Origin of the sequence: Pseudokineococcus lusitanus (assembly GCF_003751265.1) — a bacterium.
Taxonomy (GTDB): domain Bacteria; phylum Actinomycetota; class Actinomycetes; order Actinomycetales; family Quadrisphaeraceae; genus Pseudokineococcus; species Pseudokineococcus lusitanus.
On record NZ_RJKN01000002.1, the window covers coordinates 343,768 to 398,428 of the forward strand.

Annotated in this window: 60 protein-coding genes (2 of these 60 running past the window's edge); 17 read left to right on the forward strand and 43 right to left on the reverse strand. The window is 76.5% G+C overall.

What is annotated here, in order from left to right:
- Positions 1–404, reverse strand: partial view of a flagellar biosynthesis protein FlhA gene (gene flhA / locus EDC03_RS04745; protein WP_199719939.1) — the 5' portion only. It extends 1,675 nt beyond the left edge of the window; the window shows 404 of its 2,079 coding nt (coding positions 1–404); the start codon lies at positions 402–404; its stop codon lies off the left edge, out of view.
- 206 nt (positions 405–610) lie between these two features.
- On the opposite strand from flhA, the gene EDC03_RS04750 reads away from it, so the two are divergent.
- Positions 611–1,441: an oxidoreductase gene (locus EDC03_RS04750; RefSeq protein WP_123379047.1), complete on the forward strand. Its 831-nt coding sequence runs from the start codon at positions 611–613 to the stop codon at positions 1,439–1,441.
- Positions 1,442–1,645: 204 nt separating this feature from the next.
- Positions 1,646–2,341 (forward strand): DUF6518 family protein, encoded by a 696-nt coding sequence (locus tag EDC03_RS04755; protein ID WP_123379048.1) that lies wholly within the window; start codon positions 1,646–1,648, stop codon positions 2,339–2,341.
- Between the two features lie 22 nt (positions 2,342–2,363).
- Here EDC03_RS04755 and EDC03_RS04760 read toward each other — a convergent pair whose 3' ends face one another.
- From EDC03_RS04760 to EDC03_RS04920, 33 genes are all read right to left on the reverse strand, one after another.
- On the reverse strand, positions 2,364–2,606 hold the full coding sequence (locus EDC03_RS04760) for a hypothetical protein (RefSeq protein WP_123379049.1): 243 nt from the start codon (positions 2,604–2,606) through the stop codon (positions 2,364–2,366).
- Positions 2,607–2,608: 2 nt separating this feature from the next.
- The gene (locus EDC03_RS04765; RefSeq protein WP_123379050.1) at positions 2,609–3,700 is read right to left on the reverse strand and encodes an EscU/YscU/HrcU family type III secretion system export apparatus switch protein; all 1,092 of its coding nucleotides are present in this window, start codon (positions 3,698–3,700) and stop codon (positions 2,609–2,611) included.
- Entirely contained in the window at positions 3,700–4,527 is an 828-nt protein-coding gene (locus tag EDC03_RS04770) for a flagellar biosynthetic protein FliR (protein ID WP_199719940.1), read from the reverse strand. The genes EDC03_RS04765 and EDC03_RS04770 overlap by 1 nt, the downstream gene beginning before the upstream one ends.
- 4 nt (positions 4,528–4,531) lie before the next feature.
- The gene (locus EDC03_RS04775; RefSeq protein ID WP_123379051.1) at positions 4,532–4,810 is read right to left on the reverse strand and encodes a flagellar biosynthetic protein FliQ; all 279 of its coding nucleotides are present in this window, start codon (positions 4,808–4,810) and stop codon (positions 4,532–4,534) included.
- On the reverse strand, positions 4,810–5,679 hold the full coding sequence (fliP, locus tag EDC03_RS04780; protein ID WP_123379052.1) for a flagellar type III secretion system pore protein FliP: 870 nt from the start codon (positions 5,677–5,679) through the stop codon (positions 4,810–4,812). Before fliP ends, EDC03_RS04775 begins: the two co-directional genes overlap by 1 nt.
- Positions 5,676–6,209, reverse strand: a complete 534-nt coding sequence (locus tag EDC03_RS04785; RefSeq protein WP_123379053.1) for a FliO/MopB family protein — start codon at positions 6,207–6,209, stop codon at positions 5,676–5,678. Before EDC03_RS04785 ends, fliP begins: the two co-directional genes overlap by 4 nt.
- Before the next feature lie 420 nt (positions 6,210–6,629).
- Positions 6,630–7,379, reverse strand: coding sequence for a flagellar motor switch protein FliN (fliN, locus tag EDC03_RS04790; protein WP_123379054.1), 750 nt, complete (start codon positions 7,377–7,379; stop codon positions 6,630–6,632).
- Positions 7,376–8,323 carry a flagellar motor switch protein FliM gene (locus EDC03_RS04795; protein WP_123379055.1) on the reverse strand — a complete coding sequence of 316 codons (948 nt, stop codon included), beginning with the start codon at positions 8,321–8,323 and terminating at the stop codon, positions 7,376–7,378. The genes fliN and EDC03_RS04795 overlap by 4 nt, the downstream gene beginning before the upstream one ends.
- 124 nt (positions 8,324–8,447) lie before the next feature.
- A complete protein-coding gene (locus tag EDC03_RS04800; protein ID WP_123379056.1) occupies positions 8,448–8,906 on the reverse strand; it encodes a flagellar basal body-associated FliL family protein in 459 nt (152 codons plus the stop codon).
- 68 nt (positions 8,907–8,974) lie between these two features.
- Positions 8,975–9,997: an OmpA/MotB family protein gene (locus EDC03_RS04805; protein WP_123379057.1), complete on the reverse strand. Its 1,023-nt coding sequence runs from the start codon at positions 9,995–9,997 to the stop codon at positions 8,975–8,977.
- Positions 9,994–10,761 carry a motility protein A gene (locus tag EDC03_RS04810; protein ID WP_123379058.1) on the reverse strand — a complete coding sequence of 256 codons (768 nt, stop codon included), beginning with the start codon at positions 10,759–10,761 and terminating at the stop codon, positions 9,994–9,996. The genes EDC03_RS04805 and EDC03_RS04810 overlap by 4 nt, the downstream gene beginning before the upstream one ends.
- A complete protein-coding gene (locus tag EDC03_RS04815; RefSeq protein WP_123379059.1) occupies positions 10,761–11,069 on the reverse strand; it encodes a flagellar FlbD family protein in 309 nt (102 codons plus the stop codon). Before EDC03_RS04815 ends, EDC03_RS04810 begins: the two co-directional genes overlap by 1 nt.
- A 299-nt stretch (positions 11,070–11,368) precedes the next feature.
- Complete coding sequence (locus tag EDC03_RS04820) at positions 11,369–12,238, reverse strand: flagellar hook-basal body complex protein (RefSeq protein ID WP_123379060.1); 870 nt, start codon at positions 12,236–12,238, stop codon at positions 11,369–11,371.
- 56 nt (positions 12,239–12,294) lie between these two features.
- A complete protein-coding gene (locus EDC03_RS04825) occupies positions 12,295–12,741 on the reverse strand; it encodes a flagellar hook assembly protein FlgD (protein ID WP_199719941.1) in 447 nt (148 codons plus the stop codon).
- A 71-nt stretch (positions 12,742–12,812) separates the two neighbouring features.
- Positions 12,813–14,873: a flagellar hook-length control protein FliK gene (locus EDC03_RS04830; protein ID WP_123379061.1), complete on the reverse strand. Its 2,061-nt coding sequence runs from the start codon at positions 14,871–14,873 to the stop codon at positions 12,813–12,815.
- Positions 14,870–15,937, reverse strand: a complete 1,068-nt coding sequence (locus EDC03_RS18380) for a transglycosylase SLT domain-containing protein (protein WP_123379062.1) — start codon at positions 15,935–15,937, stop codon at positions 14,870–14,872. Before EDC03_RS18380 ends, EDC03_RS04830 begins: the two co-directional genes overlap by 4 nt.
- A complete protein-coding gene (locus EDC03_RS04840; protein WP_123379063.1) occupies positions 15,934–16,389 on the reverse strand; it encodes a hypothetical protein in 456 nt (151 codons plus the stop codon). The genes EDC03_RS18380 and EDC03_RS04840 overlap by 4 nt, the downstream gene beginning before the upstream one ends.
- On the reverse strand, positions 16,386–17,759 hold the full coding sequence (locus EDC03_RS04845) for a FliI/YscN family ATPase (RefSeq protein ID WP_123379297.1): 1,374 nt from the start codon (positions 17,757–17,759) through the stop codon (positions 16,386–16,388). The genes EDC03_RS04840 and EDC03_RS04845 overlap by 4 nt, the downstream gene beginning before the upstream one ends.
- A 137-nt stretch (positions 17,760–17,896) precedes the next feature.
- On the reverse strand, positions 17,897–18,523 hold the full coding sequence (locus EDC03_RS04850; RefSeq protein WP_148058009.1) for a FliH/SctL family protein: 627 nt from the start codon (positions 18,521–18,523) through the stop codon (positions 17,897–17,899).
- Positions 18,507–19,541: a flagellar motor switch protein FliG gene (gene fliG, locus EDC03_RS04855; protein ID WP_123379065.1), complete on the reverse strand. Its 1,035-nt coding sequence runs from the start codon at positions 19,539–19,541 to the stop codon at positions 18,507–18,509. The genes EDC03_RS04850 and fliG overlap by 17 nt, the downstream gene beginning before the upstream one ends.
- Positions 19,538–21,175 (reverse strand): flagellar basal-body MS-ring/collar protein FliF, encoded by a 1,638-nt coding sequence (gene fliF, locus EDC03_RS04860; protein ID WP_123379066.1) that lies wholly within the window; start codon positions 21,173–21,175, stop codon positions 19,538–19,540. Before fliF ends, fliG begins: the two co-directional genes overlap by 4 nt.
- Positions 21,175–21,516 (reverse strand): flagellar hook-basal body complex protein FliE, encoded by a 342-nt coding sequence (fliE, locus tag EDC03_RS04865; protein ID WP_123379298.1) that lies wholly within the window; start codon positions 21,514–21,516, stop codon positions 21,175–21,177. Before fliE ends, fliF begins: the two co-directional genes overlap by 1 nt.
- Positions 21,517–21,521: 5 nt before the next feature.
- Complete coding sequence (locus EDC03_RS04870; RefSeq protein ID WP_123379067.1) at positions 21,522–21,932, reverse strand: flagellar basal body rod protein FlgC; 411 nt, start codon at positions 21,930–21,932, stop codon at positions 21,522–21,524.
- Positions 21,929–22,282, reverse strand: a complete 354-nt coding sequence (locus tag EDC03_RS04875) for a flagellar basal body rod protein FlgB (RefSeq protein WP_241967035.1) — start codon at positions 22,280–22,282, stop codon at positions 21,929–21,931. Before EDC03_RS04875 ends, EDC03_RS04870 begins: the two co-directional genes overlap by 4 nt.
- Before the next feature lie 648 nt (positions 22,283–22,930).
- Positions 22,931–23,404, reverse strand: coding sequence for a hypothetical protein (locus EDC03_RS04880; RefSeq protein WP_123379068.1), 474 nt, complete (start codon positions 23,402–23,404; stop codon positions 22,931–22,933).
- Between the two features lie 4 nt (positions 23,405–23,408).
- Entirely contained in the window at positions 23,409–23,936 is a 528-nt protein-coding gene (gene fliS / locus EDC03_RS04885; RefSeq protein WP_123379069.1) for a flagellar export chaperone FliS, read from the reverse strand.
- 112 nt (positions 23,937–24,048) lie between these two features.
- A complete protein-coding gene (gene fliD, locus EDC03_RS04890; protein WP_123379070.1) occupies positions 24,049–25,422 on the reverse strand; it encodes a flagellar filament capping protein FliD in 1,374 nt (457 codons plus the stop codon).
- 254 nt (positions 25,423–25,676) lie between these two features.
- A complete protein-coding gene (locus EDC03_RS04895) occupies positions 25,677–26,534 on the reverse strand; it encodes a flagellin N-terminal helical domain-containing protein (RefSeq protein WP_123379071.1) in 858 nt (285 codons plus the stop codon).
- 208 nt (positions 26,535–26,742) lie between these two features.
- A complete protein-coding gene (locus EDC03_RS04900; RefSeq protein ID WP_123379072.1) occupies positions 26,743–27,585 on the reverse strand; it encodes a flagellin N-terminal helical domain-containing protein in 843 nt (280 codons plus the stop codon).
- Positions 27,586–27,837: 252 nt separating this feature from the next.
- A complete protein-coding gene (locus EDC03_RS04905; RefSeq protein ID WP_123379073.1) occupies positions 27,838–28,716 on the reverse strand; it encodes a flagellin N-terminal helical domain-containing protein in 879 nt (292 codons plus the stop codon).
- A 178-nt stretch (positions 28,717–28,894) separates the two neighbouring features.
- Complete coding sequence (locus EDC03_RS04910; protein WP_123379074.1) at positions 28,895–29,761, reverse strand: flagellin N-terminal helical domain-containing protein; 867 nt, start codon at positions 29,759–29,761, stop codon at positions 28,895–28,897.
- A 145-nt stretch (positions 29,762–29,906) separates the two neighbouring features.
- Positions 29,907–30,905, reverse strand: a complete 999-nt coding sequence (locus EDC03_RS04915) for a sigma-70 family RNA polymerase sigma factor (RefSeq protein WP_241967049.1) — start codon at positions 30,903–30,905, stop codon at positions 29,907–29,909.
- 154 nt (positions 30,906–31,059) lie between these two features.
- Positions 31,060–32,043 (reverse strand): metallophosphoesterase family protein, encoded by a 984-nt coding sequence (locus tag EDC03_RS04920; RefSeq protein WP_241967050.1) that lies wholly within the window; start codon positions 32,041–32,043, stop codon positions 31,060–31,062.
- 221 nt (positions 32,044–32,264) lie between these two features.
- On the opposite strand from EDC03_RS04920, the gene flgN reads away from it, so the two are divergent.
- From flgN to EDC03_RS04975, 11 genes are all read left to right on the forward strand, one after another.
- Positions 32,265–32,789: a flagellar export chaperone FlgN gene (flgN, locus tag EDC03_RS04925; RefSeq protein WP_123379077.1), complete on the forward strand. Its 525-nt coding sequence runs from the start codon at positions 32,265–32,267 to the stop codon at positions 32,787–32,789.
- Between the two features lie 169 nt (positions 32,790–32,958).
- Positions 32,959–34,329 (forward strand): flagellar hook-associated protein FlgK, encoded by a 1,371-nt coding sequence (gene flgK / locus EDC03_RS04930; protein ID WP_123379078.1) that lies wholly within the window; start codon positions 32,959–32,961, stop codon positions 34,327–34,329.
- Positions 34,326–35,264, forward strand: coding sequence for a flagellin N-terminal helical domain-containing protein (locus tag EDC03_RS04935; RefSeq protein WP_123379079.1), 939 nt, complete (start codon positions 34,326–34,328; stop codon positions 35,262–35,264). Before flgK ends, EDC03_RS04935 begins: the two co-directional genes overlap by 4 nt.
- Positions 35,261–35,671, forward strand: a complete 411-nt coding sequence (gene fliW, locus EDC03_RS04940) for a flagellar assembly protein FliW (protein ID WP_123379080.1) — start codon at positions 35,261–35,263, stop codon at positions 35,669–35,671. The genes EDC03_RS04935 and fliW overlap by 4 nt, the downstream gene beginning before the upstream one ends.
- A gap of 92 nt (positions 35,672–35,763) precedes the next feature.
- Positions 35,764–36,399 carry a sugar O-acetyltransferase gene (locus EDC03_RS04945; RefSeq protein WP_277872061.1) on the forward strand — a complete coding sequence of 212 codons (636 nt, stop codon included), beginning with the start codon at positions 35,764–35,766 and terminating at the stop codon, positions 36,397–36,399.
- A complete protein-coding gene (locus EDC03_RS04950; RefSeq protein WP_123379081.1) occupies positions 36,396–36,965 on the forward strand; it encodes a TetR/AcrR family transcriptional regulator in 570 nt (189 codons plus the stop codon). The genes EDC03_RS04945 and EDC03_RS04950 overlap by 4 nt, the downstream gene beginning before the upstream one ends.
- A 31-nt stretch (positions 36,966–36,996) precedes the next feature.
- On the forward strand, positions 36,997–38,223 hold the full coding sequence (locus tag EDC03_RS04955) for an MFS transporter (RefSeq protein WP_123379082.1): 1,227 nt from the start codon (positions 36,997–36,999) through the stop codon (positions 38,221–38,223).
- Positions 38,224–38,368: 145 nt separating this feature from the next.
- Positions 38,369–39,121, forward strand: coding sequence for a hypothetical protein (locus EDC03_RS04960; RefSeq protein WP_123379083.1), 753 nt, complete (start codon positions 38,369–38,371; stop codon positions 39,119–39,121).
- A gap of 137 nt (positions 39,122–39,258) precedes the next feature.
- Entirely contained in the window at positions 39,259–39,810 is a 552-nt protein-coding gene (locus tag EDC03_RS04965) for a hypothetical protein (RefSeq protein ID WP_148058010.1), read from the forward strand.
- Positions 39,811–39,958: 148 nt separating this feature from the next.
- Complete coding sequence (locus EDC03_RS04970) at positions 39,959–41,197, forward strand: MFS transporter (protein WP_123379301.1); 1,239 nt, start codon at positions 39,959–39,961, stop codon at positions 41,195–41,197.
- Positions 41,198–41,239: 42 nt separating this feature from the next.
- Positions 41,240–42,109: a hypothetical protein gene (locus EDC03_RS04975; protein WP_123379085.1), complete on the forward strand. Its 870-nt coding sequence runs from the start codon at positions 41,240–41,242 to the stop codon at positions 42,107–42,109.
- 10 nt (positions 42,110–42,119) lie between these two features.
- Here EDC03_RS04975 and EDC03_RS04980 read toward each other — a convergent pair whose 3' ends face one another.
- The 3 genes from EDC03_RS04980 to EDC03_RS04990 form a co-directional block, all read right to left on the reverse strand.
- Positions 42,120–42,515, reverse strand: coding sequence for a hypothetical protein (locus EDC03_RS04980; protein ID WP_123379086.1), 396 nt, complete (start codon positions 42,513–42,515; stop codon positions 42,120–42,122).
- Between the two features lie 127 nt (positions 42,516–42,642).
- The gene (locus EDC03_RS04985; protein ID WP_123379087.1) at positions 42,643–43,047 is read right to left on the reverse strand and encodes a RidA family protein; all 405 of its coding nucleotides are present in this window, start codon (positions 43,045–43,047) and stop codon (positions 42,643–42,645) included.
- A complete protein-coding gene (locus EDC03_RS04990) occupies positions 43,044–43,727 on the reverse strand; it encodes a class I SAM-dependent methyltransferase (RefSeq protein ID WP_123379088.1) in 684 nt (227 codons plus the stop codon). The genes EDC03_RS04985 and EDC03_RS04990 overlap by 4 nt, the downstream gene beginning before the upstream one ends.
- A 71-nt stretch (positions 43,728–43,798) precedes the next feature.
- Here EDC03_RS04990 and EDC03_RS04995 point away from each other — a divergent pair, with 71 nt between their 5' ends.
- On the forward strand, positions 43,799–44,536 hold the full coding sequence (locus EDC03_RS04995; protein ID WP_148058011.1) for a CPBP family intramembrane glutamic endopeptidase: 738 nt from the start codon (positions 43,799–43,801) through the stop codon (positions 44,534–44,536).
- 8 nt (positions 44,537–44,544) lie between these two features.
- Here the strand turns inward: EDC03_RS04995 and ribD are convergent, their stop codons facing one another.
- The 4 genes from ribD to EDC03_RS05015 form a co-directional block, all read right to left on the reverse strand.
- On the reverse strand, positions 44,545–45,669 hold the full coding sequence (gene ribD, locus EDC03_RS05000; protein WP_123379090.1) for a bifunctional diaminohydroxyphosphoribosylaminopyrimidine deaminase/5-amino-6-(5-phosphoribosylamino)uracil reductase RibD: 1,125 nt from the start codon (positions 45,667–45,669) through the stop codon (positions 44,545–44,547).
- Positions 45,666–47,315 (reverse strand): phosphoglucomutase (alpha-D-glucose-1,6-bisphosphate-dependent), encoded by a 1,650-nt coding sequence (gene pgm, locus EDC03_RS05005; protein ID WP_123379091.1) that lies wholly within the window; start codon positions 47,313–47,315, stop codon positions 45,666–45,668. The genes ribD and pgm overlap by 4 nt, the downstream gene beginning before the upstream one ends.
- 72 nt (positions 47,316–47,387) lie before the next feature.
- Positions 47,388–48,050 carry an endonuclease gene (locus tag EDC03_RS05010; protein ID WP_123379092.1) on the reverse strand — a complete coding sequence of 221 codons (663 nt, stop codon included), beginning with the start codon at positions 48,048–48,050 and terminating at the stop codon, positions 47,388–47,390.
- Positions 48,051–48,387: 337 nt separating this feature from the next.
- Positions 48,388–49,365, reverse strand: coding sequence for a sugar-binding transcriptional regulator (locus tag EDC03_RS05015; protein WP_123379093.1), 978 nt, complete (start codon positions 49,363–49,365; stop codon positions 48,388–48,390).
- A 179-nt stretch (positions 49,366–49,544) separates the two neighbouring features.
- Here EDC03_RS05015 and EDC03_RS05020 point away from each other — a divergent pair, with 179 nt between their 5' ends.
- From EDC03_RS05020 to EDC03_RS05030, 3 genes are all read left to right on the forward strand, one after another.
- On the forward strand, positions 49,545–50,579 hold the full coding sequence (locus EDC03_RS05020; protein WP_123379094.1) for a zinc-dependent alcohol dehydrogenase family protein: 1,035 nt from the start codon (positions 49,545–49,547) through the stop codon (positions 50,577–50,579).
- 261 nt (positions 50,580–50,840) lie between these two features.
- Positions 50,841–52,241 (forward strand): hemolysin family protein, encoded by a 1,401-nt coding sequence (locus EDC03_RS05025; protein WP_123379095.1) that lies wholly within the window; start codon positions 50,841–50,843, stop codon positions 52,239–52,241.
- Positions 52,238–53,359, forward strand: a complete 1,122-nt coding sequence (locus tag EDC03_RS05030) for a CNNM domain-containing protein (protein ID WP_123379096.1) — start codon at positions 52,238–52,240, stop codon at positions 53,357–53,359. Before EDC03_RS05025 ends, EDC03_RS05030 begins: the two co-directional genes overlap by 4 nt.
- 99 nt (positions 53,360–53,458) lie before the next feature.
- Here EDC03_RS05030 and EDC03_RS05035 read toward each other — a convergent pair whose 3' ends face one another.
- Together EDC03_RS05035 and EDC03_RS05040 are read right to left on the reverse strand one after the other, a co-directional pair.
- Positions 53,459–54,151 (reverse strand): hypothetical protein, encoded by a 693-nt coding sequence (locus EDC03_RS05035; RefSeq protein WP_123379097.1) that lies wholly within the window; start codon positions 54,149–54,151, stop codon positions 53,459–53,461.
- A gap of 148 nt (positions 54,152–54,299) precedes the next feature.
- On the reverse strand, positions 54,300–54,661 hold the 3' portion of the coding sequence (locus EDC03_RS05040) for a chemotaxis protein CheX (RefSeq protein WP_123379098.1). 166 nt of this gene lie beyond the right edge of the window; 362 of the gene's 528 nt are visible here — the last part of the coding sequence; the start codon falls outside the window, past its right edge — the gene reads right to left on this strand; it ends in the stop codon at positions 54,300–54,302.

Below are 54,661 nucleotides of genomic sequence, written 5' to 3' on the forward strand. Positions count from 1 at the left end.
AAGCGGGCGCCCACCTCGGCGACGCGGCCGGCGCCGTTGGTGATGACGACGAACTGGATGATCACGAGGATCAGGAAGATCACCAGGCCGATGACGAGCGACCCCGAGATGACGAAGTGGCCGAAGGCCTCGATGACCTTGCCGGCGTGGGCCTCGGCGAGCACGAGCCGGGTGGAGGCCACGTTGAGGCCCAGCCGGAACAGCGTCAGCACGAGGAGCAGCGACGGGAAGATCGCGAAGTCGAGCGGGCGGCGCACGTACATGGCCGTCAGCAGCACGACGAGCGAGGCGGTGATGTTCGACGCGATGAGCAGGTCGATCATCGGTGCGGGCACCGGGACGACGAGCAGCAGGACGATGCCGACGATGCCGACCGGGACGGCCAGACGGGAGATGCGGCCCACGACGTCCTTCCCCCGGGCCGCGCTGCGCCCCGGTGCTGTGGTGTCTCGCGGATCCGTCCGCCCTGCGTGCCGTCCTGGCAGAGGTGGTGTCGGCAGCAGGCGTCGTGACCTTGAGCCGGACGGGTGGCCCGGGCGTGTCGCGGGCCGCAGGCTGTCGGGGCCGCCCGGGCAGCCGCCCGGACGGCGGGACCGGCCTCGGAGGACGCATGACCACCTGGTTCATCACCGGCTGCTCGACCGGGCTCGGCCGCGCGCTGGCCGAGACCGTGCTCGCGGCCGGCCACGACGCCGCCGTCACCGCCCGGGACCCGCGGACGCTCGACGACCTCGTCGCCGCCCACCCCGACCACGCCCTGGCGCTCCCCCTCGACGTCACCGACGCCGCGCAGGTCCGCAGCGCCGTGGACCGCACGCTCGAGCGCTTCGGCGCCGTCGACGTCGCGGTCAACAACGCCGGCTACGGCTACCGGGCCGCGGTCGAGGAGGGCGACCCCGCCGACGTCGCCCGCCTCTTCGCGACCAACGTCACCGGCGCCGTCGACGTCATGAAGGCGGTGCTGCCCGGGATGCGCGCCCGGCGCCGCGGGACGGTCGTCAACATCTCTTCCATCGGGGCGCAGGTCTGCCCGCCGGGGTCCGGGTACTACGCCGCCAGCAAGGCCGCGCTCGAGGCGCTCACGGCGTCCGCCCGCACCGAGCTGGCGCCGCTGGGCATCACCGCGATGTCGGTGGAGCCGGGCGGCTTCCGGACGGACTTCGCCGGCCGGTCGCTGACGCAGTCCCCGTCCGCCATCGAGGACTACGCCGGGACGGCGGGGAAGCGCCGCAAGGAGGTCGACCGGGCCCACGGCACGCAGCCGGGCGACCCGGCGCGGGCCGCCGCGGCGATCATGGCCGCGGTCGCGGCGGGGCGGCCCCCGGCGCTCCTCCTGCTCGGCACCGACGCCCTCGAGGCCGCGGAGGGCGTCCTCGACGCGCGGCGGGCCGAGCTCGAGGCGTGGCGGGAGCTGTCGGCGGGCACGGACCTCGACGGCTGAGGCGCCGCTCCCCCCGCCGCGCGCGGCGGGCCGACCGGCAGCCGGCCCGACGCCGACGGCCGCGGCCCCCCGGGGCTCGTCACCCCGAGGTCGGACGACGTCGGTGGGCCGGGTCAGCCCGCGGGCCGACGCCCCCGAGCCCCGTCGTGCCTACCGTCGGGGGCGGCCGGAGCCGCACCGCGCGGCGGGCCGAGGAGGACGACGATGACCACGCCCGCCCCGCCGCTCACCGCTCTTGCCGCGCCGCGCCGCGGCCGGGGCCCCGACCGACGCCGCGGCGTCCTGCGCGGCGTCCTGGCGCCCGCCCTCCTGGCGGCGGGGGTCGGCACGGCGCTCGGCGTCCTCACCTCCTACGCCCAGGGGTGGCTGCCCGAGCAGGTCGCCCCGTTGGCCAACTCCTCGACGTCGTGGTGCGTCGTCGCCGCCCTCCTCGCCCTCACGGCCCGGTCGGCGCCGGCGGGCGCCCTCGCGGCCACGGCGGCCCTGCTCTCCCTCAACGCCGGCTACGGCCTCGGGTCGGAGCTCCGGGGCTACGTCTACGGCAGCCAGGGGCTGGCGTTCTGGTCGCTCGCGGCCGTCGTCGCCGGGCCGCCGGTCGGGGCGGCGGTGCACTGGGTCCGGCAGCGGCGCCGCCTCCTCGGCCCGCCCGCCGCGGGGGTGCTGGCCGGTGTCGTGGCCGGGGAGGGCGCGTACGGCGTCCTGGTCCTCGCCGACGTCACGCCGTACGGCCCGTACCACGGCGTCCAGCTGGCCCTCGGCGTCGTCGGCCTGGCATGGGCCTGCGTGCGGCTGCGCCGGCCGGCCGGGGTGGCCGTCGCCGTCGCGGTGGCCGTGGCCGTGGCGGTCGCCTTCGTCGTCGTCTACGGCGACCCGCAGCTCTTCTCGCAGGTCGTCGGCTGAGCGGGTCGGGCGCCCCGCCGGGTCAGCCGGCGAGCCGGCGCCACGCGACCACGAGCACGAAGGGCGTGCTGACGGCGAGCACCACCGAGACGGCGAGCGCCACCTGCACGACGCGCGACGTCGGCCGCCCGGCGCGACGCTGCTCACGACGCCACCGCAGCGCCATCCACAGGCCGGCCGGCCAGAAGGACCACACGGCCCCCAGCAGCAGCGCCACCTCGCCGACGTCGTGGGTCGGCCTGCCGCCGCGCGCCTCGTCGACCACCGTCAGGCCATCTGCGGCATCCGGTGCCGCCCGGACGCCATGCCGCGGGTGCGCAGGCGCATGACGAAGGCGAGCACGCGGGCCACGGACGTGTACATGTCCGACGGGACCTCCTGGCCGACCTCGCACGCGGCGTGCAGGGCACGGGCCAGGGGCACGTCCTCGACCATCGGGACCCGGTTCTCGGCGGCGCGCTCGCGGATCTTCGTGGCGATCGTGCCGGCGCCCTTCGCGACGACGCGGGGGGCGCCCTTGCCGGGCTCGTAGCGCAGCGCGACGGCGATGTGCGTCGGGTTGAGGAGGACGACGTCGGCGGTGGCGACGTCGGCCATCATCCGGTTGCGGCTCATGGCCAGCTGCTTGGAGCGGATGGCGCCCTTGAGCTGGGGGTCGCCCTCGGACTGCTTGTGCTCGTCCATGACCTCCTTGCGCGTCATCCGGATCCCCTTCATGGTCCGCTTCCGCACGACCATGTAGTCGGCGAGCGCGAGCACGAGGCCGGCGACGACGGCGCTGCGCAGCAGGGTCGAGGTGCCGCCGCGCACGGCCTCGATGGTCGCGCCCAGCGGCAGCGCGCCCGTCCCGACGAGGACGGGCAGCAGCCCCTTGACGGCCATGTAGAGGACGACGCCGAGCACCGTCGACTTGAGGAGGATCTTCGTGGCCTCCCACAGCGCCTGGACGCCGAAGATCCGCTTGAGGCCCTGCTTGGGGCTCAGCTTGGAGAACTGCGGCTTGAAGTTCTTCGTCGCCGGGTGGAGGCCGCCCTGGGCGGCCGCCGCGGCGATCGCGACGACGACGGTGACGGCGGCCAGCGGCGCGCCGACCACGGCCACGGCCTTCAGACCCTCGGACAGCGCGGCGACGGCCATCTCCGGGTCGGGCTCGCGCGCGATCTCCCGCAGCCGGCCGAGCGACGTCTGCGCCGCCTCCCAGCCGTTGGCGACGGTCATGGGCAGGACGAGCGCGGCGGCGGCCATGCCGAGCCAGGCGCCGACGTCGGGCGAGCGCGCGACCCGCCCCTCCTTGCGCGACTCCTTGAGCCGCTTCTCGGTGGGCTGCTCGGTCTTCTCCCCGCTGTCACCCCCCGACATCAGCCGTCACCGCTCACGCGGGCGGTGCCGACGACGGTCTCGGCCATCTGGTCGGCGAGGCCCGTGACGACGTCGGGCAGCAGCGCCGCGCCGAGTCCCACGAGCACGAGGGTGATGAGGATCTTCAGCGGGAAGCCGAGGGAGAAGGCGTTGAGCTGGGGCGCCACGCGGGTGAGCAGGCCGAGGCCGACGTCGGTGAGGAAGAGCACCGCGATGATCGGGCCGGCCACCTGGAGCGCGGCGAGCAGCAGCCCGCCGACGCCGCGGGTGGCGACCTCGGCGACGGTCGACAGGTCGACCCCCTGCCCCACCGGCAGCACCTCGTAGGTGAGCAGCAGCCCGCGCAGGACGACGAGGTGCGCGCCGCTGGCGAAGAGCAGCGCGAGGGCGGTGAGCTGGTAGATCCGGCCGAGGACCGACGAGCCGCTCTGCATGAGCGGGTCGTAGCCCTGGGCGAGCTGGAACCCGCCGAAGATGTCGAGGAGGTCGCCGGCGCTCTGGACGGCGGCGAAGACGAGCATGCAGAGCCAGCCGAGGGCCGTGCCGACGACGAGCTCCTGCGCCGCGGCGACCGCGAGGGGGCCGAGCTCGAGCCCGCCCTCGACGAGGCCGGAGACGTCGGGCTGGACGACGAGCGCCAGGGCCAGCGCGAGGAGCGCCTTCACCTGCGCCGGGAAGCCCTTGTAGGCGAAGGGCGGGGCCAGCAGGAGCCAGCCGAGGATGCGGAGGCTGGCGAGCGACAGCCCGACGACGGTCTCGACCTGCAGGCTGATCTCCAGGCCGCCGGTGGCGGCCTCCGCCGCCGCTGCGACGACCGGGATGCCCACGCGCTCAGCCCGTCCCGGTGACGAGGCCGGGGATGGAGCCGTAGAGCTCGGTGGTGAAGCTGACGATCTCGATGATCATCCAGCGCCCGCAGACGAGGAGCGCGATGCCGACGGCGATGGCCTTCGGGACGAAGCTCAGCGTCACCTCCTGGATCTGGGTGACGGACTGGAAGAGCGAGATGACGAAGCCCACGCACAGCGAGGTGAGCAGGATCGGCGCGCTGATCTTGGCGGCCACGGTCATCGCCTGGACGACGACCTGGAGCACGGCGACGTCGTCCATCAGCCGGCACCTCCCCCGGAGTAGCTGCCGAGGACGGCGGTGATGACGAGCCCCCAGCCGTCCACGAGGACGAAGAGCAGGAGCTTGAAGGGCAGGGAGACCGTGACCGGCGGCAGCATCATCATGCCCATCGACATCAGCGCCGCGGAGACGACGAGGTCGATGACGAGGAACGGGATGTAGATGACGAACCCGATGATGAACGCCGCCCGCAGCTCGGAGAGCACGAACGCCGGGATGAGCGTCAGCAGCGGGGTGTCGGCCGGCGTCGCCGGGTTGGGGCGGTCGGCGGCCCGGGTCACGAGCGCCAGGTCGTCGGCGCGGACGTGGGCCAGCATGAAGTCCCGCAGCGGGCCGACGCCGACCTGCAGCGCCTGCACCTGGTCCAGCTCGCCGCGGAGGAAGGGCTGCACGCCGATCTCGTTGACCTCCGACAGCACCGGGGCCATGACGAAGAGGCTGAGGAACAGCGCGAGGCCCGCGAGCACCTGGTTCGGCGGGGCGGCGGTGAGCCCCAGCGCGTTCCGGGTGATGGACAGGACGACGAAGATCTTCGTGAAGCTCGTCGTCATGAGCAGCAGGGCCGGCGCGACGGACAGCACCGTGATGCCGAGGAGCACGACGAGCGCGCTGCTGGGCTTGCCGTCCACACCCTCGATGTCCACCGAGACGCCCGGGCCGGTGCCCTCGGTGAGGCCCTCGAGACCCTCCGTCGGGGCGGGCGCCGTGGCGGCCGCGGCGCCGGGCGCCAGCAGCAGGTGGACGGCCAGGAGGCCGAGGAGGACGGCGACGAGGCCGCCGAGGAGCGCGAGGAGCTGACCGCGGCGCGGGGCGGCCGCGCGGCGCAGCGGGGCGACGACGGCGCTCACCGGCGGGTCGTCCGCTCGCGGAGGACGTCGACCGCCTGGGCCCACGTGCCGGGCGAGAGGGCCGAGCCGGCGAGCGGGCCACGCGGCGCGGGCACCGCGGCAAGCGCCTCGGCGACCTCGGCGGGCACCTCCTGCGGCGCGGCCGGGGCGGCCGGCGCCACGGGGGCGGCGTGGCGCGAGGCGGGCGCGGGGACCACGGCGTCGAGGTCGACGGCCGTGCGGCGGGCCGCGGGGGCGGCGGGCGCCTCGGGGCGGGCGAGCATCTGCTCGACCGGCTGCGAGGCGAGGAGCGTGACCTGCTGCTCGGTGACGCCGACGAGCAGCCCGGTCTCCCCGACCTGCACGAGGGCGACGCTGGCGCGCCCCGAGAGTTGCTGGCGGGCCAGCACGGTGATGCTGCCGACAGCGGCGCGCGCACGCCCGCCGCCCTGCTTGAGCATCCCGCGCCGGACCATCCAGACCAGCCCGACGACGGCGGCGAGCGAGCCCGCCACGCGCAGCAGGAGCCCGAGGGCGTCCGGTGTGTCCATGCCTGGTGTGTCGGCACGTCGGGCGCCCGGGTTGAGCCGGTCGGGTGGATCGTCGGCGTGTCGTGCGGGGAGTCCTCAGCCGGCGCGGGGCGGCGTCGAGCGCGCCGACGTCGTCGCCGCCCGACGAGGGGGCAGCCACGCGACCTCGCGCCCACGTACATCCCGGGGGCCCCCCGCTTCCCGACTTCGCTGCCGAAGTCGGCCCTGGACCCGCCCTCGGCACGACTTCGCTGCCGAAGTGGGCCTGAGATGGCCGGTGCCGACGACTTCGGCAGCGAAGTCGGGGAGAGGGGGTCAGTGCCGACGACGTCTTCAGCGAAGTGGGGGTGGCGCCCACCACGACGAGCAGGCGCCTGCTCGTCGCCAGGAGGGCTTCCTGACGACGAGCAGGCGCCTGCTCTCGTGTGGGGTCGGTCCGGGTCAGCCCTGCTCGGCGCCGACGATCTCCGTGACGCGGAGGCCGAAGTCCTCGTCGACGACGACGACCTCGCCGCGGGCGACGAGCCGGCCGTTGACGAGGAGGTCGGCGGGGGCGCCGGCGGCGCGGTCGAGCTCGACGACGGAGCCCGGCGTGAGGGTGAGCAGCTCGCGGACGGTCATGCGGGCGCGGCCGATCTCGACCGACAGCGTCATCTCGACGTCGCGCAGCAGGGCCAGGCCCGCGACGCCGCCGAGCGCACCGCCCGCGGACGGGGACGGCGTCGGCGCGGCGTCGTGGCCGTCGCCGGCGACGAGGGCGACCCAGGCGCGGGCCGTGCCGTCGACGAGGAGGGGGACCACGGGCACCGAGGAGAGGTCGAGGTCACCGACCGCGCCGACCTCGACGGGCCCGAGCACGACGGGACCCGCTGCGCCGGCGGCGGCCTCGAGCGCGGGGCGGACGGCGGCGGCCAGCGCCGCCTCCGGGGCGCCGCCCGGGCCGGCCGGGTCGGACAGGAGCGCGCTCGCCGTCTCGGTGTCGAGGACGAGGACGACGTGGCCGCTGCGGGCGCCGGAGTACGGCGCCGTGACGGCCGGGGCACCGGCGTCGGGGACCGCGGTGGGGCTGCCGTCGGCCGCGGGGTCGACGACGAGCTGTCCCGGCGCGGGGACGAGGCCGGCGGCCGCACGGGCCGCGGCGACGACGTCCTCGAGCGAGGCGACGGCGGGGGCGGTGGTGGGCAGGCTCATCGGGGCAGCTCCTCGGTGGACACGACCAGGCAGGCGAGACGGGTGGACGAGGCCGTGGGGACGGCGCGGGCGAGGACCTGCCCGGCGACGACGACCTCGAGGGGGCGGGACGTGGGGTGGCCGAGCCGCACGACGTCGCCGACGGCGAGCTGCAGGACCCGGTCGGGCGTGGTGGCGGTGGGCGCGAGGCGGAGGCCGACCTCGACGGGGACCTCGGGGACCGCGCCGACGACGGCGGCCTGGGCGCGGGCCTCGGCGGCCAGCTCCTCGGGCGTGCGCGTCGTGGGGGCGGCGGTGGAGCCGAGGCGCGCCTGGATGGGCGCGAGCACGAGCGCGAGGGTGGCCTCGGCCGTCGTCGTGCCGACCGTCACGGCGAGGTGGGCGACGACGACCTGCTCCGACGCCTGCGCCGCCTGCGCGAGCTGCGGGATCTGCTCGGTCCCGGTGCGCTCGGCGCCCAGCGGCGTGATGGTGGCGAAGGCGTAGTCGAGGGCGGCCAGGGCCTTGTCGCCGAGGTCGCGCAGGACGCCGACCTCGAGCTCGGTGAGCTCGCGGGGCTGCTGGACGCCGCCGGGCCCGCCGAGGCCGTGGTCGACGACGGAGAGGACGACCTCCGAGGGCACGTGGAGGAGCCCGGCCGCGCCGATCTGCGTGCCGACGACCACGAGGGGCGCCGGCACGGGCAGGGTCGCGACGTGCTCGTCGTACGTGGCCTGCTCGACGGAGCGCAGCTCGACGGCGACGTCGGTGCGCAGCCGCGTCACCATCTGCGTCGTCCACTGGCGGGCGAGGGTCTCGAAGGCCAGCTCGAGCACGCGGAGGTGCTCGCGGGCCATGCGGCCGGAGGCGCGGAAGTCCCAGGCGACGACGGCGCCCCGGCGGCGCTCTCGGGCGCTGCCGGGGCGGGCGCCGCCGGGGCGCTGCGCTGGTCGGGTGGTGGGCACGACCAGGCATCGGCGGCCGGGGCGCCGGGCTTGAGCCCGGACGGGTGACTCCTGCGACGAGGCGCGCGGGCCGGCGGCGTGGTGCCGCCGGCCCGCGCGCCCGGGGGTCACGCGGAGAGGGTCGTCACTGGGTGACGAACTCCGTGAAGTACACCTTGTAGACCTCCTCGTGGTACGGCGCGGCGATGCTCTCGGTGAGCTGCTTCTTCAGCTCCTCGCGCGTCGCGTTGTCCGCCAGCTCTTCCTTCGAGCGGCCGGAGAACAGCGCGATGGCCTGGTCGAGGGCGATGCTGCCGTCCGCCTCGTGGGCGGCGTCGGCGGTCTGCTGGAGGGCCAGGCCGAGGCGGAGGTAGGCCCCGTCGGCGAGGTTGATGGAGACGGGGTCGAGGGTGACGACCTCGCCGGCCTCCGGCTCCTCGTGCTCGGCCTCGGCCGCGGCGGCCGGGTCCGGCTTGAGCAGGAAGAACCAGGCGCCGGCCGCGACCGCGAGCACGAGCACGACGACGCCGATGAGGAGGGGCAGCTTCTTCTTCTTCGCGGGCGCCTCCCCCTCGGCGGGGGCGGCGGTGGTCTTGGCGGCCATGTCGGGGCTCCTGGTGCTGGTGGGGGTGGCGGTGGTGCGGGCGGGCGGTGGTCCGGACGGCGGCACGGTCAGTGGCCCCCCTCCGCGGCGTGGTCGGCGGCGGCCGCGGCCACGACGGCCTCGGCCGGCGGGGCGGCCGCAGGGGCGGCGTCGACGGGCGCGGGCGCCACGGCGACGGCCGGGGGCGCGGCGCTGGAGTGCAGCTCCTCGGCCGCCTCGGGCAGGAGCGCCTTGACCTCGGCCGGCTGGTCGGAGGCGACGACGAGGTCCACCCGGCGGTTGCCGGACAGCGCCTCGGGCGAGTCGCCCTCGAAGAGCGGCCGCGTCTCGCCGAAGCCCATGGCCGTCATCCGCTCGGGGGCGATGCCGTCGGCCTGGAGGTACCGGACGACGGCGGCCGCGCGGGCCGCGGACAGCTCCCAGTTGCTGGGGTAGAGACCGCCGCGCACCGGCAGCGCGTTCGTGTGGCCCTCGAGCTCGAGCGGGGTGTCGATCCCGCCGAGCACCGGCGCCATGGCGTCCAGCACGTCCTCGCCCGTGGGCTGGAGCGTGGCCGAGCTGGACTCGAAGAAGACGTCGTCGGCGACGATGGCGCCGACGAGGCCGTCCTCGGTGACGCGGAAGCCGACCCGGTCGCCGAGGCCGGCGCCCTGGAGGGCCGCCGAGAGCTGCCGCTGGACCTCCTCGAGCTTCTCGACCTCCGCCTTGGCCGCCTCGAGGGCGGGGCCGCCGCCCTGGGCCGCCGAGGCACCGGACGAGCCGGAGGCCTGCGGCGAGACCGACTCGTCCTGCACCGACGTCTGCGGCTGCGCGGGCGCGGCCACCGAGCCGTTGCTGACGAGCAGGCCGGAGCCGCCGTCGACGGGGATGGTGCTGCTGGCGCCGACGCCGTCGGCGAGGCCCTGGCGGAGCTCGAGGAACTTCTGGGCGTCGACCTGGCTGATGGCGAAGAGGACGATGAAGAGGGCCATCAGCACGGTGATCATGTCGGCGTAGCTGACGAGCCAGCGCTCGTCCGGGCCGTCGTGGCCGCCGTCGTCGTGGCCGCCGCCCCCGCGGCGCGCGCGCCCGTGGGCGCCGGCCGCGCTCATGCCGCCTCGTCCTTGAGCTCGCCGGCGGGCACGAGGCTCGCGAGGCGCTGCTTGACCAGGCGCGGGTTGGAGCCGGCCTGGATGGCGAGGACGCCCTCGACGACGAGGTTCATCTGCGCGGCCTCGACCTCGGCGAGCCGCTTGAGGCGGGTGCCGATCGGCATCCAGAGCACGTTGGCGGAGAGGACGCCCCACAGCGTCGCGACGAAGGCCGCGGCGATCATGTGGCCGAGACCGCCTGGGTCGGAGAGGTTCTCGAGCACGTGGACGAGCGAGATGACCGTGCCGATGATGCCGATGGTCGGCGCGTAGCCGCCCATGTCGGTGAAGAACTTCGCGGAGCGCTTGTCTGAGGCCGCCTTCTGGTCGCTCTTGTCGAGCAGCATCGTCCGGAGGTCCTCGGGGTCCGTGCCGTCGACGGCGGCCTGGAGGCCGTCGCGGAGGAACTCGTCGTCGACCTCCTTGACGGCGTCCTCGAGGGCCAGCAGGCCCTCGCGGCGGGCCCGCTCGGCGAGGGAGACGATCGTCTCGACCGTCTCGTCCATCTTCTTGGGCGGGGTGAGGAAGGCCTTCTTCATCGAGGCGCCGATGGCCTTGGCGTCCTTGAGCAGGCCGCCGGCGATGGCCACGCCGAAGGTGCCGCCGAAGACGAGGATCATCGGGGCGGGCAGGAAGATCGCGAGGGGGTTGCCCCCCTCGAGGATCATCATGGTGAGGATCGAGCCGAGCGCGAAGATGATGCCGGCGAGGGCTGCGGGATCCATCAGGACCTCCTGCGACGGCGCAGCGGCACGGCCGGCGCGAGCTCGGGGGTGACGTCCGCGGGCCAGGGCTCCTGGGCGGCGGGCAGGGCGACGGGGCCGGACTCGCCCTCGGCGAGGCGGCGCGCCGTCGCGATGACGGTGGCGCGGTAGTCGGCGACGCGGCGCACGACCTCGTCCAGCGGCTCGGAGACGACGTACTTCGTGCCGTCGAGCAGCGTGAGCACGGTGTCGGGCGTGGACTCGACGCGCTCGAGCAGGTCGGGGTTGACCGCGAAGCGTGAGCCCGCGAGGCGGGTGAGGATGATCATGGCGTCCGTCCTTGGCGGCGGGAGGAGCGGTGGCCCCGCTCCCGGAGGTGGCCCGTCCGTGGGCCGTCACGTGATTCATCGGCGCCCCGGGGCGCCGGCCTGAGGCCGTGGCCCTCCCCCGTCCGGCGGAGCGCGCCCGTTCACCCGGGTGGGTGAGAGCGGGCGGGGCGGGTTGCGCGGCAACGGGTCCGGGCGCACGACGGCCGCGCGAGCAGGGCTCGCGCGGCCGACGGCGGGGTCCGGCCCCGGCGCCGCACGGGGCGGCGCCGGGCCCGGGAGGGGCAGGTCTGACGGAGGCGTCAGCGCTTGAGGTTGACGAGCTCCTGGAGCAGCTCGTCCGACGTCGTGATGACGCGGGAGTTCGCCTGGAAGCCGCGCTGGCTGATGATGAGGTTGGTGAACTCCTGGGCGAGGTCGACGTTGGACATCTCCAGGGCGCCGGCCGACAGGGTGCCGTTGGCGCCCTGGCCCGGACGCTCGATCGTCACGTCGCCGGAGTTGACGCTCTCGCGGTAGTTGGACGAGCCGGCCTTCTCGAGGCCGCCGTTGTTCGTGAACGTGGCGACCGCGAGCTGGGCGATGGAGCGCTGCTCGACCGTGCCGTCGGTGTTCTTGAAGATGCCGGTGACGACGCCGTCGGAGCCGATGCGGTACGCCGTGAGCGCCTCGTCCGGGCCGGTGGCCGCGCGGAGCGAGATGCCGCCCATCGAGCCCGCCGCACCGGCACCGGTGATGGTGCCGTCGGGGCCGGCCTGCCAGCCCTGGACCGGGTTGCCCTCGGGGGTGACGAGCGTGCCGTCGCGGTCGAAGTTGAAGGACCCGGCGCGGGTGTACATCTGCTCGCCGCCGGCGCGGACGACGAAGAAGCCCTCGCCGTCGATGCGGAGGTCGGTGTCGCGGCCGGTGACCTGGGTCGCGCCCTGGCCGTAGTTCGTGCTCATGCCGGCGACGCGGACGCCGAGGCCGACCTGCGAGGGGTTGGTGCCGCCGACGTTGGCGTCCTGCGGCGCCGCAGCGCCCTCGAGCAGCTGGCTGAAGGTGTCCTGGAACGTCACCTGGGAGCCCTTGAAGCCCGTGGTGTTGACGTTGGCGATGTTGTTGCCGGTGACGTCCATCATCATCTGGTGGGCCCGCAGGCCGCTGATACCGGTGAACAGGGAACGGAGCACGGGGCGCCTCCTCAGGCGGGGTGGTGCAGGGGTGTCGGGACGGGGGCTGGGGCGGGTCAGGCGGTGGTGACGCCGGTGACGTGGCCCATGGCGACGTCGGCCGTGCCGACCCGCAGGACCGGGCCGTCGTCGGTGAAGCGGACGGCGGAGACGACGCCCACGCCGGTGGCCTTCGTGGTGGGGTCGGTCCAGGAGACCTTCTGGCCGACCAGCGCCGAGGACGACAGCTGCTGCTGCGTGGCGAAGGCGGCCTGGCTCGTGCTGACCAGCGCGGTGAGCTGCTCGACGGTCGTGAGCTGCGTCGTCTGGTTCATCATCTGCGTGGTGTCCATGGGCGAGCTCGGGTCCTGGTAGCGCATCTGCGCCACGAGGAGCTTGAGGAAGGCCTCCTTGTCGAGCGTCTTCGACGGCTCGCGGACGGCCGCCGTGCCGGTCGCGGTGCCGACGGCCGGGGCGGCCGCGAAGCCGGCCGGCAGACCGGTGGTGCCGGAGACGGTGGGCACGGGTCCTCCTGCGGTGGTGGGGCGGGTCCGGCGCCGGGTGGCGCCGGGGTCGTGCGGCGGGGCTCGACCGGTCAGACCGTGAGGTCCAGCCGGCCCGGGGCGGTGGCCCCGGTGCGGGCCTCGGTCGTCGCTGCCTGCACCTGAGGCGTCGACCGGTCCGTTGCTCCGGTCCAGCGACGCGCCGACGGATCACCCGTTCGGCCCTGCCCGCCGCCGGGGCCGGCCCAGCCGGCGGACGCACCGGTGCCCCCGGCGTCGCCGCCCGTGCCCCAGCCGCCGACGTCGACGCCCGCACCGCCTGCGGCGGAGGCCATCTCACGACGGAGCTCGGGCAGCGCCTGGCGGAGCGCCTCACGCCCGGCCTCGGTCTGTGCGTGCAGCTGGACATGCAGCGCACCGTTCGTCACCTCGGCGACGACGCGGACGGCGCCGAGCGCCTCGGGCTGCAGGCGGACGACGACGCGGTGGACGCCCTCCCCCAGCTGCCGCAGCGCGGCGGCACGCGGGACGACCTGGCCGGTCAGCGGGGGCGAGCCGGCGGCGCCGGGCGGCGCCACGGCGGCCACCCACGCGGCGGGGCCGGCGGTGGTCGTCGACGCGACGGCGGGGGCGGCGGCCGGTGCCGCGACCGGGGCGGCCGCGGCCGTGGCGACCGGCGCGGCGGTCGTCGCGGGCGCGACCGGCGCGCCGGTCCCGGCGGCGCCCGGCACCGCGGCGAGGGCCGGGTCGCCGGTGGCGACCACCGGCACGGCCGGGGACGCCGCGGAGGACGAGGTGGCGGTCGGGGTGGCGGTCGGGGTGGCGCCCGTGGCCGGCGCCGGGGCGCCGTCGGTGGACGGGGCGCCGTCCGCCGGCGGGGCGCCGTCCGGAGGCGTGACGCCGTCGGTGGTCGGGGTCGCGTCCGTCGGCGGTGCGCCGTCCGGGGGCGGGACGACGGCCGCGCCCGGGGCCTCCGGCGCGGCGGCGGCCGCGGGAGCAGCGCCGGTGGGCGGGGACGAGGTCGTCCCGGTCGCCGGGACGGACGGTGCGCCACCGGCCGCCGTCGGCGGTCCGGCGACGTCGGCAGCCGGGGCGCCCGGGAGCCCGGCGGCCGGGGCCGCCGGCGGCGTGCCCGGGGCGACGGTTCCGGAGGACGGGGACGGCGGCGGGGGCGCCGGCGCACCGGCGGCTCCGGGGACCGTGGCCGTGGTCGGGGCGGTCGCGGTCGGGGCGGTCGCGGTCGGGGCGGTCGCGGTCGGGGCGGTCGCGGTCGGGGCGGTCGCGGTCGGGGCGGTCGCGGTCGGGGCGGGCGGCGCGACGGGGACGGCGCCGAGCTCGCCGGGGACCGGGAGCACCGTCGGCGTGGCCGCGGGACCGGCCCCGGTCGACCCGGCACCGGTCGACCCGGCGTCGGGGGGCGCGGCGTCGGCCCCGGCGGAGACCGACGCGTCGAGGAGGGCGCTCCCGGCGGGCACGTCGCCCGGCTCCGCGGCGCCACGGGCGGCGTCGGGGCCGACGACGGGCAGCGTGCCGGCGACGTCGCGCCGGCCGAGCAGCGAGCGCAGCGCGGCGAGGGCGTCCTGCCGGGACGGCTCGACGTCGCCGGCCGCGGGCGGCGCGGGCGGGGTGCCCGGGGTCGCCGGCGTGCCGCCCGCCGCGCCCTCGCCCGGCGGGTCGGCCGGAAGGACAGGACGGTCGAGCCGGTCCGGGGCGGCCGGGTCCACCGGGACCCCGGGCGACGGGGCGACGGGGGCGGTGGCGGTGGTGTCGACGGGGCGGGGGCCGGACGGCGTCGTCGGCTCGCCCGTGCCTGGCCGGTCGCGGTGGGCGACGCCGCGCGGAGGCGCGTCCGTCGTCGCGCGGTCGTCGGCGGCCGGCCGGTCGGTCGCCGGACGGGCGGGCCGGGCGGCGGGGGCGCCGGTGCTGCGGCCGGGCTCGCCCGAGCTCGGGCGGTCGCGGTGGGCCACGCCCCGGGGGCCGTCCGCACCGGGACGGTCGGCCCGGTCGCGGCGGTCGGCCGCCGGCCCGGGGGGCGTCTGGCGCGCCAGGGCGTCGGCGAAGCCGCCGTCGTCGCCGCGCCCGCGGGGGGCGCGCGGGGCGAGGGGGGCGGCGTCGGCGAGGCCGCGCGCGGCGGCGCCGACGACGGGGCTCACGCGGCGATCCCGAGGGCCGAGGTGATCTTGCGCACGTAGTTCTGCGTCTCCTTGAACGGCGGGACGCCGTCGTACTTGTCGACGTTGCCGGGACCGGCGTTGTAGGCGGCGAGGGCGAGCGGCACGGAGCCGTCGTACTTGTCGAGGTGGCGGGCGAGCAGGCGGGCGGCGCCGTCGACGGCCTGCGCCGGGTCCATCGGGTCGACCCCGAGGTCGCGCGCCGTCCCCGGCATGATCTGCATGAGACCCCTTGCGCCGGCGGGCGAGACGGCGCGGGCGTCGCCGCCGGACTCGGCCTGGGCCACCGCGGCGAGCAGGCCCGCCGGCAGGCCGTGCTCGGCGGTGGCCGCGGCGAAGAGCGGCTCGTAGCGGGCGACGGCCGAGGACACCGAGCTGCGGATGGCGCTGGGGCGCGCGGCGCCGGCGTCGAGGGCCGGCGCGGCGGCCGCGCTCGTGGCGGCGGGCTCGGTGCCGACGACCCGGCGGATGCTCGTCGGGGTCTCCCAGACCTTCGAGATCTTCACGACGTCGCCGCGGTGCGGGGCGTGCAGCATCTTGCCGTCGCCCACGTAGATGCCGATGTGGCTGCCGCCGTCCATGACGACGAGGTCGCCGGGGCGGGCGGAGGCGAGGTCGCGGACGGGCTCGCCGACCTTGCCCTGGTCCCTCGCGACGCGCGGGACGTCGACGCCGATGTCCTTCATGGCGCGCTGCACGAGGCCCGAGCAGTCGAGGCCGCCCGTGGCCGGGTCGGTGCCGCCCCACTTGTAGGGGACGCCGAGGTACTTCCGGGCGGCGGCGACGAGGTCGTCGCCCGTGGGGCCGCCGGCGCGGGCGCCCGTCGTGGACCGCGCCGCCGCGGTCGCGGTGGTGGCGGCGGCCTTCGGGCCCGAGGAGGGCGAGCCGCCCTTCTGCACGAGGTCGTCGAGCAGGGTGGAGAACTGGGCGCCGGACGCCGTCGTCGACGCCGTGGCGGTCGCGGCGGGGGTCACCGCGGCGGTGACCTGCGCCAGGCGGGACTGGATGTCCGAGATCCGCGCCTGGACCGCCGCGATGCCGCTCACCGGTCGTCCGCCTCCTGCTGCCCGCCGAGGGGCTCGTCGTCGTCCCCGGACCGGGGCGCTCTCCTGAGGTCATCGATCCGTCGCTGGTCGACCTTGAGCGCCCGGCGCGCCTCCTCCACGGCGCGGCGCTGCTCGAGCTGCTCGAGGGCGCGCGTGCGCCCGCGGGCGGCGGCCCAGGCGCGCTCCGCGTCCCCCGCGGCGGACGCGGCCAGCTCGGCCTCGCCCTGCGCGGCCACGAGGGCGCCCCGCATCGCCGAGCGGGCGGCCACGGACGCGGCCCAGCCGGCGGCCCCGCCGCCCTCGAGCTGGTGCGCGCCGAGCGTGGCGCGGGCCTCCTCGCGCAGGCGCGCCGCGGAGCGGGCGCCCGCGCCGGCGCGGGCGTGCTCCCCCGCGGCCAGCTTCTCCTGGGTCCGGCGGACGCGCAGGAGCCCGGCGAGCCGGAAGCCGCTCACGCGGCGGCGCTCCCGTCGCCGGCGCCACCGGCGTCGGGGTCGAGCAGCTGCGCGAGGCCGGACAGCGCGGCCCACGAGTGCTCGGGGTCGGCGAGGTCCTCGACGGGCTGGGTGAGGAAGGCCCGCGTCGAGGGAGCGCCGTCCACGGCGGCGTCGACGAGCGGGTCCGCGCCGCGGACGTACGCGCCGACGTCGATGAGGTCCTGCGCGTCGCGGCGCGCCGCGAGCGCGCGCCGGACCGCGGTCGCGTCGGCCCGCTGGGCGGGCGTCGTGACGCGGGAGGCGACGCGCGAGACGGACCCGAGCACGTCGACCGACGGGAAGTGGCCTGCCGTGGCGAGCTTGCGGTCGAGGACGACGTGGCCGTCGAGGATCGAGCGGGCCGCGTCCGCGACGGGCTCGTCGTGGTCGTCGCCGTCCACGAGCACCGTGTAGATGCCCGTGATCGAGCCGACGACGCCGGGCCCGGCGCGCTCGAGGAGCCGCGGGAGCATCGCGAAGACCGACGGCGGGAAGCCGCGGGTGGCGGGCGGCTCGCCGACGGACAGGCCGATCTCGCGCTGGGCCGTGGCCACGCGGGTCAGCGAGTCCATCATGAGGACGACGTCGAGGCCCTGGTCGCGGAAGTGCTCGGCGACGGCGGTGGCCGTCGCGGCGGCGCGCAGCCGGACGAGCGGCGGCTCGTCGCTCGTCGCGACGACGACGACGCTGCGGGCCAGCCCCTCGGGGCCGAGGTCGTCCTCAAGGAACTCGCGCACCTCGCGGCCGCGCTCGCCGACGAGGGCGAGGACGACGACGTCGGCGCGGGCGCCGCGCGCGACCATCGACAGCAGGCTCGACTTGCCGACGCCGGAGCCGGCGAAGAGGCCGAAGCGCTGGCCGCGGCCCGCGGGCACGAGGGTGTCGAGCACGCGGACGCCGAGCGGCAGCGGCTCGCAGACGCGCTGGCGGTCGAGCGCGGGCGGCGGCGGGGCGTCGAGGGGGACGTCGGTCAGCTCGCCGGTGAGCGGGCGGCCGTCGAGGGGGTTCCCGAGGCCGTCGAGGACGCGGCCGAGCAGCCCGTCGCCGACGCGGGCGGTGAGGCGGCGGGCCACCCGGCGGACGGGGTCGCCGGCGGCGAGGCCGTCCGCGGTGCCCAGCGGCATGCAGGCGAGGACGCCGGCGCGGACGCCGACCACCTCGGCGCGGACGCCGGCGACGCCGCGCTCGGGGTCGCCGCCGATCTCGAGCACCTCGCCGACGCCGGCCACGAGGCCCACGACGTCGACGGCCAGTCCGCTCACCGAGCGGACGGAGCCGAGGGCCAGGGGGCCGCCCTCCCGGACCGCGCCGGCGAGCCGGGTGCGGAACGCCTCGAGCCCGGCGGGCAGCGGCGGGACGACGGGCACGGGCGCCGGGGCCCACTCGAGCGGCGGCGTCGGCAGGACGGCCGGCTCGGCGGGGCGGCGCTGGGCGGGCGGGACGAAGGGCACCGTCCGCAGCCCCGCGGCGGGGCCGGCGGGGGCGCTCACGCCGCGCCGCCGAGCAGCGCGGTGCGGGCCCGCTCGAGGGCGGGGGCCAGGCGCGCGTCGACGGAGCCGTCGGCGTGCTCGGCGTACGCGTCGCCGCGGGGCATCCCCGCGTCGGGCACGAGGCGGACGGAGGGCGGGACGTCGGCCGTGCCGGTCAGCTCGGCGACGTCGGCCGGGTGCAGGTGCACCGCGACGGCGCCCGACGGCGGGCACGGGGCCAGCGCCCGCAGCAGCGCCGCGCGGGCGCCCCCGCCGGCGAGGACCTCGGCGCCGAGCACCGCCTCGGCGAGCTCGAGGCCGGTGCGGGCGAGGGCGTCGGTCAGCTCGGCGAGCGCCGGCGCCTCCCGCCGCTCGAGGTCGGCCGCGGCGCGGGCGAGGGCGCCGAGCGCCGCGCTCGCGGCGGCCCGGCGGCCCTCCTCCGCGGCCCGCAGGCGCGTCACCTCGGCCTCGAGCACGGCCCGCGACCGCTCGGCCGCGGCGCTCGCGCCCTGGGCCCAGCCGGCGGCGTACCCGGCCGCGTACCCGGCCGTGCGGCCGGCCTCGGGGGTGACGGGCTCGGTGGCGAGCCACGGCGCGGGACGCGCGCCGGCGGTCGTGACGGCCAGGTCAGCTGACGTACTCATCAGCACCTTCTCGGCGCAGGACGATCTCACCTGAAGCCTCGAGGCCGCGGATGACGGCCACGACCTGGCCCCGGGCCTCCTCGACGTCGGAGAGCCGGACCGCGCCGAGCAGGTCGATCTCCTCGACGAGGTTCTCGCGGGCGCGCTCGGAGACGTTGGACAGGACCTTCTCGCGGGTCGGCTCGGCCGTGCCCTTGAGGGCGAGGGCCAGGACGGCCGTCTCGACCTGGCGGGCCAGGAGCTGGACCGCCTTGTCCTCGAGGCCGGTGATGTCGTCGAAGACGAACATCTTCTGGCGGACGGCCTCGGCGAGCGCGGCGTCGACGACGTCGAGGCCCTCGAGCACGATCTTCTCCGTGGCCGGGTCGGCCCGCGCCAGCAGGTCGACGAGCGGCTGCAGGCCGCCGACGGCGACGCTGGCGGACGACGTCGGGATGATCGTCGAGCTGCGGCGGGTGAGGTCCTCGGCGACGAGCGCGACGAGGTCCGGGTCCGGGCGGTCCATGACGGCGATCCGGTGGGCGACGTCGGTCTGCACCTCGGCCGGCAGGCCGGCGAGGACGACCGAGGCCTGCGCCGGCGCGAGGTGCGCCAGGACGAGGGCCGTCGTCTGCGGGTGCTCCCCCGTGAGGAAGCTGAGGATCTGGCGCGGGTCCATGTCGAGGAGGAACTCGAAGACCTTGCCGGGGGTGGCGATGGCCACGCGCTCGAGGAGGTCGTCGGCGCGGTTCGCGCCCACCGTGGCCTCGAGGAGGCTGCGGGCGACGGCCAGGCCGCCCCGCGTGACGTGGGGGCCGCCCGTGACGGCGAGCTCGCGGAACTCGGCGATGACGCCGTCGGCGGTCTCGGCGTCGAGCGCGCCCAGCTGCGCGATCTCGGTGGCCAGCTCCTCGACCTCGACCGGGCCCATGCGGGACAGGACCTTGGCGGCCTGCTCGCGGCCGAGCTGGACGAGGACGACGGCGGCCTTCTGGCTGCCCGTCAGCGTGGAGGCGTCGCGCACGGCGAGGGCGGTCATCGCTTGTCCGCCGCGAGCCAGCCGCGGAGGAGCTCGGCCACGTCGTCCGGCGAGCGGTCGGCCAGCTCGGCCACCTGCTCTCGGGCCAGCGCCGCGTCGTCCTTGGGCGCCCGCTCGATGGCCGGCGCGCTGCGGGGGGCCGGGATGGCCGCGGCCGTCTCGGCGGCCTGGGCCTGCGCCACGAGGGCCTCCATGGGGCCGAGGTCGAGCGCCTGGGCGGCGCGCCGGTCCCGCTTGCGCCGCTTGAGGCCGGCGAGGACGGCGACCACGAGGAGCAGCAGCACGACGAGGAGGACGGCGCCGGTGGCGATGAGGGTGTTGCGCGCCTCGGCCTCCTCGGCGGCGGCCGCGGCGGCCGCGGCCTCCCCCGCGGCGTCGGCGCCCGAGGTGTCGAAGGGCATCTGCGTGACCGACACGACGTCGCCGCGGGCGGCGTCGATGCCGGCGGCCGCCGTGACCGCGGCCTGGAGCTGCTGCATGTCGACCGCCCGGCTGGCGGCGGTGTCGACGACGACCGAGACGGCCTGGCGCTGCAGGGCGCCGGGGGCGGCGTCGGTGACCGTCGTCGTCTTGTCGACGCCGAAGGTCGAGTCGCCGCTCTTGTTGGTGTAGCCGCCGGTGGCGCCGTCGGCGCCCGCCTGCGTCTGGGCGTTCGGCACCGCGATGTTGTCCGGGCCGAGGATGCCCGTGCCGCCGAGCTGGCCGCCGACCGGGGCGCCGCCGGCGCCGGTGTAGACCTCCTCGGCCGTGCTCTGCGAGAGCGCGAGCGGGCCGCCCTCGGGCTGGGTGAAGCGCTCCTCGGTGCTCTGCACGTCGTCGAAGTCGAGGGTCGCGGTGACGGTGGCGACCGCGTTGCCCTTGCCGACGACCCGGTCGAGGACCTCCTGGAGGTCGCCGGTGACGCGGGTCTCGTAGTCCGCCGTCTGCTGGTCGCGCATCCCGCCGGCCGCCCCGCCGACGCCCGACGCCGACAGCAGCGTGCCCGCGCTGTCCACGACCGTGACGTCCTCGGGGGCCATGCCCTCGACGCTGGAGGAGACGAGGTTGACGACCGACTGGACCTGCGCGTCGGTGAGGGTCGAGCCGGGGCGCGAGGTCACGAGCACCGAGGCGGTCGGGGTGCCCGCGGTGTCCGCGAAGACGTCGTCCTCGGGGATGGCCAGCTGCACGCGGGCCGAGTCGACGCCGGAGATGGACCCGATGGTCGTGGCGAGCTCGCCCTCGAGCGCCCGCTGCCACGTCGTCTTCTGCTGGAACTGCGAGGCCGTGACGCCCTGCTCGTCGAGGAGGGCGTACCCAGTGCCGGCGTCGCCGGGGAGGCCGGCCGCCGACATGTCGAGGCGCAGGCCGTAGACCTGGTCCTGCGGGACGAGGATCGTCGCGCCGCCGTCCACCAGCTCGTAGGGGGTGCCCGACGAGTCGAGCTGCTCGGTGATGGCGCTCGCGTCGGTCATCGCGAGGTTGGAGAACAGCGGCGTCATCGTGGGCTCGCTGGCCCAGCGCCAGAACGCGGTCCCCCCGAGGAGGAGCCCGGCGACGCCGAGCACGGCGATGACCTTCTGCGCGGCGGAGAAGGAGCCGAAGCCCGTCCCCACCTTCTTGAGCGGTCCGAGGACCCCCGCGGCGGCGTTCATCAGGCCTGCAACCTCATGATCTCGGAGAAGGCCTCGACGGCCTTGTTGCGGACGGCGACCGTGAGCTCGGTGGCGAGCTTCGCCTGGTTCGCCGCGATGACGTAGTCGTGGACGTCGGTGAGCGTCCCCGTGGCGGCCTGGACGGCGAGGCCGTCGGCCTTCTTCTCGGCCGCCTCGACGGAGGCGATGCCGCGGGTGAGGGCGGCGCCGAAGGCGGAGGCGACGTCCTCCCCGGAGGCGGGCCCGGCCGGCGCCGCGGCACCGACGGCGCCGGTCGGCAGCGAGGCGAGGCTCGGCAGCGTGGCGGCGACGGGCCGGGCGCCCACCGCCTCGATCCCCATGACGCTCATGCGCCACCGCCGATGCGGAGCGCCGCCATGTACGTCTCACGGGCGCGGTCGACGACGGCGAGGTTCGCCTGGTAGCCGCGCTGCGCCATGATCATCTGCGACATCTGGCTGCCGAGGTCGACGTCCGGGTACCGCACGTAGCCGTCGGCGTCCGCGAGCGCGTTGTCCGGCTCGTAGACCATCCGGCCCTCGGCCGACGACGCGAGCGCCGTGCCGGCGACCCGGACGCCGCCCGTGCCGGAGCCGTAGTCCACGGCCTCCGCGATCACGCGCTTCTCCTGGTAGGCCGCCTCCGACGAGGGCCGGGCCGTGTTGATGTTGGCGATGTTGTCGCTGATCGCGTCGAGCCACTTGCGGTGCACGGTCGCACCCGTGCCCGCGATGCCGATCGCCGAGAAGATGGTCATGAGGTCCTCATCGCGGTGCGCAGGAGGGACATCCGGTCCGTGACGGCCTGGGTGAGGAGCTGGTACCGCAGCACCGTGTCCGTCCCCGAGATCGACTCGGTGTCGAGGTTGACGTTGTTGCCGTCCTCGCGCGTCGGCTCGAGCGAGCGCGACGTCGTCGACCCGCTCGAGGCGATGCGGCCGACGTCGCCCGAGCGGACGGCGTCGCGCAGCGAGTCCTCGAACTGCACGCGACCGGCGAGGAAGCCGGGGGTCGCGATGTTGGCGACGTTGTCCGCCGTCGCGCGCTGGCGGGCCGCGAGCCCGCTCATCGCGACGCGCAGCGCCACGCTCGTCACGTCTCCGAACACGTCGGGAGTCCTGTCGTCCGGTGCCCGCGCCGGCCCCGGCTGCTGCAGGGTCTGGCGGGCGGTGCAAGGCCGGTCCGTGGCCGTGGGGCGAGCTGTCCGTGCTCAGGGGTTGCTTCGGCCGGTCGGGTGGATTCCTTGAGCGCTCCGCCGGACGGGTGTGCCCCTGCCGCCGCGCGGGTGACGGGGCGGCGTGTCGTGCGGCGTGTCGTCCTTCTGGTTCCGCGGATGACGTCGCCCGCCGCTCCGGTCACCCGGCTCGGTCGGGTCCGCGGACGGACCGGGACGCGCTCTGGCACTGCCTCGGCGCGTCGGGGTGCTCCGCGCTCGGGTCGGGGCGCCGGCCTGACGTGCCGGACGCGCGTCCCGGGCCGACCGCTCACGACGTCACGTCCCCGTCCCGGCGCGGCCGCGGCTTCACGCCCCGGTGCGCGACGACGTCGTCGGTACCGACCCGTGGGCGGAGCGGGAGGTGGGGCGTCCGTGCGGGCGCTCGTCGGTGGTGGAGGGTCGGCACGAGATCCGCCGTGCACGGCGGATCTCGTGCAGACCTCCGCCGCTCGCCCCCGGGACGACGAGAGCCTCTGCACGGGCAGCGGGACACATCCCGTCGGCCGTGCAGAGGCTCTCGTCGTGCGGGGTGGGAGTGGGTCAGAGGGCGAGGTCGAGGTAGACGGCGCCCTGGGGGGCGCGCTGCTGGGCGCGGGCGTCGGCGAGGGCGCCGGCGGCGCGGGCCTGGCGACGGTTGAGGACCATCGCGCGGGCGAGGGCCTCGGCGACCTGGGCCTGACGGTCGGCCAGGGCGCGGGCGCGGTCGGCCAGCGGGAGGGGCAGCGGGCCCAGGCCCGCCGGGGGCGCCCACGGCTGACGGAGCGTCGCCGGGGGGAGGTCCGCCTGGCGGTGCAGGCGGCCGAGGAGGTCCTCGGCCGCCGAGACCTCGAGCTCGAGCTCGGCGAGGGCCTGCTCCCACGCGGCGGTGAAGGAGCCGGCGCCGGCGGGCGGGCCCGTCGTCGGGCGCGGCGACGGCGCCAGGTCGGCGGCCAGCGGGGCGCGCGGGCCCGGGACGAAGGTCCCGGCGGTGGCGACCGTCGCAGCGGGCGCGACGGGCGTGCGCTGACGGCTCACGGCGTCAGGCGCTGACGAAGAGGGCGCCGGAGCGCTGGGTCGGGATGCCCACGGCGGGGACCGCGCCGGTGGCGGCGAGGCCCGCGGCGGCGGACCGGGCGGCGGCGCCCTGGGCGAGCGACGCCGTCGCGCCCGGGACGGCGGCGGGGGCACCGGCCGTGCGGGCCGCCTCGTGCCACGCGTCGCGCAGCGGCTCGACGAGCCCCCGGCAGGAGGCGGTGCGAGCGGCGTCCCCGGTGATGTTGGCCTCGACGAGCTCGGAGGACAGGAAGGCGTAGAGGCCGAGCAGGCCGGGGGCGCCGGCCCACGTGCCGCCGGAGGCCTCGAGGGAGCGCTGCAGCTCGGAGACGACGTCCTGCGCGTGGATCAGCTGCGCGTTGGCCGTGGACCGGTCCCCCGCCGCCTGGGCCCGCTCGGCGCGGGACAGGTCGAGCACGAGGCGGTCGTAGAGCATCGTCAGCAGCTTGGCCGGCGAGGCCGTGGCCACGGCGTCGGCCAGGAAGCGGGCGCGGGCGGCGGCGGCGTTCTGCACGGGGTGGTCCCTCTCGTCGGGGCCCCGGGGACGGGGCGGTGGTGCTCGGGCGGCGCCCGCCTGCTGCTCGGGGCGCCGTGCGGGGTCGGTCGGGCGGGCTCGGGCGGGAGGGTCAGCCCCAGCTCGGCAGGCCGGAGATCTGGCTCGCGAGGTAGCTGGACTGGGCCTTCATGCCGGACAGGGCCGTCTCGAGGGCGCTGAACTGGCGCTCGAGCGTCTCCCGGCGCAGCGAGAGGCGCGTGTCCCAGCGGCCGATCTGGTCGGTGAGGTCGCTGACGGTGCTGCGGCGCCCGGTGATGGACGTCGTGATGGTGCCCTTCGTCGGGTCGCTGGCCTCCTTGGCCACGTCCTGCAGCCGGGTCGCCAGGCCCGAGACGAGGGCCTGCGCCTTGACCGGGTCGGCCGCCATGAGCTTGTCGAAGCGGGCCTGGTCGAAGGTCAGCGTGCCGTCGCGGGAGAGCTCGATGCCGGCCTCGGCCGGCGAGACGCCGCTCGACGAGACGGCGGACAGCAGCTTCTGGATGGTGCCGCGGACGACGCCGTCGCCCGCGAGCGGCCCGGAGGAGCCGGCCGTGCCGGCGGTCGTGCCCGGCGTCGAGGCGCTCTGGCTCCGCAGCTCCTGGAGCGAGACGTTGACGGCGTCGACGAGGTTCTTCGCCGCCGTCGAGGCGGCGGCGCCGTCGCGGGCCACGCCCACCGTGACGGTCTGGCCGAGGGCCGCGTCGGTGGGACGGATCGACGCGCCGGGCAGGAGGTCGTCGAAGGACCCCGTGGACGAGGTGAGCAGGAAGCCGTTGCCGAGGTCGATCTCGGCGTCCTGGCCCTCCCGCAGGAGCACCTCCTCGCCGAGCGCGTCCTCCATCCCGGAGATCTCGAACGCGCCGGCGCCGCCGGGCGTCGTGCTCGACACCTGGAGGCGGTACTCGCCGGGCGCGGTCTGCAGGACGGTCGCGCGCATGCCGAGCGACGCGTCGCCGTTGATGGCGGCGGCGACGTCCCGCACCGTCCCGGAGCCGCCGACCATGAGGCGGACGGCGTCGGTGCCGGCGTTGGGGAACTCGATGGAGACCTCGTAGGGCGGGCCCGCGACGACGGTCTCGTCGGCGGCGGCCGCGCGGCCGGCGACGACGGCGTGGGTCGTGGCGACCTGGTTGACCGTGAAGGTGACCGACCCGGGCCGGGCGTCGGCCGAGCTGACGGCGGTCGCGGTGACGGCCGGAGAGCTCGAGGTCGTCGTCGTGGCCGACCAGGCGGCGCCCGCCACGGTCGAGCCGGCGAAGGTCGTCGGCAGGATCTTGGCGGCGGCCGAGGTGATGGACGTCAGCCGCGTGTTGATCGACTGGAGCGCGGTCACCTGCTTCTCCGCAGCGCTGACCCGGCTCTTGAGCTGGGTCTGCGACGCCGACTCGACCGACATCAGCTGGGAGATGATCGTCGTCGTGTCCAGGCCGCTGGACAGGCCGCCGATCGAGAGTCCTCCGGCCATGACGGCCTCCTCGGGTCTTCGGTACGTCGTTCGTGGTGGTGGGGTGGCCCGGCGGGCCGCTCCCCGTGTGCATCGGCGCGAGGGCGGGGGACCTGAGCGCGGGCCGCGCCGGAGGTCGCCCGTCCGGGTCAGCCGCGGCGTGCCGTGCGGCGCGCCGGCCCGGCACGCCGACGGCGGGCCGAGGTCTCCCCCGACCCGCCGTCGGCGTGCGGTGGTGCTGGTGCTGCGTGGCGCCTGCCCCGGAGGGCCCGACGTCAGCGCAGGAGCTGCAGGACGCCCTGGCCCATCTGGTTGGCCTGCGCCAGCATCGCCGTGCCGGCCTGGGACAGGATCTGCGACTTCGTGAACGAGACCATCTCCGCGGCCATGTCGGTGTCACGGATGCGGCTCTCCGACGCGGTGAGGTTCTCCACCGAGACGTTGAGGTTCTTGATGGTCATCTCGAGGCGGTTCTGCTTCGCACCGAGGTCGGCGCGCGCCGTCGAGACCGTCTGGATCGCCGTGTCGATCGTGGCGAGCGTGCCGGCGGCACCGACGGCGAGCGGGACGTCCGGGTCGCCGGCAGCCGCACCGGCCGTGGCGACACCGAGGCCGATGGCGCCCATGCCCGTGCCGGGCGTGCCGGTGCTGATGGCGACGGTGATCTGCTCGCCGCCGTTGGCGCCGACCTGGAAGTTGCCCGTGTAGGAGCCGTCGAGCAGCTTCTTGCCGTTGAACTGGGTGGTGTCGGCGATCCGGGTGAGCTCCTCCGAGAGCTGGTTGAACTCGGTCTGGATGTTGGCCGTGGCCTCGGTGCTGAGGCCACCGGTGTTGGCCGCCTGGACCGAGAGGTCGCGCATGCGCTGGAGGATGGAGGTGCTGGTCGAGAGCGAGCCCTCGGCCGTCTGGACGACGGAGATGCCGTCCTGGGCGTTGCGGACGGCGACCTTGAGGCCGCCGACCTGGGACCGCAGGCCCTCGGAGATGGCGAGGCCGGCCGCGTCGTCCGCCGCACGGTTGATGCGCAGACCCGAGGACAGCTTCTCGAGGGAGCTGCTCACCGAGCCCTGCGTGACCGAGAGGTTCCGGTACGCGTTGAACGCGGCGACGTTGTTGTTGATCTGGAAACCCATGACGAGCTCTCTTCCGTGAGGGTGGTGGCCGGTGGACGAGCCCCCGTCCGTGGGTGCTCGAGGAGGTCATCGGCGCCGGGCACGGCACCTTGAGCGCGGCGCGCGCGACGGCTGCGCCGAACGGGTGGGACGGCAGCGGGCCGGCTCCCCGGAGGGAGCCGGCCCGCTGGTACCGGTCTGCGTGACGCCTGCCCCGGAGGGCCCGACGTCAGCGCAGGAGCTGCAGGACGCCCTGGCCCATCTGGTTGGCCTGCGCGAGCATCGCCGTGCCGGCCTGGGACAGGATCTGCGACTTCGTGAACGAGACCATCTCCGCCGCCATGTCGGTGTCACGGATGCGCGACTCGGAGGCCGTGAGGTTCTCCACCGAGACGTTGAGGTTCTTGATGGTCATCTCGAGGCGGTTCTGCTTCGCACCGAGGTCGGCGCGCGCCGTCGAGACCGTCTGGATCGCCGCGTCGATGGCGGTGAGGCCCGCCTCGGCGCCACCGGTCGCGGTGACGTCGACGGTGTCGACGCCCAGGCCCGCCGCGTCGACCGCGACGGAGGAGCCGGCCGCACCGGCCGTGATGGCGACGCTGATCTGCTCGCCGCCGTTGGCACCCACCTGGAAGGCGCCCGTGTAGTTGCCGTCGAGCAGCTTCTTGCCGTTGAACTGCGTCGTCTCGGCGATCCGGGTGAGCTCCTCGCGGAGCTGGACGACCTCCTTCTGGATGTTGCCCGTGGCCTCGTCGCTCAGGCCACCGGTGTTGGCGGCCTGGACGGTGAGGTCACGCATGCGCTGGAGGATGGAGGTGCTGGTCGAGAGCGCGCCCTCGGCCGTCTGGACGACGGAGATGCCGTCCTGGGCGTTGCGGACGGCGACCTTGAGGCCGCCGACCTGGGACCGCAGGCCCTCGGAGATGGCGAGGCCGGCCGCGTCGTCCGCCGCACGGTTGATGCGCAGACCCGAGGACAGCTTCTCGAGGGAGCTGCTCACCGAGCCCTGCGTGACCGAGAGGTTCCGGTACGCGTTGAACGCGGCGACGTTGTTGTTGATCTGGAAACCCATGACTGACTCTCTTCCGTGAGGGTGCGAGCTGGACGAGCCCCCGTCCGTGGGTGCTCGAGGACAACATCGGCGCGACGCGGCGGCGCTTGAGCGCCGCCGCCCGCCGCACGGGGCCGACCGGGTGACGGACGGCGTGTCGTGGGCGGACGGCGGTCCCGCGCGGGGTGAGCCGGACGCACGACGACGGCGGGCCGGGGGTGTCCCCCGACCCGCCGTCGCGGTCGTGCGGTGCCGCCCGCGGGCGGCGCGGCGTCAGCGCAGGAGCTGCAGGACGCCCTGGCCCATCTGGTTGGCCTGGGCCAGCATCGCCGTGCCGGCCTGGGACAGGATCTGCGACTTCGTGAAAGAGACCATCTCCGCGGCCATGTCGGTGTCACGGATGCGGCTCTCCGACGCGGTGAGGTTCTCCACCGAGACGTTGAGGTTCTTGATGGTCATCTCGAGGCGGTTCTGCTTCGCACCGAGGTCGGCGCGCGCCGTCGAGACCGTCTGGATCGCCGTGTCGAGCAGCTCGATGGCGCGGGCCGCGCCCGTCCCCGAGTTGTCGCTGACCCCCGCGGTGACGACGGAGGCGACCGAGGGGCCCTCCATGTCGAGGGCGGCGACGCCGAGGCCGGTCGCGCTGAGCGCCGTCGTGCCGCCGGCGTTGATGGCCACGGTGATCTGCTCGCCGCCGTTGGCACCCACCTGGAAGGCGCCCGAGTACGAGCCGTCGAGGAGGTTCTTGCCGTTGAACTGCGTGGTCGAGCTGATGCGCGTGAGCTCCTCGGCCAGCTGGTCGACCTCGGACTGGATGTTCGTCTTCGCCGAGTCGCTGAGGCCGCCGGTGTTGGAGGCCTGGACCGACAGGTCGCGCATGCGCTGGAGGATCGCGGTGGACGTCGACAGCGCGCCCTCCGCGGTCTGGACCACGGAGATGCCGTCCTGGGCGTTGCGGACGGCGACCTTGAGACCGCCGACCTGCGAGCGCAGGCCCTCGGAAATCGCGAGGCCGGCGGCGTCGTCGGCGGCGCGGTTGATCCGCAGGCCGGACGACAGCTTCTCGAGCGAGCTGGACACCGAGCCCTGCGTGACCGAGAGGTTCCGGTAGGCGTTGAACGCGGCGACGTTGTTGTTGATCTGGAAACCCATGAGGTGTCTCTCTTCCCTGAGGTGGTGACGCCGAGGGCCCCCGTCCGTGGGGGCCTCGGGGAGTGCATCGGCACGACGGCCGGCTCCTTGAGCGCGGCCGCGCGCGGTTCACCCGGACGGGTGACGGCGAGGGGCGGACCACCCGGGGGTGGTCCGCCCGCCGTGGTGCGGTCGTACGTCAGCGCAGGAGCTGCAGGACGCCCTGGCCCATCTGGTTGGCCTGCGCGAGCATCGCCGTGCCGGCCTGGGACAGGATCTGCGACTTCGTGAACGAGACCATCTCCGCCGCCATGTCGGTGTCACGGATACGGCTCTCCGACGCGGTGAGGTTCTCCACCGAGACGTTGAGGTTCTTGATGGTCATCTCGAGGCGGTTCTGCTTCGCACCGAGGTCCGCGCGGGTCGTCGAGACGGCCTGGATGGCCTTGTCGATCGTCTCGAGGGCGTCGGCGTCCGTGACGTCGATGCCCTGCGTCGCCGAGGCGCCCTGCACGCCGAGGCCGGCCGCGCCGACGCCCAGCGGCGTCGAGGCCGGGTCGGCGGGGTCGGTCAGCCCCGCGTTGATGGCGACGGTGATCTGCTCGCCGCCGTTGGCGCCGACCTGGAAGGCACCGGAGTAGGCGCCGTCCAGCAGCTTCTTGCCGTTGAACTGGGTCGTGTCCGCGATGCGGGTCAGCTCCTGGGCGAGCTGGTCGACCTCCTTCTGGATGTTCGCCGTCGCCTCGGTGCTGAGACCACCGGTGTTGGCGGCCTGGACGGTGAGGTCACGCATGCGCTGCAGGATCGAGGTGCTCGTCGACAGCGCGCCCTCCGCGGTCTGGACGACGGAGATGCCGTCCTGGGCGTTGCGGACGGCGACCTTGAGGCCCCCGACCTGCGAGCGCAGGCCCTCGGAGATCGCGAGGCCGGCGGCGTCGTCGGCGGCGCGGTTGATCCGCAGGCCGGACGAGAGCTTCTCGAGCGAGCTGGAGACCGAGCCCTGCGTGACCGAGAGGTTCCGGTACGCGTTGAACGCGGCGACGTTGTTGTTGATCTGGAAACCCATGGCGGGTGCTCCTCCGTGAGATGTGGTGCTCCGGTGACGGGCCCCCGTCCGTGGGGACCCGCTGACCTCATCGGCCCGGCGGGCGGGCTCTTGAGGGGACGGTGGGGCGCTGGGCCGACCGGGTGACCGTCAGCGCCGGGGTGCCTCAGGCGGGCTGCGCCTGCCGCAGCGGCGAGCCCGTGCGCTGCAGCGGCAGCGAGGCGGTGGCCCGCTCGACGCGCGCACCGGCGCGGGCGGCGAGGACCTCGCGGGCCGAGGCGCCGGCGGCGGCGCTGCCGACCCCCGCGGCCGCGGCGTGCAGGGCGACGTCGGCGTAGAAGGCCTCGCGGCGGCGGGCCGCGACGCCCGTGGGCGCCGGGGCGGCGGGGCGCGGCTCGAGGACGCTCTCCATCGCGGCGCGGAGGAGCCCGAGCGCCTCGGTGCGCAGCTGGCTGACGCGGGACTCGGTGACGCCGAGCTCGGCGGCGACCTCCGCGAGCGGGCGCTGCTGGAGGAAGGAGCCGACGACGACGGCGCGCAGCCGGTCCGGCAGGGCGCTGACGGCCGCGCCCATGACCCGCATCCGCTCGGCGCGCAGCGCCAGCTCCTCGGGGCCGGGGCGGTCGTCGCCGAGGCCCTCGGCCCAGGTGCGGGTCAGCGCCTCCTCCCCCGCCGAGCCCGCGACGGGGGCGTCGAGGCTGGAGACGGTGACGGCGGACTCCTGGCGGCGGCGGTCGACCTCGGAGACGTCGACGCCGAGGGCGCCGGCCAGCTCCTCGCGGCTCGGCCGGCGGCCGAGGGTCGCGGTGAGGGAGTCCTCGACGCCGTGCATCTCGCGGCCGCGGGAGCGGGCGCCGCGGCTGACGAGGTCCATCGCGCGGAGCTCGTCGAGGACGGCGCCACGGATGCGCGTGCTGGCGTAGCGGCCGAAGGGGACGCCCGTCGTCTCGTCGTATCCGCGGGCCGCCTGGAGGAGCCCGGCGGCGCCGGCCCCGGCGAGGTCGCCGGCGTCGACGTGCGACGGCAGCCGCATGGCGACCTCGCGGACGACGTGGCCGACCAGCGGCAGGTGCGCGGTGACGAGGGCCTCGACCGCCGCGGCGTCGCGGCGGGGCGTGCTCGGCGTCGTGGCGGTCGGCGGGGCCACGCGCTGCGTCGGGATCATCACGGAGCAGGTCTCGTCCCGGCCCCCGGCCACCTTGAGGCCGGACGGGTGCCCCGTCATCCGGACGGGTGCACGGCCCCTCAGCAACGACGGCCGGCTGCCGAGCGCCCGCGGCGGGGACGCCCGGCGGCCGGCCGGCGGGACGGGTGGGGGCTCAGCGCCGCGGCACGAGCACCGTCTCGTCCTGCACGACCTCGTCGGTGCGGAAGTCGTGCGCGACGACGCGCACGCGGTCGCGGGAGATCTCCAGGCGGATCCCGGAGTGGTCGGCGCGGTCCACCGTGACCTCGCGGCCGTCGGGCGTGCGCGTCCACGTCGTCTGCACCGACCCGCCGTTGACCGCGGTGAAGCCGCGCGGGTCACCGCCCTCGACGACCTTCCGCACCATCCAGTCGTCGCGGCGGAGGTCGTAGTGCGTGTGACCGGTGACGAAGAGCACGTTGGGGTGGTCGCCCATGATCTCGAGGAGGCGGTCCGCCTCCCCCGCCGCGTACTCCTGCTCGTACGAGCCCGGCCAGTCCGTCCCCGAGACCGTCCGCGGCAGCGGGTGGTGGGACAGGACGACGACGGGCCGGTTCGCCGGCAGGCGGTCGAGGACGCCGTCGAACCAGTCCAGCTGCTCCTGGCCCAGCGTCGCCGAGACGCCGCCGGCGGGCGTCGACGTCGTCCCCAGGTGCACGAGCGGGTGGCCCTTGACGCGCTGCACGGAGTACACGGCCGGCATGCCGGTCTCGGCGAGGAAGCGGTCCGTGAGGACCTCGCTGCTCTCCCCCGTGTAGGTCTCGTGGTTGCCGATGGTCTGCGTCACGCGCCGCGGCAGCGGGCCGGCGTCGAGGACACCCGTGTAGGCGTCGTACTCGGCCTGCGTGCCGGTGGGCACGAGGTCGCCGTTGACGACGAGGTGGTCGGCGAGGCCGAGGGCGGCCTGGTCGTCGAGCACCCGCTCCAGGTCCGCGAGGTCGCCCTGGACGTCGGAGATCACGTCGACGACGACGGGCTCGCCGCGCGGCGGCGCGGCCGGGGCGGCGGAGCCGCCGGGCGCGGACGCCAGGAGGGCGACCACGGCGAGGGCGCCCGCGGCCACCGGGCGGCGGGCACCGCGGGGGCGAGGGGTGCGGGTCGGGGCAGGAAGGGTCATCACGGACGAACCGTCCCAGCAGCCGGTGACGGCCCGGCGACGTCGCGGCGACGTCCGGCCGTCGCCCCGCCGTCCGCCGACCCGCCTCCGCCCGCCCCCGGGCCCCTCAGGTCCGGCCCCGCCCGGTCGATGAGGAGGGGGCAGGGCGCGGCCGCACGCGGCACGGCGCCCACCGGCACAGGCGACGTCGCACGACGTCACGAGGCGAGGAGCGCGGCGGTATGGGTCTGGCGGAGCTGTCGAACGTGCTGTGGCGCGAGCGCGAGGTGCTCGAGCTGCTGCTGTTCAAGCTGGAGGAGGAGCAGCTCGTCCTCGCCAGCGGCCGCACCCGGTGGCTGCCCCACGCCACCCGCGAGGTCGAGGTGGTGCTGGACCAGGTCCGCGCCGCCGAGCTCGAGCGCGCGGTCCACGTCGAGGCGGTCGCCGCCGAGATCGGCGCCCCCGCCGGCGCGGGCCTGCGCCAGCTGTCCGACGTCGCCCCCGCCCCGTGGGACGAGGTGCTGTCCGGCCACCGCGACGCCTTCCTCGTCCTCACCGCGGACATCAGCGCCACGGCGCAGGCCAACCGCGACGTCCTGTCCTCCGGCCGCCGCGCTCTCGACGACGCGCTCGCCTCGCTCGGGGACGTCGGCCGTGGCGCGCAGGGCACGCCCGTCGTGCCGGTGCAGACCTACGGCCCCCGCGGCGGGCGGCACTCCGCCCGCGGCGCCGACGCCCGCGCCCGGCTGGTCGACGAGGCCCTGTGACCGCCCGCTCCACGGCCGTCGGGACCGGCGGGACGGAGCCCGCCCGAGGGCTCAGGTCCGCGCCCGTTGCGCCGATGGAGTGGCAGGAGGCACGACGCGCCGTCGTCGTCGCCGGCACCAGCCCCGCCAGCCCCGCCCCGCCCGCCCCCCGACACCAAGCGAGGACCCGATGAGCTCCTTCCAAGGACTCTCGATCGCGCTCAGCTCCCTGCAGACGCAGCGTCGTGCCATGGACGTGGCCGGCCAGAACATCGCCAACGCCGCCACGCCCGGGTACACCCGGCAGCGCGTCGAGACGTCGCCCATCGCCGGCCCCCGCGCCTCGCTGTCCGACGGCGTCCGCGGCTGGACGACCGGCTCCGGCGTGCAGGTCACGCAGGTGGCCCGCCTCGCGGACCGGCTCGCGAGCAGCCGCCTCGAGACGGCCACCGGCGACGCCGCCCTGGCCGGCGCCCGTGCCGGCGTCCTCGCGGGCGTCGAGGACGACCTCGGCGGTCTCAGCACGATGAGCGGCGCCCTCGGCAAGATGTACGGCGCCTGGTCGGGCCTGGCGATCGCCAACCCGGTCGGGCAGACCGGGGACGCGGCGCGTGTCACCGTCGTCGGCCGCAGCGAGGAGGTCGCCGCGACGCTCCGCCAGGGCGCCGCCCGCACGAGCGCCACCTGGTCCGACGTCCGCGGCGAGCTGGGCACCCTCACCACCGAGGTCAACGCCATCGCGTCCTCCGTCGCCGACCTCAACCGCCTCATCGTCACGACGGAGGGCACCGGCGCCCCGGCCCACGAGCTGGCCGACCAGCGCGACCTCCTCGTCCGCCAGCTGTCCTCGCTCGTCGGCGCGACGAGCGTGCCGCGCGACGGCTCGGGCGCGGTCGACGTCGTCGTCGGCGGGCAGAAGCTCGTCGACGGGGCCGTCGCCGGCTCGATCACCGTGTCGGGACCGACGGCCATGACCGGCTCCACCACCCCGGCGACGACGATCTCGCTCGCCGGCAGCACCGACGCGCTCGCCGTCGGCGGCACCGCCGCCGGCCTCACCGAGGCCCTCTCCATCACCCTGCCCGGCGTCATGGGCGGCTGGGACCGGGTGGCGACGACGCTCGCCGACCAGGTCAACGGCCTCCACGGCGACCCGCCCGTCTTCACCGCGAACGACGGCGGCGACGTCACCGCCGCGACCATCACGGCCTCCATCTCGGCGGCGGACGTCAAGGCCGGCACGAGCGGGACCGACACCTCGATCGCTGACGGCGTCGTCAAGCTCTCCGAGAGCACCACGGGCCCCGACGCACGGTGGCGCACCTTCTTCACCGCGACCGCCGGCGCGGCCTCCGCCGCCGACGTCCGCGCCCGGGCCACGGCCTCGGCCGCCGACTCCGCCCAGGGCGTGCTCACGTCCTCGACCGGCGTCGACGTCGACAGCGAGATGGTCGACCTGCTCACCTACCAGCGCGCCTACGAGGGGGCTGCCCGCGTGCTCACCGCCGTGGACCAGATGCTCGACACGCTCATCAACCGCACGGGGGTGGTGGGCCGATGAGCGTCTCCGGCGTCTCCGCCAGCCTCACCGGCTCCTTCACCGGGGGCCGCGCCACCCTGCGCGGCACGAGCGGGGCGGCGCAGGCGAACATCGCCGCCGCCGCCGACCGGCTCGCCCGGGCCAACACCGCCGTCGCGAGCGGGCAGAAGATCCAGCGCCCGTCGGACGACGTCGTCGGCGCCGACCGGGCGCTCGAGCTGCGCCGCGCGCTGGCGGCGGAGGACCGCTACTCCAACGCCAACGGCGACGCCATCAGCTGGCTGGGCACCACGGACACCGCCCTGCAGCGCGGCGTCTCGCTCCTGCACACCGCCCGCGACCTGGCCGTCCAGGCCGGCTCGGACGCCAACTCGTCGATCGGCCGCGAGGCCATCGCGAAGCAGATCCGCACCCTGCGCGACGACATGCTGGCCACGGCCAACACCACCTACCTGGGTCGCCCCGTCTTCGGCGGGACGACCGGGGAGCCGGTGGCCTTCTCGGTCGACGGGACCGGTGCCGTCACGCCGTCGCCGGGCGCGGCCGGCCAGGTGCAGCGCACCCTCGCCCCGGGCGTCGACGTGCGCGTCGACACCGCCGGGACGGCCGCCTTCGGCGACGGCGACGCGTCCGTCTTCGCGATCCTCGACGACCTCGCCACCGCCGTGACGACCGGCTCCGCGGCGTCGTCGGCGATGCTCGGCGAGCTCGACGGCGCGCTGGGCCGCCTGACGACCTCCCTCGCGGACGTCGGCACTCGCTACTCTCGCGTCCAGTCGCTGCAGGTCACCGGGACCCAGCGCGAGCTGTCGCTGACGTCGGCGAAGCAGGACGTCGAGGAGGTCGACTTGGCCAAGGCCCTGATGGAGCTCGCCGCGCAGGACAAGGCCTACCAGGCCGCCCTGGGCGCGGCGGCGAAGGTCGTCACCCCGAGCATCATGGACTTCCTCCGGTGAGCGCGGTCGCGCCCGAGGCGCCCCCCACCCCCGAGGTCCGGTTCGTCGCCCCGCTGCCCGGGCTCGAGCAGCTCACGCGCTTCGCGCTCGTGCGGCTCGACGACTCCGGCGCCCTGTACTCCCTGCAGTCGCTCGAGACCGAGGGCGTCCGGCTCGTCGTCGTCGCCCCGGGCGCCTTCTTCCCGGACTACCACCCGGTCGTCGACGAGGCTGACGTCGAGGGGCTCGGCCTCGCCGACGCCGACGACGCGCTGCTGCTCGTCGTCGTCACCCCCGGCGCCGACCTCGCGTCGAGCACGGCCAACCTCCTCGCCCCCGTGGTGCTCCACGCGGGCTCCGGCCTCGCGGCCCAGGTGGTGCTCGCCGGCTCGGAGCACCCGCTCCGCGCGCCGCTCGTCGCCGCCTGACCTCCCCACGACGCCCTCCCGCCGCCCCGCCCGGGCCGGCCGGGAGGGCGTCGTCGCGTCCGGCGTCGACCCGCATGGGTACGCTCGTCCACATGAGCGAGCCCGACGGGTCCGTCGTCGTCCGCCCCGAGCAGATCCCGGACCCGCTGGCGGGCGACCCCCGGTCGATGGTCGAGCGCATGGAGGCCGGCGACCTCTACCTCGCGGACGACCCGGCCATCACCGCCGCGCACCACGCCGCGATGGACCTCCAGGACGCCTACAACGCCACGTCCTCCCGGCAGGGCGCGCTGCGCACGCAGCTGCTGCAGCGCCTGCTGGGCCACGTCGGCGAGGGCGTCGTCCTGCGCCCGCCCCTCCACGTCGACTACGGGACCAACCTCCGCGTCGGCGCCCGCACCTTCGCGAACTTCGGGCTCACGGCGCTCGACGTCGCCACGATCACCATCGGCGAGGACGTCCAGATCGGGCCGCACGTGCAGCTCCTCACCCCGACGCACCCCCTCGACCCGGACCTGCGCCGGGCCGGGTGGGAGGCCGCCGCGCCCATCACCGTCGGGGACGGCGTGTGGCTCGGCGGCGGCGTCGTCGTCTGCCCGGGCGTGACGATCGGGGCGGGCACCGTCGTCGGCGCCGGGTCCGTCGTCACGCGCGACCTGCCGCCGCGCGTCCTCGCCGTCGGCAGCCCCGCCCGCGTCGTCCGCGCGCTGGACGACGGCCCGGCGTGAGCCCCGCGGAGCCCCCCGCCGCCCCGCGGGCGCGACGGACCGACCCCCACCGCCGCGAGCGGATCGTCGCCGCGGCCCTGGAGGTGCTCGCCGAGGAGGGCGTCGCCGGCACGACGCACCGTCGGGTCGCCGCCCGTGCCGACGTGCCCCTCGGCTCGACGACGTACCACTTCAGCTCGCTCGCCGACCTCCGCGCGGCCGCGTACACCGCGCTGCGGGAACGGGTCTCGGCCGGCTACGGCGCCGCCCTGGCCGGGGCGACGACGCCGGCCGCCCTCGTCGAGGCCGTCACCGACCTCGTCATGGGCGACGCCGGCGCCACGGCGGCGGACTGGTCGGTCACCTACGAGCTCTACCTCGAGGCGCTCAAGGACCCCGCGCTGCGCGAGGTCACGCAGGGCTGGATGCAGGCCAGCCACGCCGTCCTCGAGCGGGTCGTCGACCCGGCGACCGCCCGCGGGCTGGACGCCCTCGTCGAGGGCCTCGTCATGCACCGCATGCTCTCCACGGACCCGATGGGGCGCGACGTCGTCCGCGAGGCCGTCCGCCGCGCCGTCGGCGCCTGAACCACCCGCCCGCACCCCGCTGGAGCCTCCCGTGAGCACCACCACGCCCCTCGCCGCGCCCGTCGTCCGGCGGGCGAAGTGGGGCACCACCGTCGCCTTCGTCGCCTCCGGCTTCGCCTTCGCGAGCTGGGCCTCCCGCATCCCCTCGACCCGCGACCAGCTGGGGCTCACGACGGGCGAGGTCGGGCTCGTGCTCCTCGCCCTGGCGTCCGGGTCGGTGCTCGCCCTGCCGCTGGCGGGCGCCGTCATCGCGCGGCTCGGCTCGGAGCGGGTCGTCCGGCTGGGCTCGCTCCTGCTCGTCGTGGCGATGGCCGGGATCGCCGCCGGGGTGACGGTGGGCGTGCCGGCCGTCGTCGTCGCCCTCTTCGTCCTCGGGCTCGCGTACGGCGGCTGGGACGTCGCCATGAACGTCGAGGGCGCCGTCGTCGAGGCGCACCTCGCGCGGACGGTCATGCCGCGCTTCCACGCGGGCTTCAGCGTCGGCACCGTGGGCGGCGCGCTCCTGGGGGCCCTGCTCGTCGAGCTCGACGTCTCGGTGACGGCGCACCTCGCGGGCGTCGCGCTCCTCGTGCTGCTCGTCGTCCCGCTCTCGGTCCGCTCGTTCGTCGCCGACGACAGCGGCCCGACGACGACGGCCGAGGTCACCGCGGACGACGGCACGGACGCACCCGCGCCGGGCGCCCTCGCCGCCTGGCGCGAGCCGCGCACCCTCCTCGTCGGCGTCTTCGTGCTCGCCTTCGCCTTCGCCGAGGGCACGGCGAACGACTGGGTGGCCCTCGCGATGGTCGAGGGGTACGGCGCGGCCGAGTCGCTCGGCGTCCTCACCTTCGCCGTCTTCCTCGCGGCCATGACGGTCGGCCGCTGGTACGGCTCCGTGTGGCTGGACCGCTGGGGCCGCGTCCCCGTCGTCCGGGTCCTCGCGGGGGTCGCCCTCGTCGGCCTCGTCCTCTTCGTCGCCGCGCCGTCGGTGCCGCTGGCCGTCGTCGGCGCCGTCCTCTGGGGCCTCGGGACGTCGCTCGGCTTCCCCCTCGGCATGAGCGCCGCCGCCGACGACCCGGCGCGCGCGCCCGCCCGGGTCAGCGTCGTGGCATCCGTCGGCTACGTGGCCTTCCTCGCCGGCCCGCCCCTCATCGGCCTGCTCGGCGAGGCCGCCGGCCTGCTGCGCGCGCTGCTCGTCGTCGTGGCGCTGCTGGCCGTCGCCCTCCTCGTGTCGGGGGCGGTGCGCCCCCTCGGCGCCCCCGCGCGCCGCGCCGGCTGACCGGCCTCCCGGTCCCTCCCGGCCCGGACGCAGCCTCGCCCCAGGTCCGTCCCAGGAGCGACCAAACCGTCGGGGTCCCACCGCCGAACACCCCCCGCGAGGCCGCACCGACGCGGCTCCCGACGACGACGGAGTGACTGACGCCATGAAGACCACCCGCACCCTCGCCCTGGCTGCCGCCCTGACCGTCGCGGCCCTGCCCCTGGCCGCCCCGGCCATGGCCGCCGACAAGACCGACCTGTCGGCCTCGCTGACGCAGCTCAACGACTCCGGCGTCACCGCCGACGTCACGGGCTCGATCGACGGCAACGAGCTGACGATCAACATCACGCCGAACGGGCTGCTGGCCGACGCCCCGCACGCCCAGCACATCCACATCGGCGGCACGAACTCCTGCCCGTCCAACGACATGGAGGGCTCCGGCGCCGACGGCGCCCTGCAGGTCTCCGACGCGGCCGGCATGTACGGCGCCATCGCCGTCTCGCTGACCACCGAGGGCGACTCCTCGCCCGACTCGGGCCTGGCCGTCGACCGCTTCCCGGTCGGCGACGCCTCCTACTCGCGCACCCTCGAGGTCTCCGACGAGGTCGCCGACCAGATCGCGAACGGCGAGGGCGTCGTCGTCCTGCACGGCGTGGACCTCAACGGCTCCGGCACCTACGACGGCGACGTCGTCTCCGACCTCGACCCGTCCCTGCCGGAGGAGGCCACCGACCCGGCCGCCTGCGGCACGCTCGACGTCGCCCAGATGTCGATGCCGTCCGGCGGGGCCGACACCGGCGCCGGCGGCGCGGCCGGCACCAGCACGACCACCTTCGTCGTCGGCGGTGCGGCGCTGGCCGCCGCCGGCGCCGCGGGCGTCGTCCTCCTGCGCCGCCGCACCGGCCAGGAGGGCTGACCCCCACGGGCACGGCGCCCTCCCCCGTGAGGGGCGCCGTGCCCGCCGGGTCCGCAGGCCGCGGGCGGACCACCGCGGCCTGCGGGCACCCGACCCGCTCCCCCGACCTGCCCGACGACCGCCCGAGGTGGTGCCCCGTGAGCTCTCCCGACCGAGGCACGCCGCCGCCCCGCAGGGGTCGTCGCCGGCTCCAGGTCGTCACCGCGGTGACGGCCACCGCCCTCGTCGGCGCCCTCGCCGGCGGCCTGGTCGCGGGCGCGCTCGAGGACGAGCCCGCCCCCCTCGCCGCCGCGACCGGCGGGCACCACGGCCCGGCCGCCGCGCCGTCGTCGTCGGCCCCCTCGTCGACCGCCCCCGCCGGCGCCCACGCCGGCCACGCGACGACCGCGCCGGGCACCACGGTCGGCGCCGACGGCCGTGTCGTCCACGACCACGGCGACCTCGAGGTCACCGTCATGCTCGGCGAGGACGGCGAGACCCGCGTCAAGGGCCCCGTCCGCCCCGGCGCCTACATCTCCTTCGTCAACCACACGACCGCCGACCAGGTCCTCACCTCCGAGGACGGGACGATCACCGTCGACGTCCCCCTGGTCCGCCTCGTCACGGTCCAGGCCCCGACGACGCCGGGCACCTACCGCCTCGTCTCCGGCACCGACAGCACCGTCGCCGCCGAGCTCGTCGTCGCCTGACGCCCCGCCCGCAGGGCCCGCCCTGCTCTCGGACACCCCCCTCCCCGGCACTCCGTCGGCACGTCGCCGTCCCGAGAGCTCGAGGGCCGCACTCTGTCGTCACCTCGCCGTGCCCGGGATCGCCCCGGCTATGCGTACGATCGTCCACATGACGACCGTGGCGCCCGTCGCGCCCTCCACGACCGACCGGCGCGCGCGGCTCGCGGTCTCGGCGCTGTTCCTCACCAACGGCGCGCTCTTCATGAACCTCGCCCCGCGGTGGCCGGAGGTCCAGGCGTCGCTCGGCCTCAGCAACGCCACCTTCGGGCTCTCCGTGGCGGCCTTCCCGCTGGGCGCCGTCCTCGCGGGCCTCGCCGCCGGCGCCCTCGTGCGGCGCTTCGGGTCGGCGCGGGTCGCCGTCGTGGGCACGATCGGCGTCGGCGTCGGCGTGCTGCTCGCGGGCCACGCGCCGTCGGCGCCGCTGCTCGCCGCGGCGCTGCTCGTCGGCGGCGGCCTCGACGCCGTCACGGACGTCGCGCAGAACGCCCACGGCCTGCGGGTCCAGCGCCGCTACGGCCGCTCGATCATCAACAGCCTCCACGCGCTGTGGTCGATCGGCGCCGTCATCGGCGGCCTCATGGCCACCGGAGCGGTGACCCTCGGTATCCCCCTCGGCACGCACCTCGCGGTGTCGGCGGTCCTCTTCGCCCTCGTCGCCGTCGCCGCCCTCCGCTGGTGCCTGCCCGGGCGGGACGGCGAGGCGACCGACGGGGTCACGGCGACGGCGCCCGAGCAGGTGGAGGAGGTCGCCGCCGCCCCGCGCCGCGCCGGCGTGGCCCGCCGCACCCGCTGGCTCCTCGCCGCGCTCGTCCTCGTGGCCATGTCCGGCACCCTCGTCGAGGACGCCGGCATCACCTGGGCCGCCATCTACCTGTCCGGCTCCCTCGGCGCGACGGCGTCGGTCGCCGCCCTCGGCTTCGTCGCGCTCGTCGCCGCCCAGACGGTCGGCCGCCTCGTCGGCGACCGTCTCGTCGACCGCTTCGGCCAGCGCGCCGTGGCCCGGGCGGGCGGCCTCGTCGCCGGCGTGGGCATGGGCCTCGCCCTCGCCTTCCCGAGCGTGCCGGGCACCGTCGCGGGCTTCGCCGCGGCCGGCCTCGGCGTCGCGACGCTCGTCCCCGCCGCCATGCACGAGGCCGACGAGCTGCCCGGGCTGCGGCCCGGCACAGGGCTGACGGTCGTCTCCTGGCTCATGCGCCTCGGCTTCCTCCTCTCGCCCCCGGTGGTCGGCGCCGTCGCCGACGCCGTCGGCCTGCGCACCGGCCTGCTCGTCGTGCCGCTCGCGGGCGTGGCCGTGGTGCTCCTCGCCGGCGTCCTCTCGCCGCGGCGGCGGGCGACCGTCCCGGCCTGACGCAGCGCCCCCGCCGTCGGTGGGCGGTGCCACGCTGCGGTGATGGTCGACGTCGACGCCGCCCGCACCTTCGTCCACGGCACCGGGCGGCTGCTCGACCGCCGCCGGCTCGAGCACGAGCTGGACGGCGGTCCGCCCGACGTCGTCCTCGCCGCCCTCGCCGGCTACCGCAACACGGACGGCGGTGTCGGCGCCCTCGAGCCGGACCTGCGCTCCCCCGCGAGCCAGCCGATCCCCGTGCGGTACGCCCTCGACGTCCTCGCCGAGCTGCCGCCGTCGGACGAGGGCCGACGGCTGGCGCTCGGCGCGCTCGGGTGGCTGGCCGCCGTCACCGAGCCGGACGGCGGCGTGCCCTTCGTCCTGCCGACCCACGACGGGCAGCCCGCCGCGCCCTGGCTCGTGCCCGCCCCCGGCTCGTCGCTGCTCGCGACGGCGCAGCTGGTCGCCGGAGCGCACCGGCTCGGCCTCGAGCACCCCTGGCTCGCGGGGGCGGACGCGTACTGCTGGGCGCGGGTGGACGACGTCGACCCGGCCGACGCGTACACGGTCCTCTACGTCGTCGACCTGCTCGACGTCGCGCCGGACCGCGAGCGGGCCGCCGCGGCCCTGGCCCGGCTGCGCGACGGCGTCCGCGCCGCCATGACGCCGGAGGGGGCGCTCCCCGTGCCCGGCGGCGCGGTCGGCGAGGTGCTCGACCCGCTCCTGCTCGCCCCGGCACCGGACCACGCCGGCGCGTCCCTCGTCGACGACGACGTCCTCGACCGCGCCCTCGACCGCCTCGCCGACGCCCAGCACGAGGACGGCGGCTGGGACGTCACCTGGGCCGCCTGGCACCCGACGGCGCACGCGGAGTGGCGCGCCGCCGTCACGGTCGACGCGCTGCGGACGCTGCGCGCGTGGGGGCGCCGCTGAGCAGCCGGGCTCAGCCCGGCTCGTCCGGCAGGGACCTGGCCGCGCTCGCGGCGAGCGACACGAGCCGCTGCGCCGCCTCGTCGCTCTCCTCGTCGCTCCAGCAGTCGTCGCGGTCCGCGGCCACCTCGGCCGTCGGCGGCAGCTCCTGCAGCGCGGACTCGAGCAGGAGTCGCTCGTGCGCGCGGCGTCCGTCGGCGTCGAGGCCGACGCCGTCGCGGGACGCCACGGCTGCCACCTCGCTCGCCCGCGCCGCCACGGCCTCGCCGGCGGCGACCGCGGCGTCCACCTCGGCCCGCGCCCGGTCGCACGCCGCGCGCGCCTCGGACGCCCCGCAGGAGGCGACGGGCGCGAGCAGCACCGCGGCGAGCGCGAGCGCCCGGACGGTCCTCGACGGGGTCGGTGCCACGGCGCTCCTCGGGTCGGCGGGTGCCTCCTCATCGGCACGCCCTCGACCGGCCTGAGCGCTCGACCACCCCGGTCGGGGCGAGGGTCTGCACGAGGTCCGCCGTGCACGGCGGACCTCGTGCAGAGGCTCACCCCGGCAGCGCCGCGACGGCCTCCACCTCGACGAGCTGGTCGTCGTAGCCCAGCACCGTCACGCCGAGGAGCGTGCTCGGCGGCTCGTGCGCGCCGAGGGCCGCCCGGACGGCGTCCCACGCGGTGACGAGGTCGGCCTGCCGGGTGGTCGCCACGAGCACACGCGTGCTGACGACGTCCTCGAGCCCGGCACCGGCCGCCGCGAGCGCGGTGCGCAGCGTGGCGACGCACGCCGTCGCCTGGCCGGCGACGTCGCCGACGGCCACCGTGCTCCCGTCCGGCGCCAGCGGGCAGGAGCCCGCCAGCAGCACCAGCCGCGTCCCGGCGGGCACGACGACGGCGTCGGCGTACTCGCCGCTGTGGTGCGTCCCGGCCGCCCGGACCCACGCGACCCCGCTCACGCGGCCGCCCCGTCGCGTCGGGCCACGACGGCGTAGAGGGGGTCACCGCGGTACGAGCCACCGCGCTCGGGCCCGGGCGGCGTCCGCAGGTGCACGTCCGGCTCCTCGAACCCGCCGGCGCGGCGGACGTACTCGGCCACGAGGGCGCAGCGCCCGTCGTCGTCGAGGGCGAGCCAGCCGTGCACGGCCTTGGTGGGGAAGCAGCGGTTCGAGAAGGTGAGCACGAGCGCGCCGCCGGGCCGCAGCACCCGCGCGGCCTCGGCGAGGACCTCGACGGGCCGCACGAGGTAGTCGACCGACACGCAGCACAGGACGGCGTCGACCGTGCCGTCGTCGAGCGGCAGCCGCGGGTCCACGTTGAGGTCCTGCACGACGCGGCGCGTGGCCACCGGGTTGGCGTCCAGCTCGGCCGCGTTCATCCCGAGCACCACGAGCTCGCCGGGGGCGGTGCGCAGGTGGGACACCCACGACGACATGAGGTCGAGCACCACGCGCGGCCGTCCGTCCGGACGCGGGGCGCTGCCGTCCACGCCCAGCTCGGCGTACAGGTCGCCGACGGCGGCCACCGCGCCCCCGTCGATGTGCGTCACCAGCCGCGGCGCGGCGTAGAAGCGGCCGTCCGGCGACGGGTCGTCGCGGTCGAAGAACCAGGAGGGGAAGGGCTCGGGCGCGGCGGTCACCGCCGCAGCGTCCCCCGCGGACCGCGGCCGGGCGCGCCGGGGCGGCCGGGGCCTCCTGCTAGACAGCGGGGGTGAGCGATGCGAGCACCGAGCCCGTCCGCCCGGGACGCGTGCTCCCGGCCACGGCGTCGCCGCTGCCGTGGCGCGCGTCCGTCGTGCTCGTCGCCGCGGTCGTCGGCGTCACCGCCCTCGTCGGCGGGCTGCTCGTCGCGGTGCTGCTGCTCACCGGCGGGGGCGACCTCGTCCCGACGCTGCTCGCCGTCGGGCTCCCGCTGCACTCGCTCGCCGTCCTCGCGACCGTCCACGTCGTCCTGCGGCGGGCGGGCACCGGGTGGGTCGCGCTGGGGTTCCGCCGACCGACGGCGCGGCTGTGGCACCTGCTGTGGCAGCTGCCGGTGCTGCTGCTCGCGGCCCTCGCCGTCCAGGCGCTCGTCCTGCTGCCGCTCGGGGCCGCCCCGCCGGCGGACGACGCCCTCGCCGACATCGCCGGGGACGTGGGCCCGGGGCTCGTCGTCGCCCTCCTGCTCACCGTCGTCGTGCTCGTGCCGCTGTGGGAGGAGGCCGTCTTCCGCGGCGTCGTGCAGGGCGGGCTCCGACGGCGGTGGCCCCTCGCCGTGGCCGTCCTCGGCAGCGCCGCGCTCTTCGCCGCCGCGCACGGCGTCCCGGTGCTCCTGCCGTACCTGCTGACGGTCGGCCTCGGGCTGGCCGTCCTCCGCGAGGTGCACGGCACCCTGTGGGCGTCGGTGCTCGCCCACGCGGGCAACAACGCCCTGGCGAGCCTCTCGCTGCTCGCCGTCCTGCGGGGCTGACCCCGCCGTCAGCCGAGCGGGACGAGGTCGACGCGCAGGTCCGGCCCCACCCGGGCGACGTCGTCGACCGCCAGGCGGGCGACGGCGTCCATCGACGCCCCCGTCGCCGACGCCACGAGGGCCGCGCTGCCCTGCCCCAGCAGCGCGGGCGCGAGGTAGGCGCGCACCCGGTCGACGAGGCCGGCGTCGACGAAGGCGCCCGCCAGCCGTGGCCCGCCCTCCAGCATGACGGCGCGGACGCCGCGCCCGTGGAGCGCGCCCAGCGCCCCGGCGAGGTCGACGCCCCCGCCGGCCCCGCGGCCGACGTCCGCCGCGGTGAGGACGAGCGTCTCCCCCACCCCGGGCGTCCCCCCGGGCACCGACCCGCGACGCACGGCGGCGCCGGGCGGCGTCCGGCCGTCGGCGTCGAGCACCACCCGCAGCGGTGCACGTCCCGCCAGCGCGGCGTCGGCGACGTCGTCGCCCGTCGGCGGGAGGTCGCGGACGGTGAGGGACGGGTCGTCGGCCAGGACGGTCCCGACGCCGACGACGACGGCGTCCGACCGGGCGCGGAGCAGGTGCGCGTCCGCGCGCGACTCCGGCGAGGTGATCCACCGGCTCGTGCCGTCGGCGGCCGCGCTCCGCCCGTCGAGCGTGGCCGCGAGCTTCCACGTCACGTGCGGGCGCCCGAGCCGCTGCGCGAGCAGCCACGCCTCGTTGACCCGGCGGGCCGCGGCGTCGTCGCCCGCGGGGACGTGGACGACGTCGACCCCCGCGGCCGCGAGGGTGCCGGTGCCGCCGGCTGCCCGGGGCGTGGGGTCGGGCACGGCGACGACGACCCGCGCCACCCCGGCCGCGAGGAGCGCGCGCGAGCAGGGGGGCGTGCGGCCCGTGTGGTCGCAGGGCTCGAGCGTGACGACGGCGGTGCCGCCCCGGGCGCGCTCCCCGGCGGCGCGCAGCGCGACGACCTCGGCGTGCGCGTCGCCGGCCCGCGCGTGCCAGCCCTCGCCGACCACGGCGCCGGCCGCGTCGAGGACGACGCAGCCGACGACGGGGTTGGGGCGGGTGCCGCCGAGCCCGCGCGCGGCGAGGACGACGGCGCGCGCGAGCGCCGCCCGCTCGACCGGTGCGAGGGGCGTCGTCGGCCCGCTCACCCCTTCAGCGCGGCGTCGACGACGCCGCGGGCCTCCTCCAGCACCTGGTCGAGGTGCTGCTCGCCGCGGAAGGACTCGGCGTAGATCTTGTAGACGTCCTCGGTGCCGGAGGGCCGGGCGGCGAACCAGGCGCTCTCCGTCGTCACCTTGAGGCCGCCGACGGCCGCGCCGTTGCCGGGGGCCTCGGTGAGCTTGGCGGTGATGGCCTCGCCGCCGACCTCGGAGGCCGTGACGGCCTCGGGCGAGAGCTTCCCGAGGCGCGCCTTCTCCTCGCGGCCGGCCGGGGCGTCGACGCGCTTGTAGGCCGAGGCGCCGTACCGCTCCACGAGGTCGGCGTGCAGCTCGCTCGGCGAGCGCCCGGTGACGGCGCGGATCTCCGAGGCGAGCAGCGCCAGCAGGATGCCGTCCTTGTCCGTCGTCCAGACGGTGCCGTCCTTGCGGAGGAAGGAGGCGCCGGCGCTCTCCTCGCCCCCGAAGACGACCGACCCGTCGAGCAGGCCGTCGACGAAGAACTTGAAGCCGACGGGCACCTCGAGCAGGCGCCGGCCCGCGCCGTCGACCACCCGGTCGATGAGCGACGACGACACGAGCGTCTTGCCGACGGCCGCCTCCGCGCCCCAGCCCCGGTGCTCGAGCAGGTACGAGATCGCCACCGCGAGGTAGTGGTTGGGGTTCATGAGGCCCGCGTCCGGCGTGACGATGCCGTGGCGGTCCGCGTCGGCGTCGTTGCCGGTGGCGACGTCGTAGCGGTCCTTCTGCTCGATCATCGACGCCATCGCGTTGGGCGAGCTGCAGTCCATGCGGATCTTGCCGTCGCCGTCGAGGGTCATGAAGGCCCACTGCGGGTCGACGGTGTCGTCGACGACGGTGAGGTCGAGGCCGTAGGTCCGCGCGATCTCCCCCCAGTAGGCGACGGCCGCCCCGCCCAGCGGGTGCGCGCCGATGCGCACCCCCGCCTCCTTCACGGCCTCGAGGTCGAGGACCGAGGAGAGGTCGTCGACGTAGTGGCGCAGGAAGTCGTACTCGCCGACGCGGCCGCGGGCCTCGTCGTAGGGGACGCGGCGGACGCCGTCGAGCCCCGCCTCGAGGAGGGCGTTGGCGCGTTCGGCGATCCAGCCCGTGGCGTCCGAGCCCGCGGGCCCGCCGTGCGGCGGGTTGTACTTGAAGCCGCCGTCGCGGGGCGGGTTGTGCGACGGCGTGACGACGATGCCGTCCGCGTCGCCCTCGGTCACCTCGTCGGCAGGCGCCGTCCCGCGGCCGTTGAGGCGCAGGACCGCGTGCGAGAGGGCGGGGGTGGGGGTGTACCCGTCGCGGCTGTCGACGAGGACGTCGACGTCGTTGGCCACGAGGACCTCGAGCGCCGAGCGCCACGCCGGCAGCGAGAGGGCGTGCGTGTCACGCGCGACGAGCAGCGGGCCCGTCGTGCCCTGCTGCGCGCGGTACTCGCAGATGGCCTGGGTGATGGCGAGGATGTGCTGCTCGTTGAAGGCGCCGTCGAGCGAGGACCCCCGGTGGCCGGAGGTGCCGAAGACGACGCGCTGCCCGGGGTCGGACGGGTCCGGGACCCGCTCGGCGTAGGCGGCCAGGAGGGCGTCGACGTCGACGAGGTCCTCCGGCTGGGCGGGCTGGCCGGCACGGGGATGCATGGGGGCATGCAACTGCACCGGGCGGCGGTCGCGCCACCGCTGCGGACGACCGGTCCGGCGGGTGGCGCGGGGTCAGCGGGCCGCGGCCCGCACCTCGTCCGCGTCGTCCGCGAGCCCGCACCGGACGAGGGCCGCCCCGACGACGGAGAGGTCGTCGGTCCCGGCCAGGGCGGCGAGGCCCGCGGCGTCGTGCGGCAGGCCGAGCGCCCGCGCCGGGCCGGTGGCGCGGTCGTCGGCGAAGGGGCGCAGCGCCGGCCAGACCGCCTGCACCTCGCGGCAGAAGATGTCGACGCCGAGCGGGCCGATGCCCGTGAAGCCCTCGACCTCCTCGCGCAGCCGGTCGAGGCCGCCGTCGTCGCCGTCCAGCGCCCGGTCGCGCATCCGGCGCAGGTCGCCGCCGTGCTCGTCCGCGGCCCGCTCCGCGAGCTGCCCGAGCTGCCGCGCCGTCTGCTCCTTGCGCAGGTACCGGGCGTCGGCGAGCACCTGCCAGCGCTCCTCGTCGGACGCCGCCGCGAGCTTGTCGGCCGAGGTCAGCCCCGCCTCGCGCAGCGCCCGCGCCGTCCGGACGCCGAGGTCCGCCTGCAGGTTGGCCGACAGCAGGGACGACAGGACGAGCAGCTCGAAGAGCGGCACCGGGGTGTCCTTCAGCCGGATCCCGGCCTCGTCGGCGTACGTCTGCCCGTGCCGCTCCAGCAGCGCGTCGAGCACGGCCCGGCGGTCGTCGTCCCTCGTCACGCCCCGTTCGTACCCGCGCCCCCGCCCCCCGGCGACCCGGCGCCGTCCACCTCCCGACGGCGGAAGGGCGCCGAAGTGCCCGGTGGCACGCACCCAGGAGGCAGGAAGGCGCCGAAGTGCCCCGACAGAGGCGCCCGGGAGGCAGAAGGGCGCCGAAGTGACCGGGCAGAGGCGCCCGGGAGGCGGAAAGGCGCCGAAGTGCCCGGGCAGAGGCGCCCGGGAGGCAGAAGGGCGCCGAAGTGCCCGGGCAGAGGCGCCCGGGAGGCAGAAGGGCGCCGAAGCGCCCGGCAGGGGGCGCGCCGGCGGTGAGAGGGGCGCCCACGGGACGGCGCGGGGCTCAGGCGCGGTCGCCCGCGAGCACCGCGGCGGCGAGCGCGGCGTGGGTGACGAGGCCGTCGACGAGGCCGCTGCGCAGCGCCGCGCGGACGGCGACGGCGCGGTCGACGCCGACGGCCAGCGCGACGACGTGGTCGGCGCGCCGGAGCTGGTCGGCGGTGACGGCGAGCGTGCGGTCGGCGAGGTCGTCGACGACGCGGCCCTCGGCGTCGAGCAGGACGCCGGTCACCTCGGCGCAGACGCCGGCGCGCCGCAGCGCGTTGCGCTCGTCGAGCGGGAGGGCGTCGAAGACGGTGCTGCGCCCCTCGCTCCACGCGCCGACGGCGACGAGCGCCTTCGTCAGCTCGTCCGCCTGCCGCAGCGCGTCGGCCACCGCGGGGTCGGCCCGCAGCGCCGTCGCCGTCGTCGCGTCGGCGACGAGGAGCGGCGCGTAGAAGAGCGCCGCCCGGCCGCCGCTGCGCCGCGCGAAGCTGCCGACGAGCTCGGGCCCGTTGCGGTCGACGTCGGCGCGCACGAGCGAGCCCGCGAGCTGGACGAAGGTGGCCGCCACCCGTCGTCGCCAGTGCTCGTGGACGACCGACATCGTCCGGCCCCACGCCAGCCCGACGACGTCCCCGTCGGCGACGACGTGCTCCGCCCACTCCGCGGCCAGCCGCCCGACGCGCAGGCGGGCCATCGCCGGGTCGTCGCCCGCGTCCGTCGTCACGACGACGTGCCGCAGCCCGTACCGCTCGCGCAACGCCTGCTCGAGGGCCTCGTCGGTCTCGGCCGGCGCGGCGACGACGGTCCGCACGAGGCCCGCCTCGTGCGCCATGTCGAGCAGCCGCGCCACCTTGAAGCGGGTGATGCCCAGCTCCGCGGCCACCTGCACCTTCGAGGCGCCGTCGAGGTGCACCCGCCGCGCCACCGCCACCGCCAGCGAGAGGCCGCCGGTCGGCCGCCCGGCGCCGCCCGCCGCGCCCTCCGAGGTCGTCGTCATGGGCCGAGGGTGGGGCCGGCCCGCTCATCCTGACAAGAGCGCTCAGGTGAGCGCCCACCCCTTGACCGGCCTCCCGGCGGCCTCCGACGATGGCGGCAGCACCGGCGACCACGCCCGGTGGCGCGGGGGCGCGAGCGCCCCGTGAGGCCCTGCGGGGCACCGAGACCTGAGGAGGCGCCGTGCGCGCTGCGTTCCTGCCCGGCGGCAGCCGGGTCGACCTGCGGGACGTCCCCGAGCCCGCCCCCGGCCACGGCCAGGTGCTCGTGGGGATGCGCGCCTCGACGATCTGCGGCAGCGACCTGCGAGCCATCTACCGCGAGCACCTCGGCGAGGGCCCCGAGGCCTACCAGGGCGTCGTCGGCGGCCACGAGCCCGCCGGCCGGGTCGTCGCGGTGGGCGAGGGCGTCGAGCGCGTCAGCGTCGGCGACCGCGTCGTCGTCTACCACATCAGCGGCTGCGGCCAGTGCGACGAGTGCCGCCGCGGCTACCAGATCTCCTGCACGGCAGCGGGTCGCGCCGCGTACGGCTGGCAGCGCGACGGCGGCCACGCGGACCTGCTCCTCGCCGAGGAGCGGGACCTGCTCGCCCTCCCCGACGAGCTGACCTTCCTCGACGGCGCCGTCGTCGCCTGCGGCTTCGGCACCGCCTACGAGGCGCTGTGCCGCACCGGGGTCTCCGGCCGCGACCGTGCGCTCGTCGTCGGCCTCGGCCCCGTGGGCCTGGCCGCCGGGCTCCTGGCCAAGGCCATGGGCGCCACGACCGTCGTCGGCACCGACCCCAGCGCGGAGCGGCGCGCCCTCGCCCTCGAGCTCGGCGCCGTCGACCACGCCGTCGGCGGCACGGACGAGGAGCTCGACGCCCTGCTCGGCGACGGCGCCGAGGTCTCCGTCGACTGCTCCGGCAACGGCCGCGGCCAGCTGACGGCGCTGCGCCACACCCGCCGCTGGGGCCGCGCCGCCCTGGTCGGCGAGGGCGGGCAGCTGACCGTCGACGTCAGCGAGGTCCTCATCCACCGCCAGCTGACGGTCCACGGCTCCTGGGTCACCTCGACCGTCCGCATGGCCGAGCTCCTGCACAACCTCGTGCGCTGGGACCTGCACCCCGAGCGCCTCGTCACCTCCACGTTCCTCCTCGACGACGCCGCGCAGGCCTACCGGACGGCGGACGCCGGCGCCGGGGGCAAGGTCGGGGTGGTCTGGCCCGACGCGGTCTGAAGGCCCTCGCCGGGCGCGCCGCGGCGGCGGCGGCGCGCCCGGGGTTCCCGGGTGACGGCGTGGCCGTCGTCACCCGTCCGCGGATGCCTCGGGGACGGTTCCCGCCCACCCGGTGCGGCACCATGGGGTGCTCCGCGGCGCCCGACGGACGCCGCCCTACCCGCCGGAAAGGGTCATGACCGCCTCGCGCGATCTCCCCACCGACGCTCCCCAGGAGCCTCGAAGTCCCCGCCCCACCCTCACCACCGCAGGACGTGAGAGGTGAGCGCACTCCTCCTCCTCCTGGCCGGCCTCGTCGCCGTGCTGCTGATCACCGTCGGCACCGCGTACTTCGTGGCCCAGGAGTTCGGCTACATGTCGGTCGACCGGGCCCGCCTGCGGGCGCGCGCCGAGAAGGGCGACCCCGCGGCCACGCGGGCCCTCGACATCACCCGCCGCACCTCGTTCATGCTCTCCGGCGCCCAGCTGGGCATCACCGTGACGGGCCTGCTCGTCGGCTACACCGCCGAGCCGCTCATCGGCGAGGCGGTCTCCCAGATCCTCGGCGTGGCCAGCGTGCCGTCCGGGGTGGGCCTCGCCGTCGGCACGGTGGCCGGCCTCCTGCTGGCGACCTTCGTCCAGATGATCCTCGGCGAGCTGTTCCCCAAGAACTACGCGCTCGCCCGGCCGGAGCAGACCTCGACCGCCCTCGCGGCGTCGACGAAGGTCTACCTCGCCGTCTTCGGGTGGCTCATCAAGGTCTTCGACGCCTCGTCGAACGCGCTCCTGCGCGTCCTGCGCGTCGAGCCGGTGCACGACGTCGACTCCACCGCGACGGCCCGCGACCTCGACCACATCGTCAGCGCCTCGCGGGACAGCGGGGACCTCCCGCGCGAGCTGTCGGTCCTCCTCGACCGCATCCTCGACTTCCCCGACCGCGACGCCGAGCACGCGATGATCCCGCGGCCGCGCACCGACGTCGTGCGGGCGAGCACCTCCGTCGCGGAGCTGCGGGCGCTCATGGCCTCCGGGCACTCGCGCTACCCCGTGGTGGACGACGACGGCCACGTCGTCGGCGTCGCCCACCTCACCGACCTGCTCGGCGCCGACGCCTCGGTGGGCACGGCCGGCGACCTCGCCCAGCCCCCCCACCTCGTGGCGACGAGCACGCCGCTGCCCGTGGCGCTGCGCTCCATGGCCGACGCGCACGCGCAGCTGGCCTGCGTCATCGACGAGCACGGCGGCCTGGCCGGCGTGCTCTCGGTGGAGGACATCGCCGAGGAGGTCGTCGGCGAGCTGACCGACGAGCACGACGACCCCGCGGAGCAGTCCGCCGCCCCGCTGCTCGCCGCGGGCGACGCCTGGGAGGTCTCCGGCCAGGAGCCCCTCGACGAGGTCGAGCGGCTCGTCGGCCACGACTTCCCCGACCACCACGACGCCGAGACCCTCGCCGGCCTCGTCATCCACGCGCACGGGACGCTCCCGGCCGTCGGCGACGTCGTGGAGGTCGAGCTGCCGCCCGACCCGTCGTCGGTGCTGGAGGACGAGCCCGACGCGCCGTGGGTGCTCCGGATGGAGGTCGTCGAGGTCGACCGCCACGTGCCCAGCCGGGTGCGCCTGGAGCTGGCCGGAGGGCCCGCCGACCGACGGGCCGACGACGCGACCGAGGAGGTGGACGCGTGAGCGGTCTCGAGGTCACCGTCTGGACCGCCGTCATCATCACGCTCTCGGCCTTCTTCGTGGCCGTGGAGTTCGCGATGCTCGCGTCCAAGCCCTACCGCCTGGAGGACGCCGCCCCGCGCTCGCGCTCCGCCCGCGCGGCCCTCCGCTCGGCCAACGAGCTCACCGTCGTGCTGGCCGGCTGCCAGCTCGGCATCACCGCTTGCACCCTCGCGCTGGGGGCCATCACCAAGCCGGCGGTGCAGTACTCGCTGGCGCCCCTGCTGGACACGGCGGCGCTGCCCTCGTGGGTGGCGGGCGTCGTCGCCTTCGTGCTGGCGCTCGTGGTCGTGACCTTCCTGCACCTCGTGGTCGGCGAGATGGCGCCGAAGTCGTGGGCCATCGCGCACCCGGAGACCTCGGCGACGCTGCTGGCGCTGCCGATGCGGGGCTTCATGGTCGTCACCCGTCCCGTGCTGCTGCTCATGAACGAGATGGCCAACGCGATGCTGCGCCGCATCGGCGTGGAGCCCGTCAACGAGCGGCACGAGACCTCGACGTCCGACGACCTCCGCCAGCTCGTGGAGCACTCGGCGAACGTGGGCGCCCTCGACGCGACGTACCGGGCGCGCATCACCGGGGCCCTGGACCTCGAGCAGCTCTCGCTCGCCGACCTGCTGCCGGACCGGCCGAGCATCACGGCGGTGCCCGCCGACGCCGTGGCGCGGCAGGTGCGCGAGGTGAGCCGGGCGTCCGGCCACCTGCGCGTGCTCGTCGAGGACGGGGCCGGCGTGCCCCGCCGGGTCGTCCACGTGCGCGACACGCTGCTCCTCGCGGACGACGCCCCCGTGGCCGACCGCGCGGCCGACGTCCTCACGCTCGACCCGGGGACGGCGCTCGGGGCGACGCTCGCCGCGATGCGCCGCACGAGCAACCAGCTCGTGCTCGTGCGGGCCGAGGGCTCCGCGCCCCGCGGCGTGGTGACCGTCAACGACATCATCGGGCGGCTCTTCCCCGAGACGGTCCGGACGCCGGAGCCGGCGTCGGTCGGCGCGGTGCGCCCGCCGTCGCGACGGGCCCTCGGCACCGCGGTGGCCGAGTCCCGCCGCGCCACGCAGGGCGGCGGCGCCGGGGGGCGCTGACCCGGGAGGACCGGTCGACCGACGTCCCGCCGACGACGGGGCGGCCGGCCGGGACGGGCCTGCTGGTCGCCCCGCTTGGGCGACCGGCAGGCCCTCGGCTCACCGACCGGGGACGGTGACGGCCTGGGACGTGCGGGAGAAGATGTTGTGCGTCTCCCAGGTCGTCACCCGGTACGTCGCGGCGTACCGGTTGGTGAAGGTGTGGTCGACGATGCCGGTACGGGGGACGGTGACCGAGCGCAGGTACTGCCAGGTGCGGCCGTCCTTGCCGAGGATCTCGATCGTCGCCCTGCGGTCGCGCAGCGGCTGGTAGGAGTACTTCGAGGCGTCGTAGTACGAGGCCTGCACCCGCAGGGTGACGTCGTCGCCGGAACGGCTGCCGCGCAGGCTCGCCCGAGCGCCGTACTTGACGACCACCTCGACGGGCCGGACCTGGACGTCCCCGGTGCCGGCGCCCGCGACGAAGCGGTACGTGCCGTAGGGGTACTCGTCGGAGAAGAACCACACGTCCTGCGCCTGACCCGGTCGGTAGAAGAAGGAGTACCCGGCTCCCTCCGGCCCCTCGACGTCGATGACGACGTCCGCGGTGCGGTCGCAGTCGTCGAGCAGGGTGACGGGCACGTCCTTGGCGGGCGCGTCGATCGACACCTTGTAGCCGGGGACGTACGCCTGGACGGCGCAGACGTCGTCCGGCGTCGTCGTGGCCGACGCCGGCGCGACGACGAGCCCCCCGAGTGCGACCGCTCCCGCCAGGACGCCGGCCACGCGACGTCCGACCTGCTTGGTGCCCATCTCTCGATCTCCTCCCGTCGACGCCACGGCGGCGCCGTCGGGCGCAGTCAAGTGGCGCGGGCGGGCACCGGTGCGGGTTCGGCGACGCCGTGGCCCGACCGTGACGGGTCGTGGCCGAACCGTTGTCGGGCAGGCGTGACCGCCTCCCTCAGGCGCCGTCGACCGTCACGACGAGGACGGCCGGCCGCGCGTCCGGCCAGGCCAGCGCGGCGGCGACGGGCCCGCCGTCCGCGGGCACGGGGGGCGGGTCGCCGAGCGTCCCGCGCCCGACGACGGGCAGGCCGAGGCGGCAGCCCGGGGGCAGGTGGCCCTTGACGGCGCCGGCGACGACGTTGGCGAGCTCGCCGACGACGTCGTGGACGTCCTCCGGCGTGACCTCGTCGTCCGGGCCCAGGGCGAGCATCGCCCGCGCCCAGCGGACGGCGGCCACCTCGTCCGCGGCCACGACGACGCGGCCGCGCCACGGGCCGTCGACGTCGACCTGCCCGAGGTGCAGCGGCACCGCCGGGT

What these genes read in the sequence shown, in the direction of transcription:
- EDC03_RS05015 (WP_123379093.1), bottom strand. Translation starts at nt 49,365, where the DNA reads ATGACGACGACCTCGGAGGGCGCGGCGGGCGGCGCCGGGCGGCCGACC.
- EDC03_RS04975 (WP_123379085.1), top strand. Translation starts at nt 41,240, where the DNA reads ATGGTCGACGTCGACGCCGCCCGCACCTTCGTCCACGGCACCGGGCGG.
- EDC03_RS04755 (WP_123379048.1), top strand. Translation starts at nt 1,646, where the DNA reads ATGACCACGCCCGCCCCGCCGCTCACCGCTCTTGCCGCGCCGCGCCGC.
- EDC03_RS04905 (WP_123379073.1), bottom strand. Translation starts at nt 28,716, where the DNA reads ATGGGTTTCCAGATCAACAACAACGTCGCCGCGTTCAACGCCTACCGG.
- EDC03_RS04910 (WP_123379074.1), bottom strand. Translation starts at nt 29,761, where the DNA reads ATGGGTTTCCAGATCAACAACAACGTCGCCGCGTTCAACGCGTACCGG.
- EDC03_RS04805 (WP_123379057.1), bottom strand. Translation starts at nt 9,997, where the DNA reads ATGAGCGCGGCCGGCGCCCACGGGCGCGCGCGCCGCGGGGGCGGCGGC.
- flgN (WP_123379077.1), top strand. Translation starts at nt 32,265, where the DNA reads ATGGGTCTGGCGGAGCTGTCGAACGTGCTGTGGCGCGAGCGCGAGGTG.
- fliE (WP_123379298.1), bottom strand. Translation starts at nt 21,516, where the DNA reads ATGGGGATCGAGGCGGTGGGCGCCCGGCCCGTCGCCGCCACGCTGCCG.
- EDC03_RS04970 (WP_123379301.1), top strand. Translation starts at nt 39,959, where the DNA reads ATGACGACCGTGGCGCCCGTCGCGCCCTCCACGACCGACCGGCGCGCG.
- fliG (WP_123379065.1), bottom strand. Translation starts at nt 19,541, where the DNA reads ATGACCGCCCTCGCCGTGCGCGACGCCTCCACGCTGACGGGCAGCCAG.
- EDC03_RS04810 (WP_123379058.1), bottom strand. Translation starts at nt 10,761, where the DNA reads ATGGATCCCGCAGCCCTCGCCGGCATCATCTTCGCGCTCGGCTCGATC.
- pgm (WP_123379091.1), bottom strand. Translation starts at nt 47,315, where the DNA reads ATGCATCCCCGTGCCGGCCAGCCCGCCCAGCCGGAGGACCTCGTCGAC.
- fliF (WP_123379066.1), bottom strand. Translation starts at nt 21,175, where the DNA reads ATGAACGCCGCCGCGGGGGTCCTCGGACCGCTCAAGAAGGTGGGGACG.
- EDC03_RS04935 (WP_123379079.1), top strand. Translation starts at nt 34,326, where the DNA reads ATGAGCGTCTCCGGCGTCTCCGCCAGCCTCACCGGCTCCTTCACCGGG.
- EDC03_RS04750 (WP_123379047.1), top strand. Translation starts at nt 611, where the DNA reads ATGACCACCTGGTTCATCACCGGCTGCTCGACCGGGCTCGGCCGCGCG.
- EDC03_RS04945 (WP_277872061.1), top strand. Translation starts at nt 35,764, where the DNA reads ATGAGCGAGCCCGACGGGTCCGTCGTCGTCCGCCCCGAGCAGATCCCG.
- EDC03_RS04960 (WP_123379083.1), top strand. Translation starts at nt 38,369, where the DNA reads ATGAAGACCACCCGCACCCTCGCCCTGGCTGCCGCCCTGACCGTCGCG.
- EDC03_RS04920 (WP_241967050.1), bottom strand. Translation starts at nt 32,043, where the DNA reads ATGACCCTTCCTGCCCCGACCCGCACCCCTCGCCCCCGCGGTGCCCGC.
- EDC03_RS04815 (WP_123379059.1), bottom strand. Translation starts at nt 11,069, where the DNA reads ATGATCATCCTCACCCGCCTCGCGGGCTCACGCTTCGCGGTCAACCCC.
- EDC03_RS04870 (WP_123379067.1), bottom strand. Translation starts at nt 21,932, where the DNA reads ATGACCATCTTCTCGGCGATCGGCATCGCGGGCACGGGTGCGACCGTG.
- fliD (WP_123379070.1), bottom strand. Translation starts at nt 25,422, where the DNA reads ATGGCCGGAGGACTCTCGATCGGCGGCCTGTCCAGCGGCCTGGACACG.
- EDC03_RS04800 (WP_123379056.1), bottom strand. Translation starts at nt 8,906, where the DNA reads ATGGCCGCCAAGACCACCGCCGCCCCCGCCGAGGGGGAGGCGCCCGCG.
- EDC03_RS05035 (WP_123379097.1), bottom strand. Translation starts at nt 54,151, where the DNA reads ATGGGCACCAAGCAGGTCGGACGTCGCGTGGCCGGCGTCCTGGCGGGA.
- EDC03_RS04765 (WP_123379050.1), bottom strand. Translation starts at nt 3,700, where the DNA reads ATGTCGGGGGGTGACAGCGGGGAGAAGACCGAGCAGCCCACCGAGAAG.
- EDC03_RS04775 (WP_123379051.1), bottom strand. Translation starts at nt 4,810, where the DNA reads ATGGACGACGTCGCCGTGCTCCAGGTCGTCGTCCAGGCGATGACCGTG.
- fliN (WP_123379054.1), bottom strand. Translation starts at nt 7,379, where the DNA reads ATGAGCCTGCCCACCACCGCCCCCGCCGTCGCCTCGCTCGAGGACGTC.
- EDC03_RS04850 (WP_148058009.1), bottom strand. Translation starts at nt 18,523, where the DNA reads ATGAGTACGTCAGCTGACCTGGCCGTCACGACCGCCGGCGCGCGTCCC.
- EDC03_RS04785 (WP_123379053.1), bottom strand. Translation starts at nt 6,209, where the DNA reads ATGGACACACCGGACGCCCTCGGGCTCCTGCTGCGCGTGGCGGGCTCG.
- flgK (WP_123379078.1), top strand. Translation starts at nt 32,959, where the DNA reads ATGAGCTCCTTCCAAGGACTCTCGATCGCGCTCAGCTCCCTGCAGACG.
- EDC03_RS04900 (WP_123379072.1), bottom strand. Translation starts at nt 27,585, where the DNA reads ATGGGTTTCCAGATCAACAACAACGTCGCCGCGTTCAACGCGTACCGG.
- EDC03_RS04895 (WP_123379071.1), bottom strand. Translation starts at nt 26,534, where the DNA reads ATGGGTTTCCAGATCAACAACAACGTCGCCGCGTTCAACGCGTACCGG.
- EDC03_RS04915 (WP_241967049.1), bottom strand. Translation starts at nt 30,905, where the DNA reads ATGATCCCGACGCAGCGCGTGGCCCCGCCGACCGCCACGACGCCGAGC.